Source organism: Frankia sp. QA3, from assembly GCF_000262465.1.
GTDB lineage: Bacteria > Actinomycetota > Actinomycetes > Frankiales > Frankiaceae > Frankia.
The window spans coordinates 5531482-5585066 of record NZ_CM001489.1 but is presented as its reverse complement, the minus strand read 5'-3'; the positions used below and the strand labels follow the sequence as shown (position 1 = coordinate 5585066).

General features: G+C 72.7%; 47 protein-coding genes and 1 pseudogene. 20 read left to right on the top strand and 28 right to left on the bottom strand.

The window, feature by feature from the left end; all coding sequences use genetic code 11:
• Window positions 1–201, bottom strand: a pseudogene (locus FRAQA3DRAFT_RS37560) (tetratricopeptide repeat protein); the annotation flags it as partial.
• A 1389-nt stretch (window positions 202–1590) separates the two neighbouring features.
• On the opposite strand from FRAQA3DRAFT_RS37560, the gene FRAQA3DRAFT_RS33515 reads away from it, so the two are divergent.
• The 3 genes from FRAQA3DRAFT_RS33515 to FRAQA3DRAFT_RS22875 all read left to right on the top strand — a co-directional run bounded on the left by FRAQA3DRAFT_RS33515 (window position 1591) and on the right by FRAQA3DRAFT_RS22875 (window position 3851).
• Window positions 1591–1962 carry a helix-turn-helix domain-containing protein gene (locus FRAQA3DRAFT_RS33515; RefSeq protein WP_232291712.1) on the top strand — a complete coding sequence of 124 codons (372 nt, stop codon included), beginning with the start codon at window positions 1591–1593 and terminating at the stop codon, window positions 1960–1962.
• Window positions 1963–2093: 131 nt separating this feature from the next.
• Window positions 2094–2849 (top strand): hypothetical protein, encoded by a 756-nt coding sequence (locus FRAQA3DRAFT_RS22880; protein WP_232291711.1) that lies wholly within the window; start codon window positions 2094–2096, stop codon window positions 2847–2849.
• 6 nt (window positions 2850–2855) lie between these two features.
• A complete protein-coding gene (locus FRAQA3DRAFT_RS22875; protein WP_009741424.1) occupies window positions 2856–3851 on the top strand; it encodes an NlpC/P60 family protein in 996 nt (331 codons plus the stop codon).
• Between the two features lie 53 nt (window positions 3852–3904).
• Here FRAQA3DRAFT_RS22875 and FRAQA3DRAFT_RS36270 read toward each other — a convergent pair whose 3' ends face one another.
• From FRAQA3DRAFT_RS36270 to FRAQA3DRAFT_RS22860, 4 genes are all read right to left on the bottom strand, one after another.
• Window positions 3905–4063, bottom strand: coding sequence for a hypothetical protein (locus FRAQA3DRAFT_RS36270; protein WP_009741423.1), 159 nt, complete (start codon window positions 4061–4063; stop codon window positions 3905–3907).
• 454 nt (window positions 4064–4517) lie between these two features.
• Window positions 4518–6101: an FAD-binding oxidoreductase gene (locus tag FRAQA3DRAFT_RS22870; RefSeq protein ID WP_009741422.1), complete on the bottom strand. Its 1584-nt coding sequence runs from the start codon at window positions 6099–6101 to the stop codon at window positions 4518–4520.
• Between the two features lie 305 nt (window positions 6102–6406).
• Window positions 6407–8719 (bottom strand): serine/threonine-protein kinase, encoded by a 2313-nt coding sequence (locus FRAQA3DRAFT_RS22865; protein WP_009741421.1) that lies wholly within the window; start codon window positions 8717–8719, stop codon window positions 6407–6409.
• Window positions 8720–8836: 117 nt separating this feature from the next.
• The gene (locus FRAQA3DRAFT_RS22860; protein ID WP_009741420.1) at window positions 8837–11416 is read right to left on the bottom strand and encodes a serine/threonine-protein kinase; all 2580 of its coding nucleotides are present in this window, start codon (window positions 11414–11416) and stop codon (window positions 8837–8839) included.
• Between the two features lie 334 nt (window positions 11417–11750).
• On the opposite strand from FRAQA3DRAFT_RS22860, the gene pgi reads away from it, so the two are divergent.
• Both pgi and FRAQA3DRAFT_RS22850 read left to right on the top strand, forming a co-directional pair.
• Complete coding sequence (pgi, locus tag FRAQA3DRAFT_RS22855) at window positions 11751–13415, top strand: glucose-6-phosphate isomerase (protein ID WP_035921359.1); 1665 nt, start codon at window positions 11751–11753, stop codon at window positions 13413–13415.
• Between the two features lie 92 nt (window positions 13416–13507).
• A complete protein-coding gene (locus FRAQA3DRAFT_RS22850; protein ID WP_009741418.1) occupies window positions 13508–13849 on the top strand; it encodes an STAS domain-containing protein in 342 nt (113 codons plus the stop codon).
• Between the two features lie 69 nt (window positions 13850–13918).
• Here the strand turns inward: FRAQA3DRAFT_RS22850 and FRAQA3DRAFT_RS22845 are convergent, their stop codons facing one another.
• On the bottom strand, window positions 13919–14353 hold the full coding sequence (locus FRAQA3DRAFT_RS22845; RefSeq protein WP_009741417.1) for a hypothetical protein: 435 nt from the start codon (window positions 14351–14353) through the stop codon (window positions 13919–13921).
• A gap of 201 nt (window positions 14354–14554) precedes the next feature.
• On the opposite strand from FRAQA3DRAFT_RS22845, the gene FRAQA3DRAFT_RS22840 reads away from it, so the two are divergent.
• Complete coding sequence (locus tag FRAQA3DRAFT_RS22840) at window positions 14555–14878, top strand: hypothetical protein (protein WP_009741416.1); 324 nt, start codon at window positions 14555–14557, stop codon at window positions 14876–14878.
• A gap of 22 nt (window positions 14879–14900) precedes the next feature.
• Here the strand turns inward: FRAQA3DRAFT_RS22840 and FRAQA3DRAFT_RS22835 are convergent, their stop codons facing one another.
• From FRAQA3DRAFT_RS22835 to FRAQA3DRAFT_RS22820, 4 genes are all read right to left on the bottom strand, one after another.
• Window positions 14901–18107 (bottom strand): adenylate/guanylate cyclase domain-containing protein, encoded by a 3207-nt coding sequence (locus FRAQA3DRAFT_RS22835; RefSeq protein WP_009741415.1) that lies wholly within the window; start codon window positions 18105–18107, stop codon window positions 14901–14903.
• Between the two features lie 179 nt (window positions 18108–18286).
• Entirely contained in the window at window positions 18287–19000 is a 714-nt protein-coding gene (locus FRAQA3DRAFT_RS22830; RefSeq protein WP_009741414.1) for an ABC transporter permease, read from the bottom strand.
• A 1-nt stretch (window position 19001) separates the two neighbouring features.
• Complete coding sequence (locus tag FRAQA3DRAFT_RS22825) at window positions 19002–19880, bottom strand: ATP-binding cassette domain-containing protein (RefSeq protein ID WP_232292154.1); 879 nt, start codon at window positions 19878–19880, stop codon at window positions 19002–19004.
• 130 nt (window positions 19881–20010) lie between these two features.
• On the bottom strand, window positions 20011–20481 hold the full coding sequence (locus tag FRAQA3DRAFT_RS22820; protein ID WP_009741412.1) for a MarR family winged helix-turn-helix transcriptional regulator: 471 nt from the start codon (window positions 20479–20481) through the stop codon (window positions 20011–20013).
• Between the two features lie 92 nt (window positions 20482–20573).
• On the opposite strand from FRAQA3DRAFT_RS22820, the gene FRAQA3DRAFT_RS22815 reads away from it, so the two are divergent.
• The 4 genes from FRAQA3DRAFT_RS22815 (at window position 20574) to FRAQA3DRAFT_RS22805 (ending at window position 23017) form a co-directional block, all read left to right on the top strand.
• Window positions 20574–21254 carry a nitroreductase family protein gene (locus tag FRAQA3DRAFT_RS22815; protein ID WP_009741411.1) on the top strand — a complete coding sequence of 227 codons (681 nt, stop codon included), beginning with the start codon at window positions 20574–20576 and terminating at the stop codon, window positions 21252–21254.
• A gap of 84 nt (window positions 21255–21338) precedes the next feature.
• Entirely contained in the window at window positions 21339–21563 is a 225-nt protein-coding gene (locus FRAQA3DRAFT_RS31755) for a hypothetical protein (RefSeq protein WP_157467597.1), read from the top strand.
• Complete coding sequence (locus FRAQA3DRAFT_RS22810; protein WP_051054454.1) at window positions 21518–21973, top strand: hypothetical protein; 456 nt, start codon at window positions 21518–21520, stop codon at window positions 21971–21973. Before FRAQA3DRAFT_RS31755 ends, FRAQA3DRAFT_RS22810 begins: the two co-directional genes overlap by 46 nt.
• A gap of 300 nt (window positions 21974–22273) precedes the next feature.
• Entirely contained in the window at window positions 22274–23017 is a 744-nt protein-coding gene (locus tag FRAQA3DRAFT_RS22805; RefSeq protein WP_051054452.1) for a hypothetical protein, read from the top strand.
• Window positions 23018–23042: 25 nt separating this feature from the next.
• On the opposite strand, the gene FRAQA3DRAFT_RS22800 is transcribed toward FRAQA3DRAFT_RS22805, so the two are convergent.
• Window positions 23043–26738 carry a patatin-like protein gene (locus tag FRAQA3DRAFT_RS22800; protein WP_009741408.1) on the bottom strand — a complete coding sequence of 1232 codons (3696 nt, stop codon included), beginning with the start codon at window positions 26736–26738 and terminating at the stop codon, window positions 23043–23045.
• A 167-nt stretch (window positions 26739–26905) separates the two neighbouring features.
• On the opposite strand from FRAQA3DRAFT_RS22800, the gene FRAQA3DRAFT_RS22795 reads away from it, so the two are divergent.
• The gene (locus FRAQA3DRAFT_RS22795; RefSeq protein WP_009741407.1) at window positions 26906–28741 is read left to right on the top strand and encodes an acyl-CoA dehydrogenase; all 1836 of its coding nucleotides are present in this window, start codon (window positions 26906–26908) and stop codon (window positions 28739–28741) included.
• 111 nt (window positions 28742–28852) lie between these two features.
• Window positions 28853–29245 carry a DUF6458 family protein gene (locus tag FRAQA3DRAFT_RS22790; protein ID WP_009741406.1) on the top strand — a complete coding sequence of 131 codons (393 nt, stop codon included), beginning with the start codon at window positions 28853–28855 and terminating at the stop codon, window positions 29243–29245.
• A 110-nt stretch (window positions 29246–29355) separates the two neighbouring features.
• On the opposite strand, the gene FRAQA3DRAFT_RS22785 is transcribed toward FRAQA3DRAFT_RS22790, so the two are convergent.
• The 4 genes from FRAQA3DRAFT_RS22785 to FRAQA3DRAFT_RS22770 all read right to left on the bottom strand — a co-directional run bounded on the left by FRAQA3DRAFT_RS22785 (window position 29356) and on the right by FRAQA3DRAFT_RS22770 (window position 33573).
• On the bottom strand, window positions 29356–29592 hold the full coding sequence (locus FRAQA3DRAFT_RS22785; RefSeq protein WP_009741405.1) for a hypothetical protein: 237 nt from the start codon (window positions 29590–29592) through the stop codon (window positions 29356–29358).
• Window positions 29593–29712: 120 nt separating this feature from the next.
• Window positions 29713–31161 (bottom strand): dihydrolipoamide acetyltransferase family protein, encoded by a 1449-nt coding sequence (locus FRAQA3DRAFT_RS22780; RefSeq protein ID WP_009741404.1) that lies wholly within the window; start codon window positions 31159–31161, stop codon window positions 29713–29715.
• Window positions 31162–31192: 31 nt separating this feature from the next.
• On the bottom strand, window positions 31193–32266 hold the full coding sequence (locus FRAQA3DRAFT_RS22775) for an alpha-ketoacid dehydrogenase subunit beta (RefSeq protein ID WP_009741403.1): 1074 nt from the start codon (window positions 32264–32266) through the stop codon (window positions 31193–31195).
• Window positions 32263–33573, bottom strand: a complete 1311-nt coding sequence (locus FRAQA3DRAFT_RS22770) for a thiamine pyrophosphate-dependent dehydrogenase E1 component subunit alpha (protein WP_009741402.1) — start codon at window positions 33571–33573, stop codon at window positions 32263–32265. The genes FRAQA3DRAFT_RS22775 and FRAQA3DRAFT_RS22770 overlap by 4 nt, the downstream gene beginning before the upstream one ends.
• 144 nt (window positions 33574–33717) lie before the next feature.
• On the opposite strand from FRAQA3DRAFT_RS22770, the gene FRAQA3DRAFT_RS22765 reads away from it, so the two are divergent.
• A complete protein-coding gene (locus tag FRAQA3DRAFT_RS22765; RefSeq protein WP_009741401.1) occupies window positions 33718–34629 on the top strand; it encodes an LLM class F420-dependent oxidoreductase in 912 nt (303 codons plus the stop codon).
• Window positions 34630–34751: 122 nt separating this feature from the next.
• Window positions 34752–36035, top strand: coding sequence for a CapA family protein (locus FRAQA3DRAFT_RS22760; protein ID WP_009741400.1), 1284 nt, complete (start codon window positions 34752–34754; stop codon window positions 36033–36035).
• An 18-nt stretch (window positions 36036–36053) separates the two neighbouring features.
• Here FRAQA3DRAFT_RS22760 and FRAQA3DRAFT_RS22755 read toward each other — a convergent pair whose 3' ends face one another.
• Window positions 36054–36449, bottom strand: a complete 396-nt coding sequence (locus tag FRAQA3DRAFT_RS22755) for a Fur family transcriptional regulator (protein WP_035923349.1) — start codon at window positions 36447–36449, stop codon at window positions 36054–36056.
• A gap of 395 nt (window positions 36450–36844) precedes the next feature.
• Here FRAQA3DRAFT_RS22755 and FRAQA3DRAFT_RS22750 point away from each other — a divergent pair, with 395 nt between their 5' ends.
• Window positions 36845–37246, top strand: a complete 402-nt coding sequence (locus tag FRAQA3DRAFT_RS22750; RefSeq protein WP_009741398.1) for an SCO5389 family protein — start codon at window positions 36845–36847, stop codon at window positions 37244–37246.
• Between the two features lie 88 nt (window positions 37247–37334).
• Window positions 37335–37961 carry a hypothetical protein gene (locus tag FRAQA3DRAFT_RS22745; protein WP_009741397.1) on the top strand — a complete coding sequence of 209 codons (627 nt, stop codon included), beginning with the start codon at window positions 37335–37337 and terminating at the stop codon, window positions 37959–37961.
• On the opposite strand, the gene FRAQA3DRAFT_RS22740 is transcribed toward FRAQA3DRAFT_RS22745, so the two are convergent.
• Genes FRAQA3DRAFT_RS22740 through FRAQA3DRAFT_RS22705 form a run of 8 tightly spaced genes read right to left on the bottom strand, consistent with a single transcriptional unit; the run spans window position 37918 to window position 45254 of the window.
• The gene (locus tag FRAQA3DRAFT_RS22740; protein WP_009741396.1) at window positions 37918–39522 is read right to left on the bottom strand and encodes a hypothetical protein; all 1605 of its coding nucleotides are present in this window, start codon (window positions 39520–39522) and stop codon (window positions 37918–37920) included. The two genes, FRAQA3DRAFT_RS22745 and FRAQA3DRAFT_RS22740, sit on opposite strands and share 44 nt — an antisense overlap.
• Window positions 39523–39580: 58 nt before the next feature.
• On the bottom strand, window positions 39581–40795 hold the full coding sequence (locus tag FRAQA3DRAFT_RS22735; protein ID WP_009741395.1) for a pyridoxal phosphate-dependent aminotransferase: 1215 nt from the start codon (window positions 40793–40795) through the stop codon (window positions 39581–39583).
• Entirely contained in the window at window positions 40796–41680 is an 885-nt protein-coding gene (locus FRAQA3DRAFT_RS22730; RefSeq protein WP_009741394.1) for a metal ABC transporter permease, read from the bottom strand.
• A complete protein-coding gene (locus tag FRAQA3DRAFT_RS22725; protein WP_009741393.1) occupies window positions 41677–42528 on the bottom strand; it encodes a metal ABC transporter permease in 852 nt (283 codons plus the stop codon). Before FRAQA3DRAFT_RS22725 ends, FRAQA3DRAFT_RS22730 begins: the two co-directional genes overlap by 4 nt.
• Window positions 42525–43283, bottom strand: coding sequence for a metal ABC transporter ATP-binding protein (locus FRAQA3DRAFT_RS22720; RefSeq protein WP_009741392.1), 759 nt, complete (start codon window positions 43281–43283; stop codon window positions 42525–42527). Before FRAQA3DRAFT_RS22720 ends, FRAQA3DRAFT_RS22725 begins: the two co-directional genes overlap by 4 nt.
• Window positions 43284–43326: 43 nt before the next feature.
• Window positions 43327–43872: an OmpA family protein gene (locus tag FRAQA3DRAFT_RS22715; protein WP_009741391.1), complete on the bottom strand. Its 546-nt coding sequence runs from the start codon at window positions 43870–43872 to the stop codon at window positions 43327–43329.
• Window positions 43869–44432 carry a hypothetical protein gene (locus tag FRAQA3DRAFT_RS22710; RefSeq protein WP_009741390.1) on the bottom strand — a complete coding sequence of 188 codons (564 nt, stop codon included), beginning with the start codon at window positions 44430–44432 and terminating at the stop codon, window positions 43869–43871. Before FRAQA3DRAFT_RS22710 ends, FRAQA3DRAFT_RS22715 begins: the two co-directional genes overlap by 4 nt.
• 48 nt (window positions 44433–44480) lie before the next feature.
• A complete protein-coding gene (locus FRAQA3DRAFT_RS22705) occupies window positions 44481–45254 on the bottom strand; it encodes a DUF2470 domain-containing protein (RefSeq protein WP_035921351.1) in 774 nt (257 codons plus the stop codon).
• Window positions 45255–45465: 211 nt separating this feature from the next.
• On the opposite strand from FRAQA3DRAFT_RS22705, the gene FRAQA3DRAFT_RS22700 reads away from it, so the two are divergent.
• Entirely contained in the window at window positions 45466–45801 is a 336-nt protein-coding gene (locus tag FRAQA3DRAFT_RS22700; RefSeq protein ID WP_009741388.1) for a type II toxin-antitoxin system VapB family antitoxin, read from the top strand.
• Here FRAQA3DRAFT_RS22700 and FRAQA3DRAFT_RS22695 read toward each other — a convergent pair.
• The 3 genes from FRAQA3DRAFT_RS22695 to FRAQA3DRAFT_RS22685 all read right to left on the bottom strand — a co-directional run bounded on the left by FRAQA3DRAFT_RS22695 (window position 45780) and on the right by FRAQA3DRAFT_RS22685 (window position 48565).
• Complete coding sequence (locus FRAQA3DRAFT_RS22695) at window positions 45780–46136, bottom strand: hypothetical protein (protein WP_009741387.1); 357 nt, start codon at window positions 46134–46136, stop codon at window positions 45780–45782. The genes FRAQA3DRAFT_RS22700 and FRAQA3DRAFT_RS22695 overlap by 22 nt on opposite strands.
• A gap of 138 nt (window positions 46137–46274) precedes the next feature.
• Window positions 46275–47627, bottom strand: a complete 1353-nt coding sequence (locus FRAQA3DRAFT_RS22690) for an HNH endonuclease signature motif containing protein (protein WP_009741386.1) — start codon at window positions 47625–47627, stop codon at window positions 46275–46277.
• A gap of 293 nt (window positions 47628–47920) precedes the next feature.
• Complete coding sequence (locus FRAQA3DRAFT_RS22685) at window positions 47921–48565, bottom strand: response regulator transcription factor (protein WP_009741385.1); 645 nt, start codon at window positions 48563–48565, stop codon at window positions 47921–47923.
• A 323-nt stretch (window positions 48566–48888) separates the two neighbouring features.
• On the opposite strand from FRAQA3DRAFT_RS22685, the gene FRAQA3DRAFT_RS22680 reads away from it, so the two are divergent.
• The 3 genes from FRAQA3DRAFT_RS22680 to FRAQA3DRAFT_RS22670 all read left to right on the top strand — a co-directional run bounded on the left by FRAQA3DRAFT_RS22680 (window position 48889) and on the right by FRAQA3DRAFT_RS22670 (window position 51863).
• Window positions 48889–49377 carry a hypothetical protein gene (locus FRAQA3DRAFT_RS22680; protein WP_157467595.1) on the top strand — a complete coding sequence of 163 codons (489 nt, stop codon included), beginning with the start codon at window positions 48889–48891 and terminating at the stop codon, window positions 49375–49377.
• A 76-nt stretch (window positions 49378–49453) separates the two neighbouring features.
• Entirely contained in the window at window positions 49454–50179 is a 726-nt protein-coding gene (locus FRAQA3DRAFT_RS22675; RefSeq protein WP_009741383.1) for a YcnI family protein, read from the top strand.
• Between the two features lie 16 nt (window positions 50180–50195).
• A complete protein-coding gene (locus FRAQA3DRAFT_RS22670; RefSeq protein ID WP_232292153.1) occupies window positions 50196–51863 on the top strand; it encodes a copper resistance CopC/CopD family protein in 1668 nt (555 codons plus the stop codon).
• A 10-nt stretch (window positions 51864–51873) separates the two neighbouring features.
• Here FRAQA3DRAFT_RS22670 and FRAQA3DRAFT_RS38295 read toward each other — a convergent pair whose 3' ends face one another.
• Window positions 51874–53253, bottom strand: coding sequence for a hypothetical protein (locus FRAQA3DRAFT_RS38295; RefSeq protein ID WP_009741381.1), 1380 nt, complete (start codon window positions 53251–53253; stop codon window positions 51874–51876).
• Window positions 53254–53585: the final 332 nt, after the last annotated feature.

Below are 53585 nucleotides of genomic sequence, written 5' to 3'. Positions count from 1 at the left end.
GCCGGCGGTCCGGCCCACCGGGGCCGGCCGGGGGGCGGGTGGCGCCGGCTGATCCACCGCGTTGGAACCGGGCACCACAGTGGGCCCAGCCGCCTCGATCGGGCCGGTTACGGCGATGGAATCGGTCACGGCGACGGAATCGGTCACGGCGACGGAGTCGCCCACAGCGATCGGGTCGGCCACCACGATCGGGCCGGTCACGGGTGCCGGCACGGCGGTGGCGGCCCGGTCGCCCTCCTCGGTGGGAGCAGCGCCGGGGGCACCTGCGGGTCGCCCGTCCGAGACCGGCCGGGCGGCCGCGGCCCGGGGTGGAGCGGATGCCCTGGGCGGTCGGCTGCGCGGGGGGTTCACGGCGGCAGGGGGGCTGGGGACGGGCAGCGGCCCGGTGGCGTGCGCAGGGACCGCGGTGGGCCCGGGGCCGGCGGCGAGTGCCTCGGTGGGGGCGGTGGCGGGGCCCCGATCCGCGCCCGGACCGGAGTCTGTGATTCGCGCGGTCGCGCCAGGGCCCGCCGCGGTGGCACCCGAGCTGGTGGCACCCGGGCCGGCGGCTTGGCCCGAACCGTCCGCTTGGGCCGGGATCGCCGTGTCCCGCGACGGTCCAGGGGCCAGGGAATCGGTGCCGCCGGGCGGCGCCGGGCGGCGCGAGGGGTCCGCCTGATTGCGCGGCGCGATCGCGGCCGGCCGGCCGGCACGCCGCGTCCGGCTGCCGCGCGTGCCCCGGGGGGCCTCGTCTGCCTCGGTGCTCGGCGTGGCCCGGCCGCCGCGCCCGGCACTCGCCGGCTCCGCTGGCGGTGTGGCTTCCGTAGCGGTTACACGGTCTGCACCCGGTTCGGTCGCCGATGTCGCATCATCGAGATGGAATGCCTCGCTCTGCCACGCTTCGTCGGGTGGCTGCGGCGAGTCCGGCCCGCTCCGCCGCCGATGCCGCCGGCGCCCGGAACGCGCGTAGGGAGGTGACTCGGCGTCCTCGGTGGTCGAGGTCTCGTCGCGTCCGTACTGGTCGTCTCGGTCCGGCAGCCGGTTGGAACGGGAGGCCGTCGTGGGGATGCGGGCTCCTATGAGCGAAACGGGCCGCGCGTCGCCTTCCTCACCGTACGGTGCCTGTGGCACATCGCTCACGCGCCGTCGCCCTCCCGGCTCTCTCAGGCTAGCTAGTGCCAGTTAAGGTTACTTACGGTTACTTGCCTTCGGCTGCGGTCGGATCGATGTAACACGAGCCATTCGAGTATGACAAGCTCTGGTTGAGGCTACCCACAACGGATGGGTCGGTGTACCTTCCGGAACCGGAGATGTGCGATCCGCCATCATCGAGGCGACCCGACGGCCGGTTCGGCTGAGATCCGCGCCGGGGGGCCGGCGGGGGCTGCCAGGATCACGCGGCGCGAATCGTGCGGCAGAGCGAAAGGAGCGTCGGTGGCGCAGGACGGCTTCTCGATGGCGACGCCCCGGCCATCCGCCCGTCCAGGGCGTTCGGGCGGCCCGCAGGGCGCGCCGCCGTCGGCCCGGACCGCGCCGGTCGGATCGCCTCCCCTGCGTTCCGCGCCTACCGGGTCGAGCCGTCCCCGGGCGAGTTCCGGTCTGCCGGCGGGTATGCCGTCCGCGACCGCCCCGGGCACGCCGGCCGCCGCGACGCCTCCGGTCGCGCCGCTCGCGCAGCCGCCGCTGTCCCCGCCGGGGACCAGGCCGTCCGTGTCGGGTGGGGCCGGCGGCGCCGCCAGGCTGGGTGCCGCCGGCGCTCCCGCGGGCGGCTCAGGTCCGGCGCCGGCGACCGGTGGACCGGCGGCCCGGCCCGCCGACGACGACGACGTGCTCACGGTCGACGAGTTGGTCGCCTGGCTCCGCCTGTCTGAGAGCACGGTCCTCAAGCTCCTGTCCGAGCGGGCGATCCCGGCCCGTAAGGTCGGCCATCAGTGGCGGGTGCGCCGCGGCCGCGTGCGGGACTGGCTGGACGGCCGGGAATGACCGGCGGTGCGGCGAGGGCGGGAACGAGGATCGCGGGAACGAGGACTGCCGGTGCCGACGCCCCCGAGCGCGCCGGCGCGCCGGTGATCGGGCGTCACGGCGGCTCGGCGTAGCGGCGGTCAGGTGTGCTCGTGATCCGAGGCGGGTCGGCGCCGCCGCGCCGATGGACTGGCCCGCGTCGAGCCACCGCCCTGGCCCAGGTGATGGTGCGGGTCGCCGCTGCGCGACGCCTGGGTCGGCGCGCGGAGCGGGCCCGGACCCGCGCCCTGCTGATCCCGATGCTGCTGCTGGTCGTGCTCGCCGGCTGTGGGACGTTCGATCGCGCCGCGGACCCGACACCGAGCCCCTCGGTGACCACGGGCCCGCCGCCAGGCGCCAGCCAGGCGCCGGGGCCCCCGCTGGCCACCGCGACCGCCCCGGTGACCGGTGAGGTCGACCGCACGAATCCGGCCGCGGTCGCGGCCGACTGCTTCACCCGCTGGCAGTCGTTTGACGCGCGGACCGACTCGGGGCCGTCGGCCGGCGTCGAACGCGCCCGGGACTGCCTCACCGAGGACTTCGCCGCCTCGCTCGGCGCGGGCGCCACGGGCGCCACGGGCGCCGCTGACGGGGGCGCCGACGGGCAGGCCTGGCAGGACCTACGTGCCGCGGGCACCCGCTCGCAGGTGTCGGTGCTGGCGACCACGCCGTTGGGAGGCATCGACACCACCGCGACCGGCCGCGTCGTGCTCCAGCTCAACGTGCGTCGCGAGAGCACGACGGGCAGCGAGGCTCCGGTGGCGACGTTGTCCACCCCGGCCCTGACGCTGCTGCGCCAGACCGACGGGACGTGGCGGGTCGCCGGGGCGGATCTCGCCAGCGTCGCCGGCGACGCGCCGGGGCGGTGAGGTCGGGTGGCACGGGGCTTCCCGTCGAAGCGATCCCGGTGGCTGGTGTGGTTGGGCGCCGGCTCGGCGCTCGTCGTCGCCGGGATCATCCTGTTGATCTCGGTGCTGATCATGTCCCTCGCCGGGCCGTTCGTCGGTGACCACGGCCGGGGCAACAAGTCGATCGAGAACGCCGACGGCATCCCGGCCGAGTACGTGCAGCTGATCACCGACGCGGCGAACGGCGCCGGCTGCGCGGAGGTGACACCGGCGCTGCTGGCCGCCCAGCTGCATCAGGAGTCCGGGTTCAACCCGCAGGCCCGCTCGCCCGTCGGGGCGATGGGGATCGCCCAGTTCATGCCCGCGACCTGGGCCAGCCACGGCCAGGGCGACGTGTGGAACCCGGCCGACGCGATCCCGGCGGCGGCCCGTTACGACTGCACGGTGGCGGCGTCGGTCGCCTCCGTGCCCGGCGACGGGCAGGAGAAGATGCTGGCCGCGTACAACGCCGGCGCCGGGGCGGTGCTCGCCTACGCGGGCATCCCTCCCTACACCGAGACCCGCAACTACGTGCGTACGATCCTCGCCCAGATGCAGGTGTACGGGGACTCGCTCGAGTTCGGCGTGGAGATCCCCGCCGACGCGATCGCCCCCGTGGTCGCGTTCATGGAGTCACAGATCGGTAAGCCCTACGTCTGGGGCGCGATCGGGCCGGACTCCTGGGACTGTTCGTCGCTGGTGCAGGCCGCCTACCGGCACATCGGCATCGAGCTGCCCCGGGTGACCACCGACCAGCTCCGGTTCGGCCCGGTGGTGGCCGGGGTCGACCCACAGCCCGGGGACCTGCTGTTCACGCCGGGCACCGACGGCACCGCTGATGCACCCGGCCATGTCGGTATGTACATCGGTGACGGCCGGGTCATCGCGGCCAAGGGGGCGCGCTGGGGCGTCGTGGAGTCCGACATCTCGGACTGGACCGGCACGGTCGCGGTGACGAGGCCGTTGGCCAAGGAACTCCGTTAGCCCACCCGGCCGGTCCGCCTGTTCCGGCGGCGGCCGGCCGGATCGGCGACGGCTCAGGCGGTCGTCTCGGACACGAAGTCCGACAGCCCGTTGGCCACCCCACCCAGCACGCCCACGGTGTTGTGCACCACGTCAGCGGCGTCACTCGGGGCGGTCACCGCAAAGAACAGGATGAACAACCCGATTCCCCACGGCCAGATCAGTCTCTTCATGCAGGACCTCGCAGCACAGCCAGCCGACACTGCCGGACGGACACCGACGTCGATAAGTCACCGACAGCATGTGTGTACTCACCTTGAGTAGCCATCGCAAGGGGAATCGCCGATCGGTCGGCGGCGCCTCGCCGGGCGGGCGTCTCTCCACCCGGCGCGGGTGACCCACAGTCCCGTTCGGCCTCGGACGCGCCGGCGGACACCGCCGCGGACACGGCGTAACCCCCGGCGGGACACTGAACGGACAGTGAGATGACCATCTGTAGCCAATTGGCGACGTAGGCGTGGCGGGCTCTAATGGTTCATGCCACCCCGGGCCGGCTGACGTCGACTCCTGGCGCGGGGTGGCTACCAGAAGTGACCGATCTTCGCCGCGGGCTGGAGGCCCGGGGCCCCACCTGGCGCCTGGCGGGGGCGGCCGGGGGAACGGTGGCCAGGATCCCCGCCCCGGCGGTCAGGCCGGCGTGATGCCCTGCGCGAAGTGGAACAGGTCGTCGGGGTCGTAGGCCCGCTTCACCTGCCGCAGCCGATCCAGGTTCGCCCCGTAGTACGCCTGCGCCCAGCCGGTGAGCTCGGGGTCGATGTAGTTCTGGTAGGCGGACCGGGAGACGAATGGCGCCGTCGCCTTGACAGTCGAACGCAGCCAGCGGCGGTTGGCCTCCTTCGCGGCCGGCGTGGCGTTCGGGGCATAGCCGGCGACGTACTGGGCGCTGGCGATCGCGCGGCGATGGACGAACGCCGTGTCGCCCGGCGCGACCCGGTTGATCGCCCCGCCCCAGGAATCCAGGATCACCCCGCCCGAGCCCGCCCCCGCGGTGCGCTGGCGCTCCTCGACCGCGCCCAGCAGCACCTCGACGCCGCGCGACGGCATCGGTTCCAGCAGGAACGCCGACGCGGCCCGCTGGGCGACCCGCGCCACGGTGCCCCCCGGCGTCCGGCCGCGCAGATGGCAGGACTCGACGCCGCGGCCCGCGCAGCCGGCCTCGATGAGCATCGCCTCCAGATGGCCCCGGGTGGTGAGGTAGGTCCCGGTGGGCCGGTGGCCGGCCGCGTCGACCAGGCCGGCGAGCTGCGCGCGCAGGCCGGCCACGGCGTCATCGCCGGCGCCGCCCGACAGCACCCCGCTCACCCGCAGCGTCGGGGTGCCGCCGACGCCGGCGGAGGGCGCCGAGTAGACGACGCACGTCGACCACAGGCTCTCCGGCGCGCCACCGGGAGCGGAGATCCAGTCCTGCCACGCGGCCAGCACGTCGGCGGCGCCATCCCAGGCCCAGCGGTAGGTGAACAGCACCAGCGGCGTCGCCCGGTGGGTGGCGAAGGTGAACGAGGTGACGATGCCGACGTTGCCGCCGCCCGCGCCGCGCAGCGCCCAGAACAGGTCCGGCTCGTGGTCCGCGTCGGTGTGTACGACCTCCCCGGAGGCCAGCACCACCTCGGCGGAGACCATCCGGTCACAGGTGAGGCCGTAGCGGCGGCCGAGCACACCGATCCCGCCGCCCAGGGCGAGCCCGGCGATGCCCACGGTCGGGCAGGAACCCGCGGGCAGTGCCAGCCCCGCCCGCGCGAGACCGGAGTACACGTCGACGAGCAGTGCGCCCGCCCCGATCCGCGCGACCTGGCCGCGCGCCGCGGCCACCTCGGCCATCGGGGTGACGTCCACGACCAGTCCGGTCGTCGTGGAATAGCCGCCGTAGCTGTGCCCGCCGGCGCGGGCGGCCAGCGGCAGCCCCGTCCGGCGGGCGAAGTCGACGCAGGCCTGGACGTCGGCGACGGAGGCGGCCTGGGCGACCGCCTGCGGTCGGATCGCGTCGAATGCCGGGTCGAACAGCATGCTGGCCGAGGCGTATCGCGGGTCCGCCGGGCGCAGCAGCGGGCCGGTCAGGCGCGTGTCGAGGGCCTGCCAGTCAGTCCTGGAGGGTGCGGGGTGGGTGTCCCCGTGGCAGCCGGCGAGTAGCGCGCCACCGAGGCCGGCGCCGGCGAGGGCCAGCCCGCCTCTCCCCGCGGCCCGTAACACCGACCGCCGGTCGGGTCCGCTCACGCGTCCTCCAGAGAGCCGTCCGGAACCCGCCGCCCGCCAGGCGCGGCGCCACCGAAGCACCGACCAATCGGGGCGTGGAACTGACCGTGAGCGGCACCGAGTGGCATGCGGCACTGACCGGGCTGGCGGGACTACCGGCGAAGGTATGCCAATCCAGGCGGCGACGGCGCTTCGCCGGCACGAGTGGGCAGCCGGCAGCCGGCCCAGGCCCACGCCGGGACACCCATGCCGGGACACCCATGCCGGGACACCCATCTGCACATCCATGCCTGGACGGCACCCCGGGCGGAGCGGTTCGGCGCAGGTCAGCGCTCGGGCGGTCGCAGGGCGGTCGTCATGAATCCGTCCCGCCCGACCCGCCGCACCGTCCCGTCGCCGGAGCAGGCGATGTAGATCGCCCCGGTCGGGTCGACGAGCACTCCGGCCGGGTTACTCAGCCGGGTCTGGGTGGCCAGCGCCCCGTCCCGGTCGTCGGCGGAGTAGGAGCCGGTCCCGGCCACCGTGGTGATGATCCCGTGCCGGTCCACCCGACGGATGACGTCGTTGCCCGAGTCGGCGATGTACAGCGAGCCGTCGGGACCGAGCGCGAGGCCCCTGGGGTCGTCCAACAGGGCCGCGGTGGCGGCCTTGCCGTCACCCCGGTGGCCGTACGTGCCGGGCCGGCCGGCGACCAGGGTGATGCGTCCCGACGGGTCGATCCGCCGCACGGTCTCGTTGCCCGTGTCGGCGACGTAGAGGCTGCCGTCGTCGCCCAGTGCCAGTCCGCTGGGCTGGTACAGCGTCGCGTTGATCGCCGGGCCGCCGTCGCCGGCCGAGCCGGACTCGGTCGACTTACCCGCGACCGTGGTGATGCGGCCCTGCGCGATGCGCCGGACCCGGTAGCCCTCCGCCACGTACAGCACCCCGTCGTCGTCGACGGCGACGGCACTCGGGTCGTCCAGGTGCGCCTTCGTGGCGTCGCCGACGTCCGCCGTGAACCCGTCGGAATAGTCGGGACCGGCCCCGGCCACCGTGGTGATGACTCTGTCCCGGCCGATCCGCCGGATCCGCCCGGCGTCGCTCTCGGCCAGGTAGACCGCGCCGTCCCGGCCGACTGCCACCCCGGCCGGGCCCTGCAGGTCCGCGGCAAGGGACGTGCCGCCGTCGCCGATCACCGGCGGCGGGGACGGCGACGGCGACGCCGTGCCGTCGGCCGGCGTCGGCCGCGGCCCGCTGCCGCCGATCCGGTCGGCGCGGCCGTCGGAGGTGAGCCGGACGACCTGGCCCTGCCCGGTGCCGACGCCGGGATCGGTGATGTAGAGCGAGCCGTCGGCGGCGAGCATGAGGCCGCCGGCGTCGGACAGCCCGGCGAAGGTGACGGGCTTGCCGGCGTAGCCGGGGCGCCGGTCGCTCCCGTCGCCGCCGAACGCCCCGAGGCCGACGAGCACCCCGGCCGCCACGGCCAGCGCACCCACCGCCGCCACCGAGATGACCACCAGGCGCCGGCGGCCACCCCACCACGCCAGCCGTCCGGCGCGCACGGGAGCGGGGCGATGCTGCCCGCGGGTGTCCGGCGGCCCGCTGCCGTCCGGCCCCGACTGGTAGGAACGGCCAGGCTGCCCGGCACCAACGGGATGTCCCGGACGGGGCGCGGTGTTCAGGCGGGTCGTGGTGCCCGGCTGTGGCGTGGTGCCCGGCTGTGGCGTGGTGCCCGGCTGTGGCGTGGTGGCGGGGTGGTGGCCGGCCGCGGAGAGCACGTCGTCGGGGAGGCGGACCGGGATGCCGCTCGCCGCCAGCCAGCCCGGGCCGAGCGCCGCGGTCATCGCCGCGGCGAGCCGCACCGCGAAGTCCAGCGCTGACGGTGGCCGCCACGACGGCTCCTTCGCCATCGCCGAGATGATCACGTCGGCGACCGGTCCCGGTACCTCGGTGAGGGGCAGCGGCGCCACCGACAGGTGATGGTGCAGCAGCGCGGCGACCGGCAGGTCGGGCGGGAACGGCGTGCGGCGCGCGAACAGCTCGTACAGCACCACACCGAGGGAGTAGAGGTCCGTGCCCGGGCCGAGCCGCCCGCCGGTGATCTGCTCCGGTGCCATGTACCGCGGGGTGCCGACCAGCCCGGTCGTGGTCGCCGCGGTCGCCTCGACGATCTTGGCGATGCCGAAGTCGGTGACCTTGGGGACGCCGTCCCCGGTGAACAGCAGGTTGTCCGGCTTCACATCGCGGTGCAGCACGCCCCGCCCGTGGGCGGCGGCCAGTGCCACCGCCGCCGCCACGCCGATCGTGCCCACCTGCGCCGGGCCGGTCAGCGTCCGGCCCCGGTGGCGCAGGCTGCCGCCGGTGAGCTGCTCCATCACGAGCAGGCACAGTCCGTCGCGCTCGACGTAGTCGTAGATACGCACGACGTGGGGGTGGTCCAACCCGGCCAGCACCCGCGCCTCGGCGAGGAACCGGGCGCGCAAGTCGTCGGCACCGCCGGCGCCGCCCGGGTCCAGCAGCACCTTCACCGCGACGACCCGGTCGATGAGCCGGTGCCGGCCGGCGAGCACGGCGCCGAAGCCACCGCGGCCGAGCTCGCCGCCCAGCTCGTAGCCGGGCAGGGCGGCGGCCACGCGCCCGATGTCCACCTGTCCTGTCATCCGACCTTCCACGTCGCGCGGGGCGTCCCCGAACCACCCGATTCCCGCTTCGGGCCCGCCCCGGGCCCGGGTCCCTGGGGCGTCCACCGAGCGGGCGGGGCTCCGGGGGAGGTCGACTCAGCCTGGCCGGGCGATCGTCGTGATCGTGCCGTTCGGGTCGATGCGGCGGACCCGGGCGTTGCCGTTGTCCGCGATGTACAGCGCGCCGGCGCCGTCGACCACCACCGAGGTCGGGTTCTTGAGCTGGGCCGCGGTCGCCGGGCCGCCGTCGCCGCCGGAACCCGCGGTGCCGATGCCGGCGACGGTGGTGATGATCCCGCTCGGGTCGATCTTGCGGATCCGGTTGTTGTGGTAGTCGGCGAGATAGAGGGTCCTGCCGTCCGGCCCGATCGACAGCGAGGGCCCGTTCAGCTTCGCCGACCGGGCCGGGCCGCCGTCCCCGGCGTAGCCGGCCTCCCCGGTGCCGGCGACGCTGCTGATGATGCCGTCCGGGGTGACCTTCTGGATGGTCTCGCTCCTCAGATCGGCGAAGTAGAGCGTGCCGTCGTCGGTCATCGTGATCTCGTGCGGGCCGTCGATCCTCGCCTGGGTCGCCGGGCCGCCGGCGCCGGTGTAGCCGGCGACGCCGGTGCCGACGTACGTCGTGATGATCCCCGCCGGGTCGATCTTACGGATCCGGTGGTTTTCGTAGTCGGAGAAATACACGCTGCCGTCGGGACCGGTGGTCACCTGTTCGGCGTTGTTGAGCTGGGCCGCGGTGGCCGGGCCGCCGTCGCCGCTGTAACCCGCGGTGCCGGTGCCGGCGATCGTGGAGATCACCCCAGCGGGCGAGATCTTGCGGATGCGGTTGTTCTGCGCGTCTCCGATGTAGATGTTGCCGGCCTTGTCCCGGGTGGTGGAGCCCGGGCCGTTGAGCTGGGCCGCGATGGCCGGGCCGCCGTCGCCGCCGCTCCCGCCCGCGCCGGTGCCCGCGAAGTCGTTCGCGGCGCCGGCCGGGGTGATCTTCTGGATCCGGTCGGTCGCCAGGCTGGACACGAGCAGCGAGCCGTCGAGGTCGAGTTCGAGGCTGTACGGACTCAGCCCCTGCACGGACAGCGCCGGTCCGCGGTAGGCGGTGCCGATCCGGGCGGCGGCCGAGCGGCCGCGATCGCCGCCGTCGTCGGAGCTGGCCACGGCCAGGACGATGCCGACGGTGAGCGCGACGACGAGGACGAAGGCGACGCCGCCGATGATCCACGGGGTGCGGTTGCGCGCGCCCACGGCCTGACGAGTGGGACCGAGGGGCACGCCGCCCGGCCCGCCCGCGCGCGGGCCGAACTGCGCGCCGCCCGGTCCGCCGGCCCCGGGCGCGCCTGCGTACCCCCCACCGAGCGGGCGCGGCGGCGGCGTGTACGGCGGCGGTGTGTTCCCCGGCGGATAGCCGCCCCACCCGCCTGACCCAGGTGCCTGGCCGCCCCGTACGGTGGGGGCGCCGGTGAACCCGGGGCTGCCCGGGCCACCGGGACCGCCGGGGCCTGACGGCGGGGTGCCGGGACGCCCCTGGTAGCCGCCAGGCGGCGGCGGATAGCCACCCATCCCCGCTCCAGCAGGCCCAGGCCCACCAGGCCCAGGCCCACCGCGGCCTACGGGTCCGCCGGGACCGCCTGGTCCGCTGGGGCCGCCGGGCCGGGCCGGGCCGCCGACGCCGGCGGGGTTACCGAACGCGCCCGGCCCAGCCGGGTAGCCGGGCCGTGGGCCGGATCCGCGGGCGGGTCCGCCCGGGTAGCCCGGCACGCCCGAGGTCGGCGGCCGTGGGGTGGACGAGACGCCGAGCGCCGCCTCCCGGATCTCGTCGTCCACCCGAACCTTGATCTCCGACCGGGACAACCAGTTCGGCCCGAAGGCTCGGCTGCCGGCGCGAGCGAGTTCGAGGGCGAAATCGGTCGCGTCGGCGAAGCGGGTGTTCGGGTCCTTCGCCAGCGCCCGCATGATCACCATCGAGACCGGCGGCGGAACCGTGGTGAGCGGCTCCGGCATGACCGTCAGATGGTGGTGGGTGAGCGGCTGCACCGCCATCTGACGACCGAACAGCGGCCGGCCGGCGATCATTTCGTAGAGCACCCCGGCTAGGGCGTAGAGGTCCGTCGACGGGAACAGCCGCACGCCCATGATCTGTTCGGGGGCCATGTACCGCGGGGTGCCGAGGATCGCGCTGGCCGTCGTCTCCGCCCCATCGAAGATCTTGGCGATGCCGAAGTCGGTGACCTTGAGCAGTCCGTCCCCGGCGAACATGATGTTGTCCGGCTTGACGTCGCGGTGCAGCACGCCCTGCGTGTGCGCGTTGGCCAGGGCCGCGGCGGCGGCCAGGCCGATCGAGCAGGTCGTCTCGGGGGACACCGGACCCGTGCTGATCCGCTGTTTGAGGGTGCCGCCGGAGAGCAGCTCCATCACCAGCAGGCAGGTGCCCTCATGCTCGACGTAGTCGTGGATGCGCACGATGTGCGGGTGGTCGAGCTCGGCCAGCACCCGGGCCTCGGCCAGGAAGCGGGCGCGCAGATCGGGATCGTCGGACGTGTCCAGCAGGATCTTGATGGCGACCTTGCGTCCGATGAGCCGGTGCTGGCCGGCGAGCACGAGCCCGTACCCGCCCCGGCCCAGGTCGCCCTCGACGGTGTAACCCGGAAGCGCCGCCTCCACCAGTGATCTGTCAATCAACAAGGTTCAGATCCGTCCGCTAACGCCGTCGGGTACCCCGCCGCACCGCCGTCCCCGTCCCGACTTCGGCGTCCTGGCCTGCAATGACGCCTTCGTCGGGTTCCTGGCGATCCTACGCACCCGACCTTCCCATTCCGCCGCCCGTCCGGGGGCGCGCTGCGACGTCGGATCGGCGACATGTGCATGCTGGCGGGGGCCGATGAGTGTCGGCTCCGCCACGGTCCGGATGATGCGCCACGGTCGCCGATGACGGGCAGGACTCCGGATGATGTGCCACGGACACCGATGGTGGTTGTGGCGGCACGTGTTGAACCTGCGAGGAAGGGCGTCCCACGTCATGTCGACAACCGAGCCCGCTGCCCTGGTGGCTCCGCCCGACATCACCGCGACGGAGGAATGGGCGGCGCTGAGGGCGCATCTGCGCGAGATGTCCGAGGTGTCGCTGCGGGGCCTGTTCGACGCCGATCCCACCCGCGGTGAGGCGTTCACCGCCGAAACGGACGGGCTCTATCTCGACTACTCCAAGAACCGGCTGACCGCGCGCACCGTCGAGCTGCTCGTGGCGCTCGCCCGGCGGGTCCGGCTCGCCGAGCGGATCGAGGCCATGTTCAGCGGCGCGCGGATCAACGTCACCGAGAACCGGCCGGTGCTGCACGTGGCGCTGCGGGCACCGGCGGGGACCCGCATCGAGGTCGACGGCGTGGACGTGGTGCCCGAGGTGCACCGGGTGCTCGACCGGATGTCCGGGTTCGCGGAGAAGGTGCGTTCGGGGGCGTGGCGCGGCGCCACCGGCGAGCGGATCACCACCGTCGTCAACATCGGTATCGGCGGCTCCGACCTGGGCCCGGCGATGGCGTACGAAGCGCTGCGCGACTACTCCGACCGCGGGATCGCGGTCCGGTTCGTCTCCAACGTCGACCCGACCGACATCTGGGAGGCGACGGTCGACCTCGATCCGGCGCGGACCCTGTTCATCGTCGCGTCCAAGACGTTCACCACCCTGGAGACGATCGCCAACGCGCGGGCCGCCCGCTCCTGGCTGACGGCCGCCCTCGGTGAGGACGCGGTTTCCCGGCATTTCGTCGCGGTGTCGACGAATGCCGAGAAGGTTGCGGAGTTCGGCATCGACCCCGAGAACATGTTCGAGTTCTGGGACTGGGTGGGCGGCCGGTACTCGGTGGGCTCGGCGATCGGGCTGTCGGTGATGATCGCGATCGGGCCGGCGGCCTTCCGCGAGTTCCTCGCCGGGTTCGCCGCGATGGACACGCACTTCCGGACCGCGCCGTTCGAGCGGAACCTGCCCGTGCTGCTCGGGCTGATCGGCGTGTGGTACCGCGACTTCCACGATTTCGCCGCGCACGCCGTGCTGCCCTACAGCCAGTACCTCAATCGTTTTCCGGCCTATCTGCAGCAGCTCGACATGGAGAGCAACGGCAAGAGTGTCGATCTCGCCGGCCGACCGGTGCCGACGCAGACCGGACCGATTGTCTGGGGAACGCCGGGGACCAACGGGCAGCACGCCTACTACCAGCTGCTGCACCAGGGGACGACAATCGTCCCGGCCGATTTCCTCGGCTTCGTCGAGCCGAATCATCCCGGCGTGGGACCGGCGGACGGGCCGGATCAGCACGCGCTGCTGCTGGCCAACTTCCTCGCGCAGACCGAGGCCCTCGCGTTCGGCAAGACCGCCGAGGAGGTGGCCGCCGAGGGGGTCGCGCCGGAACTCGTCCCGCACCGGACGTTCCCGGGTAACCGGCCGACCAACACCCTGCTCGCCCCGAAGCTGACCCCGTTCGTACTCGGGCAGCTCATCGCGCTGTACGAGCACAAGGTGTTCACCCAGGGGGCGATCTGGGGCATCAACAGCTTCGACCAGTGGGGCGTTGAACTCGGCAAGGCGCTCGCCGGGCGGATCGTGCCCGAGCTGACCTCTCCGGGCTCCCCGGAGCTGCGTCATGACAGCTCCACGAATGCGTTGATCAGGCGCCTGCGCAGCGCCTGAGCGCCGCCGGGCCGACCCCGTCATGTTACTCTCCGTAAACAGTCCGGGGGGTCGGCCCCGCACGGTGATGAGGACTTCGGGGGGCGGGCAGCATGCGGGTCGACGCCGGAGCCCTGACCATGTCCGTGCGGCGGTCGGGCGAGGACGTGCTCATCGAGCTCTCCGGTGAGCTCGACACCGCCGGGCGGCTGCGGTTCCGCGAGCAGATCGGCGAGTTGCTGGGCCGGGGCGGGGGGACGGTGACGGTGGACGTTGCGGGCCTGCGCTCGATCGACATCCCCGGGCTCGCCGCCCTGCTCCGGGCCGATCTGCTGCTCCGCCGCGTGCACTCCGAGCTGCGGATATCCTCGCCGACCCCGGCGTTCGCCGCCCTACTGCGCGAGACCGGCCTCGACGGTCGCCTCCGCGTCGGCGAGGGCGCGCGCCGGCACTGAGCGCGCGACACCCGCGTGTCGGCATGCTCCGAGACTGCCCTGCGATCCGGCCAGCCGTCACCGCCGCGGTCAGCCCGCCAGCGGCGGCGGGGGAGCGGCGGAGGCGGGCTGTGGGTGGCCCAGCGGGAGGGTGTAGGCGGCCGGGACCGTGGCGGAGCTCGCCATGGCGACCGCCATGCTGGGCGCCGGGGCGCTCCGCGGGGCGCGGGATCCGCCGTCGGATATCACTGTCGGTAGCGAGAAACGGAGGGGGGCGGTGGGGACGTCATCTGTCCGGAACGGGCCTGTAAGTGCCGGACGCGGGGGGAGCCCGCTGCCCGCGGCCTTCTCGGGGCCGCCCGCCGCCGCGGCCCCGACCGTGGTGGCGGCCTCCTCGGCCACCAGGGACAGCAGGCTGCGTGAACCGATCAGCCTTTTCTCGATGCCACCCATCATCAGCATTCCAGCCATGACGAGAAGCGGAAATCCAAGCACCATCAGCAGGACGGGTGGTGTGAGACTCACCGAAAGACCCCCAGGCCGACTTGCAGATCCGATCGACGCCGCCGGCGCCGTACCGTATGCCTTCCCCACGATCCTGGTTGCTCACATCCGGGCGGCCAACTCACCCGACCCGGGTATCCCCCAGGGTGGGGTGGAAGGTCACCGATCTGTCCACCCCCGGTACTGTTCCCGGGGGCGGTTCGCTCGTACGCTTCGAACAACATGTCTGTGCGGCCCGTACCGTTGCCCGCCTACAGCGGCCGTCCCGGGGTCGGTGATGCGGATCTGCTGGCGCGGCTGCGTCTGCTCACCGAACAGGTCGACTACGCCCTCGCCGAGATCGTCCTGCGCCGCGCCGCCTACCGGCGGGCCTGCGAGGAGGAGGCCGACTGGCAGTGGTCGCCGTCCGGGGTCGAGGCGCTGAGCCGGCCGTCCGTCGCCGAGGCACTCGCCCGGCAGCTCGCCGCGGTCGAGCGGCTGCGGCTGTGGGCCCAGGAGCTGCACTGGCTGCAGGAGCAGGCCCGGCTGCGCGGCCTGCTGCGCTGACGTCCCCCGCCCGGTGGTGACCTCAGCCGGACAGCGACGCCGGCCGGTCGAGGGTCTCGAACAGCCGGCGCCCGAGGTTCGCCGCGGCGACGTTGCCGCGGTGCAGGTACCGGGTGATGCCGGCCTCCATGCTCTCCGCGGCGTCGTCCTTGCGCCCGGCTCGGTAGAGCACCTCCGCCCGCGACAGCAGCGCGTGGCCCTGCCCGTCAAGATCGTCGGTGCGCCCGGCGAGGTCGACGGCGGTGTCGGCGAAGCGCAGCGCCTCCGCGTCCCGGCCGCGCAGGGACAGCAGTTTGGCGTGCACCCCGCACCAGCCGGCCTGGGCGGGCAGCTGGTCGGCGGCGGCGGCGTCCCGGCAGCGGGTGACGTACTTGCCGGCGTCGTCGACCTTGCCGAGGCGCACCAGCACGTCGGCCAGCACCGCGGCGCGGTTGGCCAACAGAGCCCGCTCGCCCATCCGGGACAGGGCCCGGCAGCTGCGGCGCAGCTCCCGCTCGGCGACGGTCAGCTCGTCGGCAAGCAGCGCCACCCGGGCGACGACGAACCCGCCGTGGAACGGATCGGCCCGCGGGGCCCGCAGGTCGTGGACGATCTCCTCGGCGGCCTTGAGATGGATGCGCGCGCCCTCCAGGTCGCCCGACATCGCGGTGAGGACGGCGAGCTGAGCAAGCAGGGCCCGGCGCAGGGCCCGGTCGTCCCCGGCCGCGTCGAGGGCCTCGCTGGCGCGGGCCAGGCTGCTGGCGACCGGCCGCGGCCCCCAGCTCATCAGCAGGGTGAGCTCGCGGCGCAGCGACTGCGCCGCCCGCGGCACGCCGGACTCCTCGGCGTGGCGCACGGCGTTGTCCATCGCCCGCTCGGCCGCGGCGAACTGGCCGGCGGCCAGGTAGGCGTTGGCCTGGCTGCGGCAGGCCAGCGCCGCGCCGACGTCATCGCCCGAGCGGACGAAGTTGGCCAGCGACGCGGCGGCCTCGGTCAGGGTGGTGGCGACCAGGCCCTCGGGGTCGGTGGAGAACAGCACCCGCAGGTGGGCGAGCCGGGCGTGCGCCCGCAACCCCTCCTCGCCGGCGCGCCGGGCCCGTTCGGTGACCTGGCGCAGGATGCGTTCGGCGTCGGAGAACCGGCCGAACGAGTACAGCGCCCAGCCGAGGTCGATCTCGGCGCGCAGCCGCAGCGGGTCGGTCTCGGGCAGCAGGGTGATCGCCCGCTTGAGCAGCTGGGCCGCGCCCGTCTCGTCGCCCTGGCGCACCCGGTCGGCCGCCTCGATCAGGCAGGTCGCCGCGGACCGGCCCAGCTCGATGGTCTCCGCGTCGCGCTGGCCGATCTCCATCCGGTAGCGGAACGCCTGCTCCAGGTGGTACCCGACGAGCTCGTCGTGCTCACCCGGGCCGCCGACGAGGCGGGCCTGCAGCCAGTGGGCGAACTGCTGGTGCAGGTCGGCCCGGCGCTGCTTCGAGGTGGCGTCGTAGGCGCAGTCGCGCAGCAACACGTGCAGGAACCGGAAGGCCTCGACGCCCGGCAGGTCCGAGCGGTCGGGGTGGACCAGCTCCTTGCGGACCAGGTTCAGGCAGTGCACGGCGACCATCGACCGCTCGGCCGGATCGGACAGGTCGATGACGGCGTCGAGGTAGAAACGCTCCCCGACGACGGCGGCGCGTTCCAGCACGCGGCGCTCGGGCGGGTCGAGCCGGTCGAGCCGGGCGGCGAGCAGCGAGGAGATCGTCGGCGGCACCGTCACGTTGCGCAGGCTGCCGGTGGCGATCCAGCGACTGCCCTCCCGGCGCAGTAGCCCGTCGTCGACGAGGGCGGCGACCATCTGCTCGACGAACAGCGGGTTGCCGGCCGCCGAGGTGGTGATCCGGGTGACCAGCGCAGGGTCGAGATCGTCGGAGCCCATGAGACTGCGGATCAGACGCTGGCAGCGGGCCTCCGTCAGCGGCGTGAGCAGCATCGAGGTGGCGTTGAACTTGCCGCCGCCCCAGTCCCGCCGATCCTCCAGCAGCTCCTGGCGGGCCAGGCAGAGCAGCATGATCGGTGCGTCGCGGGACCAGTCGGCGATGTTCTCGATCAGGTCGAGCAGTGTCGGCTCGGCCCAGTGCACGTCGTCGAACCACAGGATCAGCGGCCGGCGCGACGCCAGCGCCTGGAAGAACGAGCGGACCGCCCAGAAGCTCTCCTGCGGGCCGAGCTCGGCGCCGCCGAGCCCCACCAGCGGGGCGAGCGCCTCGACGATCTCGGCGGCCTGCCCGACGCCGTCGAGCAGCTCGCGCAGCCGGCGTCGCCCGTCCGGGGCGGCCTCGTCGGCGGTCAGCCCGGTGGCCTGGCGCACCATCTCCATCAGCGGCCAGTAGGCGATGCCCTCGCCGTAGGACAGGCAGCGGCCGGTGAGCACGGTGGCCCGGGTGACCATGGACGTGCAGAACTCGCCGACCATCCGGGACTTGCCGATGCCCGCCGAGCCGAGCACGGTGAACAGGTGGCAGGCGCGCTCCTCGACGACCGCCTCGAACGCGTCCTGCAGGCGGCGGCGCTCCCGGTTGCGGCCGATCACGGGCGCGGTGAAGCCGTGGATCTGCGCCCGGCTGCCGGGGCCCGCCGTCGGGTCGACCAGGCCCGTCAGCCGGTGCACCCGCAGCGGGTCGCGTTTGCCCTGAACGACCAGCGGGCCGACCGGGGTCACGGTGACGCTGTGGCGGATTGACCTGTACGTGGTGTCGCCGATGAGGATCTCGTCGGGTGGCGCGGCGCTCTCCAGACGGGCCGCGACGTTGACCGCGTCCCCGGTGACGCCGCCGCCGGCGACGGTGACCTCGCCGGTGTTGATCCCGATCCGGACCCGCAGCCGCAGGCCCCACTTCTCCTGCAGGTCGGCGTTGAGCGCCTCCATCGCGGCCCGGATGTCCAGCGCCGAGCGCACGGCGCGCAGCGCGTCGTCCTCATGCAGCACGGGGATGCCGAAGACGGCGAAGACGGCGTCGCCGATGAACTTCTCGACCGAGCCGCCGTGGTTGTAGATCACCTCGCGCACTGTGGTGAAGAACCGCCACATGACCTGCTGCAGCGGTTCCGAGTCGATCTTTTCGCCGATGTCCGTCGACCGGACGATGTCCACGAACATGATCGTCACAGTCTTGCGCGCGCCGCTTCCCGCGGCGGGCAGGGGGTTCCCACACTCGGAGCAGAAGCGCGCCCGCTCGGGGTTGTGCTCCGCGCATGTCGGGCACGGCACCATGTGCCGGATGGTAGGCCGATCTCGGGCCGGTGCGGTGGGGGATGCGTCTACCCGACGCGTCGGAGGTGATCCGTCCCACACCGGTGCCACTTTTCTGTCCCGTCCGTGCGGTGGGCCCGTGGGGCGCGGTGATTGGTCCGGGCCGCGTGGGCCGCCGGCCGGTGGGCGAGGTGCCTCGATCATGAGGCCAGGTCCCGTCCCACCGCGAACAGCCCCGCGACCAGGGCAAGGACCCCCCAGCCGGCGGCACTCGCCAGGGAGGCGGTTTCGAGTTCGGACGTCGGCCAGGCCAGCACGCCCAGCGGGGCGGTGACCGGTCCGCGGAAGCGGGTCGCGTCCAGCAGCGGCTCGAACGCGCCGCAGCAGCCCAGGGCGAGCAGCGCGCCCGTCGACCCGCGCAGCAGGGTGCCGACTCCCACGCCGACGGCGCCCGCCGCGCACACGGTGACGGCGACGACCCCGTAGGCCGCGGCGACGTCGGCCGGGCGGTCCAGATGCATTCCGGGTCCGCCGTGGCGGACGGCCCCGACGGCGAGCCACGCGGCGAACAGCGTCGCGCTCAGCACCAGGCCGACCGCGGCGACGGTGAGGTACTGGGCGATCGTGATCCGGCGGCGCCCCGGAACGGCGAGGAACGCCAGGGCCGCCGTCCGGTGGCGGTACTCCTGCGCGACGACGAGGATGCCGAACGCCATCATGGCGTAGCCGGTGAACAACCCCGAGCGCGACCGCAGCCCGTTCCAGCTCGCCGCCGCGTCCTGGCCGGCCCACAGCATCGGCGGCACGTGCAGGATCAGGACCGCCGTCAGGGCGACCGGCTGCCAGCGGCTGCTGGCGATCTTGAACAGCTCGGTGCGCACCAGGAGGCCCACCCCGGCCTGTCGTCCGGGCATCTCAGCGGGCACCCTGCAGTGACCCTGCCCGGCCGGGAGGCCCGTCTGGCCCGTCTGGCCCGGCGGCGGCGCCGGGGTGAGTCAGCGCGAAGTAGATCTCCTCCAGGTCCTGGCCGTGGGTGTGCAGCTCGACGAGCGCGATCCCGTGCTGGGCGGCGACCCGGCCGACCTGCTCGGCCGTCCCGGCCGGCAGCCGCAGCTCGTCGCGTCCGACGCCGGTGGGGACCAGACCCCGCTCCGTGAGCAGGCCGGCGAGCCGCGCCGCGTCGGCCGTGCGCACCTCGACGTGGCCGTCTCCCAGCCGGTCCGCGGGCGCGTCGAGCACGATGCGACCCTGACTGATGATCACGATGTGGTCGACGGTCTGGCTGACCTCGGCGAGGACGTGGCTGGACAGCAGCGCGGTGCGCCCCTCGGCCGCCCACGACCGCAGGAACTCCCGTAACCACCGGACGCCCTGCGGGTCCAGGCCGCCGGTCGGCTCGTCGAGGATGAGCAGCGCAGGGTCGCCGAGCAGGGCCGCGGCGAGCGCCAGGCGGCCCCGCATGCCGAGGGAGAACCCGCCGGTCGGGCGGTCCGCGGCGGCGTCGAGCCCGACCGTCGAGAGGACCTCGTCCACCCGGCGCCGGCCGACGCGCAGCGGCAGCGCCAGGACGCGCAGGTGGTCACGGGCGCTGCGGCCGGGCTGGGACGCGCTGTCCAGCACCGCGCCGATCCTGCGGGCGGGGTGATCGAGGTCACGGTAGGCGCGGCCGAATACCAACGCCGCTCCGGAGCTCGGGGCCACCAGGCCCAGCAGGGCGCGCAGCGTCGTCGTCTTCCCGGAGCCGTTCGGGCCGAGGAAACCGGTAACGTCGCCCTCGCGAACCGCGAAGCTGATCGTCCGGACGGCGTGATGCGACCCGTATCGCTTGGTCAGGCGGTCTACCTGGACGACGGCGGTGACGGGAGCCTCCCGGCGGATGGTCCGATCGGGGCAGCTTCTACGGTAACCGTTCGTTTCCTGTGGTCTACCGTCGGGCTGCGCCGGAATGGGTGGATCCGGGTGCGGTGGGTACGTGCCGCGGGATGGATGCCAGCAGCTCGACGAGCTGGGCCCGCTGCGCCCCGGTCAGATGCCGGGTGAAGCCGGCGACCGTCTCCGCCCGCCGCCGGCGGCCGACGGCGAGCGCCTCCCGGCCGGCCGGGGTGAGCGCGAGCAGCACCGCGCGCCGGTCGGTGGGATGCGAGCGGCGCACGACCAGGCCGTCCGACTCCAGGCCGTCGACCATCTCGGTCATCGTCCGGGGTGCCACCGAGACCGCGTCGGCGAGGTCGCGCAGCCGGCAGGGCTCGCTGTCGGCAAGCAGCTGCAGGACCTTGAACCGGCGCAGGGTCAGCCCGACGCTCGCCCGCAGGGCCTCGTCGACCGCGATCCGCACCTGATGGCCGGCGGCGAGCAACACGTTCACGACCTCGTCGCCGGTGTCCGGTGGCGGCATCCGAGTGCCCTCCTCGTCTACGGTGATGATGGAGTTATCTTAGGCCGGTACTCCTCATAGTGAGGGTGCCTCGTCAATTGGAGGAGTCCCACGTGGATGCTCTCGCCTGCCTCATGACGCGCCGCACCGCGACCCGACTCGTCGAACCCGGGCCGACGACGGAGCAGCTCGCCGTCCTTCTCGCCGCCGCCACCACGGCGCCCGACCACAAGATGCTGCGGCCGTGGCGGTTCGTCGTCGTGCGCGGCGAGGCGCGCGCCACCCTCGCCGCCGCCATCGCCGAGGCCGCGCAGGCCGTCGGCACCCTGCCCGAGCCCGTCGTGCGCAAGGCCGCGGGCAAGGCCACCCGCTCCCCCGCGCTCATCGCCGTCGTCGCCGCCCGCGTCGAGTCGAAGGTGCCGGTCGCCGAGCAGGACGCCTCCGCTGCCGCGGCGGCGCAGAACATCTGCCTGGCCGCCCATGCCCTGGGCCTGGCCTCGGCCTGGAAGTCGGTACCGCTGCCGGACAGCGCGCAGGTCCGGGCGGCCTTCGGCCTGGCCGACGGCGAGGAACTGGTCGGCTGGGTCGAGCTCGGCACGCAGGCCCAGGCCGCGCCGCTGCCGCCCCGGCCCGCGGTCCCGCTCGACCGGGTCGCCGCCGAGCTGGCGGTGGACGGCACGCTGCGGCCCGTCGCCGCAGCCGTCCCGGACCAGGCCGCGGCAGCCGCCGCGGCGGTGCAGCCGGTCAGGGCGGTGCAGCCGGTCGGCTCCGCGCGCTCGGCCCCGGTCGGCTAGGTGGCCGCGATCCACTCGCGGCGCCCCGCCGATTAACGGACCGTCGTCGCCGTCGTCTTCGTGGCGACGATGTTTCTGGCGATCATGGATACGACGATCGTCAACGTGCCGCTCGGGCTGATCACGCTGCTGTTCGGGCTGGTGTTCCTCGCCGACGTCCCCAGGACGGCGGCGCGCGGATTCGACCTCGTCGGTTTCCTGCTCGCCGCGGGTGGGCTGGCCGGCGTCCTGTACGCACTGTCGACCGGTGGGGATCGCCCACGGTGCTCGTCACCGGCACCGTCGGCCTGGTGGCGACCATCACGATGATCTACTGGGAGATGCGGGTGCCGAACCCCGTCCTCGCCTTGGAGATCATGAAGAACCGGATCTTCCGGATGGGCAACCTCGTCATGACCTTCGGCATGATGGCGTTCATGGCCCTGCTCCACCTGGTGCCGCTGCTCATCCAGGCGATCGAGAGTGCCAGCTCCACCCGGGCCGGGCTCGTGGTCTTCCCGGAGGCCATCAGTGTCATGATCGGTTCGCGGAGCGCCGGCTCGCTCTACCCCCGGATCGGGCCGCGGCGGCTGCTCGGCGGCGGTCTGGCGGCGACAGCCCTGGCCATCGCTGCCGGACGCGGGCTCCGGCGCGGCGGACGCGCTCGCGCGGCGTTGGGTCTTTATCGTTCCCGTATCGCCAGCGCTGTCGGGTGCGGTGCTCGCGTTGTTCGTTCGTGACGCAGATGCCGCTGCGACGATGCGCAGCGTTGCCCAACGGGTTCCCGTGTCGCCGGGAACGAGCCCGGACGGCCCAGTTCCCGGCAAGTTGCCCCGGCGCGAGCAGGAGGCTACCTAAGCTGGACCGGGGGCCTTGGTCGGCCGGGCCCGAAACCGGGTATGACTCGGCTCCCGACCTGCGACGGGAGGTACGCCGTGAGTGGTGCGCAGGCACCGGGACGTCGCGGGTCCGCCCGCATGCGTCCGAGGCACGGCCAGCGGCCACCCCCCCGTTCGGGCCCCGGGCGGCTCGGTCTGGCGATGGCGGGCGGGCTGCTGCTCGCGGTTCTGGTCGGCTGCTCGGAATCCGGTTCGTCGGGTGAGAACGTGGCCGCCCGGTCGGACACCTCGGTCACCGCCAGCCCCTTCCCGCCGGATCAGGGCGCGACGGCTGCGCCCACCGCGACCCCGCCGGCCGCCGGGGGCGCCACCGACTCGGCGAGCACCGCGCCGGACGGTGCCACAGCCGGGGGTCGCGCCGCGGCCGGCGGCGGTTCGCCGGGCTCGTCCGGGTCCGCGGGCTCCTCGGGCTCGGGAGGCTCCTCGGGCTCGGGAGGCTCCTCGGGATCTGGGGGCTCGTCTGGTTCCGCGGGCTCGGCCGGGTCGGGTGTCGGCGCGGCGCCGGCGGCTCCCGGAGCGAGCCCCGCGCCGGGTGCGGTCGGCGGCGGCACCGGGGCCGGCGGGGGCGCCGCGGCCACGGCGGTGCCGACCCCGCAGCCGTCGGCGGTGTTCCTTGGCGAGGCGTGCGTGCCTGGCCGCAACAAGACCCCGGCGACGGCCGTCAACGGCCTGGTGCTGTTCTGCGTCCCAGACGACGGCGGTATGTCCGTCGCCGGCGGCCGGTGGTCCACCGAGCCGCCGACGTCCTCCGCCCAGGCGCCGCCGGAGGAGGGCGGGTCGTGCGAGCCGCCGGACGTCGGCCGGATCCTGCGGGACTCCGCCGGCCGGCCGGTGTCCTGCCTGCGGGACCCCAACGGCTTGTTGAGCTGGTCGGACGTCTCCTGAGTGACGGGTCTCGCCGGGCTCGCGCTCAGCCCCGGCGGCGGGCTCGGCGGGTGGTGAGGGCCTCGGCGAGCGACCAGGCACCGGGCAGCACGAGCGCGCCGAACACGGTCGCCCACGCCCAGGGATGGTCGGCGAGGTAGGGCACGGCGTCGTCGCCCAGCCAGTCGAACAGCCAGTCGTGCAGTACCGGGAACACCCCGGCCGCCGCGATCACCGCGATCAGGCCGGCGGCCAGCACGGCCAGCCCGCCGGGCACCCGTCGCCAGCTGGTCAGGCCGGTCACCAGCAGCCCGAGCAGGGCCACGAGGATGCCGAGCCCACCCACCACCCCGGAGCTGAGCAGTCCACCGGCCACCCCCAGGACCACCAGCGCCGCCCCCAGGCCGATCACCACCCGCCGCCGGCCGTGGGACACGTCCCGGACCAGCTCGTAGGCCAGCCGCGTCGCCGTGCGCACCACGAACGCCGCCGGCCGCGCGGGCCGCGGCAGGATCCGCATCGAGGCCACCCAGGCGGTGACCACGGCGACGATCTGGGCCAGCGCGGTGACGAGGATCGGGCCCTGCGCCGGATCGGTGATGCGTTCCGCCGGGACGAGGCAGGCCCGCAGCACGTCGTCCACGGCCCGTGGCGCCAGCATCCCCGGCGCCACCGGCACCCCGCTGAGACCCGGCGGCTGCGGCGGGCCGGGCGGCCGCGCTGGGCCGGGTGGCTCGTCCGTGGCCGCCGGTGCCCCCGCGGCCCGCTGCGATGCCGCGACCCGGGTGGCCGCGGCCGCTGCCAGCGAGATCACCTCCGCCCCGGCGGAGGCGCCGGTCGGCGGGGTGGCGTTGAGTGGCGGGGTGGCGTTGAGTGGCGGGGTGGCGTCGGGCGGCGGGACGGTGGGCGGCGGGGCGCTGGGTGGCTCGGGGGCGAGGGCGCGGTCGACGGCGGCGAGGAAGTCGGTGGTGGGGCGCGGATCGAGGCCGGAGTCGTTGTCCTGACGGACGGCCCGGGCGAGGCCGACGAGTTCCTTGGCGGCGATGTCCCGCTGGATGCCGGCCGCCACCCAGGTGGCCGTGACCGGCAGGCTCGGCGGCACCGGCGCGTCCGAATCGGTGAGGAAGGCGAGTTCGTCGAGTGCCTCCCGCGGGGCGGGGGTGCCCGCGACCTCGGCGAGGTCGTCGACGAGCGCGACCAGCCAGCCCCGTCGGGCCAGCGCCGCGGTACCGGCGACCCGACCCGCGGCGGTCGCGCCGCCTGGGCCGGCCGGGGGACCGGTAGGGACGGCGAGGTCCCGCCGCAGCACCAGCCGGCGCGGGTCGAGCAGGATGCGCACGAGCCAGCCGGCACCGTCGAGCCGCCCCCACATCCAGTCGTTGGCCCGCCAGGAGGACTTCGCGAAGGCGCCGAAGTTGCCCAGTTGCAGGCCCGTGACCTTGTCTTCGGCCCGGCGGCGGGCGGGGTCGAGGGCGGTGGGGAGGTCGGCGCTGATCTGGACGAGCTCGACCGGCTGGTCGAGCACGCCCCCGGTCGTGGCGCGTTCGACCAGGTGCAGGTCGAGCAGGGCGATCAGGGCGTCCGCACCGGCCGTCGGCAGGTAGTGGACGAAGTCGGTGAGCGTGCGGGCGGCGAGGGCCCGGCGCTGCCCGACGCTGAGCCCCGCCGGCCGGATGCCGGGCCCGGCGGGGGGCGGTGTGGGCGGGGTCCAGCGGCGGACGAGGGCGGCGATCTCACCGCGCAGCTCCCCGACGACTGCAGGGAGGGACGCCCAACCGGACCCCGGCTGCGCCGGACTCGCCGGACCCGCTGCCCCCGCCGGATCGGCGCGCAGCCACCGGCGGGTCGCCTCCCCGAGGACGTCGAGCAGCGGGGCCCCGGGCATCGCGGCGAGGGTCTCGCTGACCGTCGTGAACACACCCGGCCGCGGCGACGAGGTGTAGAGCGATGCCGGCCCGCGCGCGCCGGCGGTTCCCGACCCGGCTGCGCACCCGCGTCCGGACCCGGATCCGGGCGACTGGGGCGGGCCGCCGGTTGCGGCCAGGGCGGCGTCGTGCACGGCGGCGGCGAGCCGGGCGAGGCGGGCCCGTTCGACCGGCTCGGGGCACAGCACGTATCCCTCGTTGATCATTGAGATGAGGATTCCCCGGACGCCGTCGAGGGCGGGCTGGCCGAGTCGCCACAGCTCGTCGAGGTCCCCGACGCCCGGCAGCCGGCCGGGCAACGTCTCCAGGACGGCGGCGACGGCGGCGTTGGTCATCCGGGCGCGGCCCGCCGCGTCGGTGCGCACCGCGTCGGCGTCCGGCGGGTGGGGCAGGTCCGAGCGGTCGGTGAGCACGCGCAGCAGCGCCTCGATGACCGGCGCCGCGACCTGTTCGGCCAGCCCGCGTCGGTAGGCGTCGTAGACGCTGTCGTCGGCCAGTCGGGCCGTGCCCGCCGGGGCGAGGCGCAGCAGACGCCGCCGGCCAGCCCGGGCACCGCGGACGGCGCCGTTGTGCTCGCGCAGCGCGGCGAGGTCCGTGCCGATCGACTGGTTCAGCGCAGCGCCGAGCGCCCCGAACAGGGTGCTGCTCACCGGTGGCGGTGGCAATGGCGGCGGTGGCGGTGGCGTGTCGGCTGCCCGCCCCGGCTCGCGCCGTGCTCCGCGCAACGGCCGTGCTCCGCGCAACAGTCGGGTCCCGCGCGTCCGGCTTGAGCCGGGGGACTGGCTTGAGCCGGGGGGCTGAGGTGTTCCGGGGGGCTGGGATGTCCCTGAGGGCTGGGATGTTCCTGAGGGCTGGGATGTTCCTGAGGGCTGGGATGTTCCTGAGGGCTGGGATGTTCCTGGGGGCTGCGCGTCGAGCGCCGACAGGGTCGGTCGGGGGGAGGGCACGACGTAGGTGAGCACTCGGCGAACCTGGCGTTCGGCGGGGCGGTCGAAGATGGCCGCCAGCGCCGGCCCGATCGGCCGGTTGACGAGGATCCCGCCGTCGGAGGCGTGGAAGGAACGGGCGGCGTTGACGTAACGCGCCATGTCCGGATGGGCGTCGTCGAGGGCGTGACCGACCGGCACGTAGGCCGGCTCGAACGCGCCCGGGAACGCGGAGCTGGCCCGGGCGGAGAGGGCCAGGCGGGGAATCGCCGCGGGATCGGTGAGGTCCGGCGTGCCGAACACGAACAGGCCGCGGTAGTCGACGTCGTACATCGTGCCGCCGAGGGAGTCGGTGTGTTCGGCGACCTCTCCCCGCAGGATCGTCGTCGTGACGAACACCGAGGTCGGGCGGGCGGTGGCGGATCCGTCCGGCGCGGTCGTCCCGGCCACGGCGCCGAGGGCGGTGTGCAGGGCGGGCAGCACGGCGGCGTCCCCCCGCAGCAGCGAGGGGTACGCCTTCTCGTCCGGGGTGCGCAGGAGCGTGTCGAGCGAGCCCAGCGACAGCCAGAGCTCGCGCAGCGGGGCGAGGTCGCCGTGACGGGCGTTCGCGAAGCCGAGCATGGTCGCGTTGATCCCGCCGGCGGACGCCCCGGCGAGCACGTCCACGCTGAGCTCGACGTCGAGAATGGCCGCGAGCCGCGCGTATCGGGCGGCGACCGCGGCGTCGGCATCGTCGGCGCGGGTGCGCCCGGGGCTGGTGGCCAGGTTGATCTCGGTGGCGACCCCGCCCATCCACACGGCGAGGCTGGCACCGCCGGTCATGACGACCGCAAGCCGCACTTCCTGGGTCGCCTCGTCACGCATGGTGGCAAGGGTAGACGTGCCGGACATCGCCCGATCCGTACTCGTCGCGGTCGGTGCCGGTCGGCGAGTTTTCCTACTGCGCCGCCCCACTTGTCAACGGGTTACTCATGGGTAGCATGGGAACACCGTACTCACGAGTAGCAAGCCGGTCCCGGCCGTGCGCGCCGCCCGGCGCTCCCGGAAAGGAGCCGTTCATGGGCCACTACCGGAGCAACCTGCGCGATCTCGAGTTCAACCTGTTCGAGGTGTTCGGAGTCGACCGCACGCTCGGTGTCGCTCCGTTCGAGGAGATGGATGCCGAGACCGCGCACGAGGTGCTCGCCGAGCTGGAGCACCTGGCCGCCGGCCCCGTCGCGGAGTCGTTCGCCGACGCCGACCGCAACCCGCCGACGCTCGACCCGGCCACCGGCTCGGTCACCCTGCCCGAGTCCTTCAAGCGCTCCTACCAGGCAGTCCAGGACGGCGAGTGGTGGCGGCTGTTCGTCCCGACGGACCTCGGCGGGCTCGGCGCCTCGCCGACCGTCGCCTGGGCCGCCGCCGAGCTGCTGCTCGGGGCGAACCCGGCCGTGTTCATGTACATGGCCGGCCCGACCTTCGCGGCGATCCTGCATCGGCTGGGCAACGAGTGGCAGCGCACGCTCGCCAGCTTCGCCATCGAGCGGCACTGGGGCGCGACGATGGTGCTCACCGAGCCCGACGCCGGCTCCGACGTCGGCGCCGGGCGGACCCGGGCGGTCGAGCAGCCCGACGGGACCTGGCACATCGAGGGCGTGAAGCGGTTCATCACCAGCGGCGACTGGGATGTTCCGGAGAACATCTTCCACCTCGTGCTGGCCCGGCCGGAGGGGCACGCGGCGGGCACCAAGGGCCTGTCGATGTTCGTCGTGCCGAAGTTCATGCCGGATCCGGCGACCGGAGCGCCCGGGGAGCGCAACGGCGTGTACGTCACCAACATCGAGAAGAAGATGGGCCTGAAGGTCTCCGCGACCTGTGAGCTGCGTTTCGGTGAGCGGACCCCGGCGGTCGGCTGGCTGGTCGGCGACGTGCACGAGGGCATCGCGCAGATGTTCCAGGTCATCGAGTACGCCCGGATGATGGTCGGCACGAAGGCCATCGCCACCCTGTCCTCCGGCTACCTCAACGCGCTCGACTTCGCCCGTACCCGGGTGCAGGGCGCCGACCTCACCCGGTCCACCGACAAGTCCGCGCCCCGGGTAGCGATCATCAACCATCCCGACGTCCGCCGGATGCTCATGCTGCAGAAGGCGTACGCCGAGGGCATGCGTTCGCTGGTGCTGTACACCGCGACGTTCCAGGACCGGGTGGCGCAGGCGGCGGCGCGCGGCGAGACCGACGAGCTCGCGATCCGGATCAACGACCTGCTGCTGCCGATCGTCAAGGGGGTCGGCTCCGAACGGTCCTACGAGCTGCTCTCGACCTCGTTGCAGGTCCTCGGCGGTTCCGGCTACCTACAGGACTATCCGATCGAGCAGTACGTCCGGGACGCCAAGATCGATACCCTCTACGAGGGCACCACGTCGATCCAGGGCCAGGACCTGTTCTTCCGGAAGATCGTCCGGGATCGCGGGCAGGCACTGACCGCCGTGCTGGGGGAGATCCAGACCTTCGTGAAGGCGGAGACCGGCAACGGCGCGCTGCAGTACGAGCGGGAGGCGCTGGGGGCCGCGCTGGACGACGTCCAGGCGATGGTGGGTTCGATGGTCGGCTACCTCACCAACGCCGCCGAGGACGCCCGGCAGGTCTACAAGGTCGGCCTGAACTCCACCCGCCTGCTGCTCAGTCTCGGCGACGTTCTCGTCGGCTGGCTGCTGTTGCGGGGCGCGGAGGCGGCGGTGCGTGCCCTCGACGAGTCGGCCACCGGCCCCGGCCGGGACACGGCCTTCTACCAGGGCAAGGTGGCCGCGGGCCGCTGGTTTGCGGCGAACGTGCTGCCCGAGCTGAAGGCGCGCCGGGCCGTGGTCGAGTCGACCGGGCTCGGGCTCATGGAGCTCTCGGAGGAGGCGTTCTGACCCCGATGATCCACACGGGTTGCCACGGATCGCGGGAGGCCTCGCGCGGTCCGTGGCAATTGCCGTCCCGGCGGGGTTGTATTGGGCGGATCCGAGGGTAGATGGGCGGGCATGGGAATCCCGTTGAGCCTCACCTTCTTCGCCCTCGGCGCCATCCTCGCCTTCGCCGTCCGCTCCGATCCCTCCGGGCTCGACCTCGACATGGTGGGCCTCATCATGATGCTGGTCAGCGCCATCGGTCTCGGCATCACGCTGTACCAGAACCAGTGGCGCCGGAAGATCGTCGAGGAGTCCGTGGAGAGTGGCGTGCCCACTCCCATCTCGATGGACGACACGGTCCTCGTCGACCCCGTCACTCCCTACGAGGCGCCGCGTCGGCGTGAGCCGGACCTCACACCCGAGGAGGACCGCAAGCTGAACTCCTCGCGCCACCCGGAGACGGACCCCGAGCCGCAGCCGGTCGTGCACGTCGGCAACGAGGAGCGTCCCGCGTCGCGGCGGTGAGCTCTGATCTCCTACCGGTCCGTCCGTCCGCCGCCTGGCCCGGTTCCCCAACGGCCCGTGATCCGGGCTCGGGAGACCGGTCCGGGCGGCTTGTTCGTCCGGGGTCGGCGTCAGGACGTGCGCAGCGGCGGGAAGGCCTGGTCCAGTTCGTTGCGCATGTCCCGCTTCAGCAGGTCGTCGGTGTCCGAGGAGGACTGCCCCTCCAGGAGGAACCGGGCCACCCGGAGGGTGAGGTCTACCCGTTCGGCCAGGTTCAGCGTGCCGGTGAACCGGCCGCTGGAGTTGGCGGAGGTCAGAACCTTGGCGACGAACTCGTCCGCGGCCTGAAGTGCCTCCACTCGCGTCATGGTTCCACCTCTTTGTGCCGGAAGCCGGTCAGAGGCGCAACCGTACCAGGGGGCCGACTGTGCGCCGTTGTGCGCCCCTCTCGCGTGCTTTGTGGCGAGCTGGTGGATCCGATGAGTCGATCACGACCAGGCGAGGGCGAGCGTGGGATCCGTCAGCACTGCGCCCACGTCCGCGAGCACCGCGGCACCCAGTTCCCCGTCCACGATGCGGTGATCGAAGGACAGGGCGAGCTGCACCACCGTACGCACCGTGAGCTGACCGTCATGTACCCAGGGCGTCGGACGGATCGAACCCAGAGCAAGTATGGCGGCCTCGGGCGGGTTCAGGATCGGCGTTCCGACGTCGACGCCGAGCACCCCCACGTTGGTGATGGTGATGGTCCCGCCGCGAAGATTCGCCGGGTCGAGCCGGTCCGCCCGGGCCGACCCGGTGAGCCCCGCCAGCGCCCGCGCGAGGCCGACGAGATCGAGCCGGCCCGCGTCGGGGATGTTCGGCACGACGAGCCCGCGCGGCCCCGCCACGGCGATGCCCAGGTTCACCCGGTCGAGAACCTGGATCTCCGCCCGGCCCGCGCCACCGTCCTCGATCCAACGAGAATTGATCATCGGATGCCGGCGCGCGGCGACGAGCAGGGCCTTGGCGACGAAAAGCAGCGGTGTGACCTTGATGTCGGCGAATTCGGGCAGCGCCGCCACACGGTCGCGTGCGGCCATGGTGGCGGTCACGTCGACGCTGAGGAACTCGGTGACGTGCGGCGCGGCGGCGACGCTCGCGACCATGGCCTGCGCCATCGACCGCCGCACCCCGGTGACGGGCACGTGCCAGGCCCCGGTCGCGGGGGAGAAGGCCGCGTCGGCCGGGACCGCGCCGACCCGCCGGGGGCCGGGCGGCGCCGCGTCCGGCGCGGTTGGCTGCGCCGCCGGGGTCGCGGCGGGCATCGCCCGGGCGGCGGTGCGCACGGCGGCCTGGACGTCGTCCCGGCTGATCGTGCCGTCCGGGCCGGTGCCGGCGATCCCGGCGAGATCCACGCCGAGGTCGCGAGCCAGCTTACGGACGGGCGGCTTGGCGAGCACCGCGCCGCCCGCCCGCCCCGGTCCGTTCCCGCGGGCGGGCCCCGGGGCGGGCGGGCGGCGGGGACTGCGTCGACGCGGCTGGCCCTGGCGCGGCCCGTAGCCGACGAGTACCGGCGTGCGCTCACCGCCGCCGCCACCGCCGTCGCGGGAGGCCGGCAGCCGGCGGTTGCCCGCCGGGCCGTCGCCGGGCCCGGGGGCGGCCGTTGGCAGGGCCGGGGCCGCGTCCGCGGGCTCACCGTCCGGCTGCCCGGCGTCGGCCGTCCGGATCGTCAGCAGCGGGGCGCCCACGGCCAGGGCGCTGCCCTCTTCGCCATGGATCTCGACCAGGACCCCGGCGAACGGGCTTGGGATCTCGACCACCGCCTTGGCGGTCTCCACCTCCACGAGCGGCTGGTTCACCGTGACGGAGTCGCCGACCTGGACGAGCCATCGGACGATGTCCGCGTCGGTCAGACCCTCGCCCAGGTCAGGGAGCCGGAACTGTCGCTGCGTCACGGGGAACCCCAGTTCGGATAGCGCGGGCGGGTCAGTAGCCGAAGGACCGGTCCACCGCGTCGAGGATGCGGTCGACGTCGGGCAGGTAATGGTCCTCCAGGCGGGCGGGAGGGTAGGGGGTGTCGAACCCGGTGACCCGCAGCACCGGCGCCTCCAGCGAGTAGAACGCCTGCTCGGTGACGCGCGCGGCGACCTCGGCGGAGACCGAGACGTTCGACGGCGCCTCGTGCACCACGACCAGCCGCCCGGTCCGCCGCACGGACGCGAGCACCGGTTCGAGGTCGAGGGGGGACAACGAGCGCAGGTCGACGACCTCCAACGACCGGCCCTCGTCGGCCGCGCTGACCTCGGCGGCGTCCAGGCAGGTCCGCACCGTCGGGCCGTAGCCGACCAGGGTCGCGTCGGTGCCCGCGCGCACCACCGCGCTGCTGTGCAGGCCGGTGGTCGCGTCCGCGGCCAGTTCGCCCAGCGGCCGGGGGTCCACCACCGCCTTCTCCCAGTACCGCCGCTTCGGCTCCAGGAAGATGACCGGGTCGTCGGAGCGGATCGCCTGCTGGATCATCTGGTGGGCGTCGACCGGGTTCGAGCAGGCGACGACCTTCAGCCCCGCGGTGTGGCAGAAATACGCCTCCGGGGACTCGCTGTGGTGTTCGACGGCGCCGATGCCGCCGCCGAACGGAATGCGGATCGTCACCGGCAGCCGGATCCGTCCGGCGGAGCGGTAGTGCAGCTTCGCGAGCTGGCTGACGATCTGGTCGAACGCGGGGTAGACGAAGCCGTCGAACTGGATCTCGCAGACCGGCCGGTAGCCGCGCATGGCCAGCCCGATCGCGGTCCCGACGATCGCCGACTCGGCCAGCGGGGTGTCGATGACGCGGGCCTCGCCGAACTCCTTCTGCAGGCCGTCGGTCACTCGGAACACGCCGCCGAGGGTGCCGACGTCCTCGCCCATCACGACGACCTTGGGGTCGGCCGCCATCGCCGAGCGCAGGCCCAGGTTCAACGCCTTCGCGAGGGTGATCGGCGCGGGGCTGGCCGGCTCGCCGGTCCGCTCACCACCGACGCCGGCGTGCTGCTCGCCGGCGATGACGGCTCCGCTGGTCACCACGTCTCCCCGGGTATGCGCGTCTCGCCCGTCACGAGTCCACCCTTCATGTCGAGCCCATCCCTCACGTCGAGTCGATCTTCCAGACCGAGCCGGTTCTCCGTCCCACCGTCGCCCGTATCGAGCGTCGCCGCGAACGCCGAGCGCTGCGCCGCCACGAGCCCATTCTCGGCGACCTGCACGTGGTCGAACAGGCTGATCGGATCCGGATCGAGCATCGCCGTACAGCGGGCGCGCAGCTCGTGGGCGAAGGTGTCGGCCTCAAGAGCCAGATGTCGGTCACGCTCCTCACCCAACAAGTCGCGGGCCGTAAGGTGGGCGCGCATCCGGTCCAGCGGATCGCGTCGGCCCCACACCTCGAGCTCGGCCGGTGACCGGTAGCGGGTGGGGTCATCGGCCGTCGTGTGCGCGCCCATCCGGTAGGTCACCGCCTCGACGAGCACCGGCCCGCGGCCGGCCCGCGCGGTCGCCAGCGCCCACCGGGTCACGGCGAGGCACGCCAGCACGTCGTTGCCGTCGACGCGCACGCTGGGGAAGCCGAAGCCGGTCGCCCGGTGGAAGATCTCGGTCCGGCTCTGCCGGCGGGCCGGCTCCGAGATGGCCCACTGGTTGTTCTGGCAGAAGAACACCACCGGGGCGGCGAACACGCTCGCCCAGCCGAACGCCTCGTTGACGTCCCCCTCGCTGGACGCGCCGTCCCCGAAGTAGACGATCGCGGCGCCGGGGGAGCGGTCCCGGGTCATCCCCATCGCGTAGCCGGTGGCGTGCAGCGTCTGCGAACCGACGACGATCGAGTAGAGGGCGAAGCCGTGCGTGGCCGGATCCCAGCCGCCGAGGTTGACGCCGCGGAAGATGGCCAGGACCGCCGCCGGGTCGACGCCGCGGCACCAGGCCACCCCGTGCTCGCGGTAGGACGGGAACGCCATGTCGTCGCGCCCGAGCGCCCGGCCGGACCCGACCTGCGCAGCCTCCTGGCCGCGCAGGCTCGCCCACAACCCGAGCTCGCCCTGCCGCTGCAGGCTGGTCGCCTCCTCGTCCATGCGTCGGACCAGCACCATGTCCCGGTACAGGCCGAACAGCTCGTCGTCGGTGAGGTCGGCGACGTACGCGGGCAGTTCGATGTCGACGGCGGTGAGCTCCCCGCCCGGCGGGCCGGCGTCCGGGCCGGCCGCCGGCGGCGCATTCCCGGCCGCGGGCGGCGTGTCCGCCGGCGGGTCGGGCGTGGCCGCGGGCGCCGCGTCCGGTTCGGGCGTCCTGGCCCGGGACGCGACGGTGATCCGCTGACCGGCCGGAGTGAGTAGCTGCATGAGCTCCGTCACACTCGGCAACGATAGACCTTGGACGGAGGCCGGCAACCCGATCTGCCGGTCCGCCGCGCCGGGTGGTCACGCCTATCGGCTCGGTGCCGGGCCCCGGGTCGGTACGGTGTCGCGGTGACGAGTGCCCAGGACGTGTCCCGCCCGCCGGCCCGCCGCGACATCGGGAAGGTCGGCGTCTGGAGCGGGCAGTTCGACTTCTCCCCGGCCGGCGTCGTGCGGGAGGCCATCGCCGAGCTCGACGAACTCGGCTACCCGACGCTGTGGACCGGTGAGGTCAAGGGCCGGGAGGTCCTGGTCACCGCGAGCCTCGCCCTCGCGGCCACCTCGCGGATCACGATCGCGACCGGGATCGCGCAGATCCTCGCCCGCAACCCGCTGACGATGACCGCCGCGCAGCTCGCCCTCGCGGAGGCGTTCCCCAGCCGCTTCCTGCTCGGGCTGGGCGTCTCCCACGCCGAGCTGATGCACATCCGGGGCGCCCCTTACACCCGGCCGCTGGCGCAGATGGCGGCCTACCTCGACGAGATGGACCGGATGGCCGCCGAGCAGTACCGGGCGGTGGCACCGGCCGAACTGCCGCCCCGGGTCCTCGCCGCGCTCGGGCCGAAGATGCTGGGCCTCGCCCGCGATCGCGCCGACGGCGCGCACACCTACTTCGTCCCGCCCGAGCACACCGCGGTGGCCCGGGAGATCCTCGGCCCGGACAAGCTGCTCGTCCCCGAGCAGGCGTTCGTCCTGCACAACGAGCCCGAGCAGGCCCGGGAGCTGGCACGCCGGCACACCGGGTCCTACCTGCGGCTGCCGAACTACACGTCCAACCTGCGCCGGTTCGGGTTCGACGACGACGACCTCGCGGGCGCGGGTTCCGACCGCCTGGTCGACACGATCGTCCCCTGGGGCGACCCGGACGTCCTGCTCGGCCGGGTCAAGGAGCATCTCGACGCCGGGGCCGACCAGGTCGCCGTGCAGGTCCTGGACTTCGACCGCCGCGGGCTGCCCCGCCGGCAGTGGCGCGAGCTGGCGCCGGCGCTGTCGGCCCTGTGACGGCTGTCGCCCTGTGACGTCTGTCGGCCTGTGACGTCTGTCGGCCCTGTGACGTCCGCTGGCCCGGCGCTGTCCGGTCGGCGAGGCTTGCCGGACGGGGTCGTCGGACGGAGGAACGCGGCATGGGCGGGGGCGGGGGGTTCGCGCGGCGGTTGACCGGACGGCGGTTGACCGGGCGGCGGTTGACCGGGCGGCGGTTGACCGGACGGCGGTTGACCGGGGGGCGGTCGGGGGCCGCGGGGTTGGCCCTCGGCACGGCCGGAGTCCTGCTGGTCGGGCTCGTCGCCTGCTCGATGCCGTACGGCGACGACGCGGATCCGACCCCAGCGCCCACCGGCGCGACCGCCGCGGCGGCCCGCCCCGGTGGGACTGGCTCCACGCCCGCCCCGGGCGCGGCTGGAACGGCCGGTGGCGCCGGTGCGGCGGATGGGACCAGCCCGGTCGGGAACGGTCCGCGGCGGCCGACGGGGCAGCCGGTCACGATCGCGTTCGGCGGTGACATCCACTTCGCCGGGGCGCCCGGCCAGCGCCTCGCGGCCGATCCCGCCACAGCGATCGGGCCGATCTCGGCGACCCTGTCCGCGGCGGACCTCGCGGTCGCGAACCTGGAGACCGCGGTGACCGACGGCGGCACCCCGGCGCCGAAGGAGTTCACCTTCCGTGCCCCGGCCACCGCGTTCGAGGCGGTGCGCGCGGCCGGTATCGACGTCGTGACCATGGCAAACAACCACGGCATGGACTACGGCCTGACCGGGCTGCAGGACTCGCTGCGCCACGCCCGCGAGGCCCACTACCCGGTCATCGGTATCGGCGAGGACGACACCAGCGCCTTCGCCCCGTACACGACGACGGTGAAGGGGCAGCGCATCGCCGTCATCGGCGCGACCCAGGTCCTCGACGACGAGCTCATCCCCGCCTGGACGGCCGGGCCGCACAAGCCCGGCCTGGCCTCGGCGAAGGAGGTCGACAAGCTGGTCGCCGCCGTGCGGGGCGCACGGTCGCGGGCGGACACCGTCATCGTCTTCCTGCACTGGGGGGTCGAACAGCAGCAGTGCCCCAGCGACGCGCAGCGTTCCCTGGTCCCCCGGCTCGCCGCGGCCGGGGCGGACGTCGTCGTCGGCAGCCACGCCCACGTCCTGCTCGGGGCGGGCTGGACCGACGACGGCGTCTACGTCGACTACGGCCTGGGGAACTTCGTCTTCTACTCCTCCGGTGCCGGCCGCAACACCGAGTCGGGGGTGCTGCGGCTGACCGTGGCCGGCCGGGCGGTCACCGACGCCACCTGGGTGCCCGCCCGGATCGTGGGTGGCGCGCCGCGACCGCTGGGCGGTGCCGCCGGCAGCCAGGCGCTTGCCGGCTGGAACGCTCTGCGTGGCTGCACCGGCCTGGCGGCCACCGCCCCGTGATGGTTCAGCCGTGATGGTTCAGGAGGCGGCCGGCGCCGCCGCGCAGTCGGCGCACGTGCCGTAGATCTCCACGGTGTGCTCGACGTCGACGAAGCCCTCGGCGTCGGCGACCGCTGCGGTCCAGGCCTCGATCTCCGGGCCGGCGATCTCCACGGTCCGCCCGCAGACCCGGCAGACCAGATGGTGGTGGTGTGCCTCGGTGGCGCAGCGCCGGTAGACGGTTTCGCCGTCGTCGCGACGGATCATATCGACCTCGCCCCGGTCCACCAGTACCTGCAGATGGCGGTACACGGTGGTCAGCCCGACCGCGGCGCCCTGCGCGCGCAGCAGGGCGTGCAGGTCCTGGGCACTGGTGAAGGCGTCGGTCTTGGCGAGGGCGGCGCACACCGCGTCACCCTGCCGGGTGGCGCGCACCGTCGTGCCGCGGCCGGGTGCGCCGCGGGCCGCCGCACCGCCGCGGCCGGCCGCAGGGGTGGCAGGGGCGGCGGCGCCGGGGTCCGGCCACGGGGACGGGTCCACGTCGGCCGATCTGGTCTCGTTCTCCGCGATGCTCACCGACACTCCCTTCGCCACGTCCGCGCTGTGGTCCGAGACGCCACAGAGGTCCGAGATGCCATCGACCTGGCCGGGCCGCGGCATTTTCGCAGCTCGGGATGCTTCACAGTCTCATTTTCTCACCTTCGCGCGCTGTCAGGGCCGTCCGGCGGCCCAGGATGGCACTCCGATGGCAACGTTATTGACAATGGATTCCATTTCCGGAAGGGTGGATCACGGCGAGGACAGACTCGCCACGACCCCTGGAGGTTCCGATGTCACTCACGGTTACCCCGCAGCTCGTCGAGGCGGCCCGTGTCGGCGAGCTGACCGACGAGGCGTTCCTGGACTGTGTCCGCACCTCGCTGCCGTTCGCCTACGAGCTGGTCGAGCGGCTCGCGGCCGAGCTCGCGCCGGCCCGCGCCGCAGGATCGGACTTCGCCGCCTTCGACGGCACGCCGCCCACCGACGCCGAGGGCGGCCAGTTGCTGCGGGCGATGGCCAGCACCTCCATCCGCTCGGCGCTGGAGCGGCATTTCGGCGTGGCCCTCGTGTTCCAGAACTGCCACCGCGTCGGAATGTTCGGCCTCGACGCGGTCGGGGGGGAGCAGTACCGGCAGTTCGTCTCCCGCGAGGCGCAGGTCCTCAACCAGAAGCCCGAGCTCGTCAACTGCTGAGCGCCCCCGCCGCCGACCGGCCACCCCCCACGGCATAACCTTTGCGCCGTGTAGGGGGTCGGGGCCGGACGGGTGGAGGAGGAGCGGCATGGCGCGGCGGGGCGGCCGGCCGGGTTGGCTGCGCGAGCCGGACCCGTTGCAGAACCCGATCGGCAGCCGGCTTGCCATCCTCGGCGCGATCGCGCTGGTCATCGGCGGCGGCGCGGCCACGCTGACCGGGGGTGAGCAGCCGGCATCCGGTCTGCCCGCCGGCGGCGCGCACGCGAGCACCCCCGCCCCCACCCCGACGGCCACCATGCCGGCCGTCCCGGTGTCCAGCGTGAACGACGCCGCGGAGCTGGCGTCCTGGTACCACGGCAGCGAGGGGCTACGGATACGGGTGGCCGCGGACGTGGCCGCCGTCCGTTCCCACCTCGCCGCGCAGAACGGCGCCGCCCTGAAACCCGCGTGCGCCGCCCTCGGTACCGACAGCGCGGCGGCGATCACCGCTCCGGTGCCGCCCACCCCCGGCGCGCGGGCTCGTTACGACGCAGGAGGTCGCGACTACGCCGCGGCGGCGGCCTCCTGCGCCCAGCTGTTCGACGGCACCCGCATCGAGGTCGGCGTCCTGCAGCAGCGCATCGCCACCTCGCTGACGGACGCAGACCGGGAGTGGTCGGCGCTGGCGGCGATCATCGGCCAGCCGATGGCGACCGCGGGCCCCTCGACTCCGTGACCGCGCAGCGGTCCAGCTCATGCAGCGTCCCGGTCAGCGGGAACGAGTGGATGCCGCGGTTGCACCACCCGCCGCGGCGCAGGATGGCGAGCTCCGCGGCCGTGCCCCGGCGGTCGTAGGCGAGAACGAACAGCAGAACCCGCCGCGGGGGGTGCTGGCGGGCTCGCACGGCCCGCTCCGCGCCGCCGCGACCGATGGCGTTCAGGAAGGTCGTCTCCGAGCGTGGCACCCGTGCGCCGGGCTGCTCCGGGCCGTCGTCGCTGAGCTCCATCCCGTACAGCCAGCCCGCCCGGGCAAGGCGACCACCGACGATGACGGCATCACCCGGGCGGTACTCGCCGCGCACGACCTGGGTTGCGTCCACCATGCCCTCGATCGGGCGCACCTCGTGGCGTTCCCGCCACATGGTGCCGATCCCGGCGGCCGCGCAGACCGGCGTCGCCGCCAGCCCCGCCAGGCAGAGCACGCTGGCCGCCCTGATCACACCCGCGCCACCGCCGCGGTGCCGGCGGGCCGCCGTGGCCAGCTCGCCCGCGCCGACCGCCGCGACGATGGTCAGCAGCGGGACCAGGAACAGGTTCGGCCGGCACGCCCCGAAGGGCCAGTAACGTCCGCCGCTCGCCGCGAGCTGGAGGAGCTCGGCGCCGACGAGGCTCCACAGCAGGGTCGCACCGTCCGCCCGGCGGCGCAGCGCCCGGGCGCCCGCGAGCACGGCGACGGCCGTCGCCGTGCCCACGAGGGCCGTCGCGAGGCGGTGGCCCTCGATCAGGGAGTGCACCAGGTTGGGGTCGTAGCGGTCGATCCCGGGTGGCGCGCCGCCGAGGATCGCGCGCGCCTGGTCGGCGGTGAAGCGTAGCCCGCCGAGAACGCCGCGGCCGGCGAGGAACTGGTCGTCCCAGAAGTGGCTCGCGCGCTGGCTGGACTGGTGGGAGACGAACAGCAGCGCATGCCCGCCGGCCAGCAGCAGCGCCGGCGCGGCGCGCCAGCTGGTCCGGCGGTCGCGGACGAGGTCACCCACGGCCAGCGGCACCAGCAGGAACACGGCGGGCAGCGAGAACAGGGCCAGGGCGCCGGCGGCAGTCCGGTTCCGCAGCGGCGCGCCGGGCGCTGTCCACAGGGCGAACACCGCGAGGGAGACGACCGCCTCGAGGACGTACGGCTTGAGCTGGGTGCCGGAGTCGACGACCGTGCCGCTCAGCGCCACCGCGACCGCGCCGCCCGCGGCCGGGACGACGCCGGTGAAGCGCCGCGCGGACAGGAAGGTCGCCACGGCCAGCACCGGCAGCCAGATGCCGGCCATGACGGTCCGCAGCGCCCAGGCATGCCAGCCGAAAACGTCGCCGGTCACCCGGGTCAGCGCGATCGATCCCAGCGACGACGGCGCGTTCGCCGACCTGAGCTCCGACCAGAACGCCGACCACGGCTCGCCCGCGAAGTGCGGGCGCCACAGCTCGTCGTACCAGAACGGCCGCCCGATCCGGGAGTGCAGCGCGATCTCCACCCCGATGGTGGCGACGGCGAGCAGGATCGCGACCTGGAGGTCGCGGCGCGATTTGTCCACAGGTTGTCCACAGGCTGCGGCCTTCCTGTGGACAACCTCGTCGATGGTGTCGATAGGACTAGTTCTGCTTGTACCGGGCCAGGAACCGGTCGATCCGCCCGACCGCGTCGGTGAGATCGTCCACCGAGGGCAGGGTCACGATCCGGACATGGTCGGGATGCGGCCAGTTGAAGCCGGTGCCCTGGACGAGAAGGATCTTCTCGGCGGCCAGCAGGTCGAAGACGAACCGCTCGTCGTCCTCGATCGGGTAGACCTCGGGGTCGAGCCTCGGAAACGCGTACAGCGCACCCCGCGGCGGCACGCAGGACACGCCCGGGATGTCGTTGAGCAGCTTGACGACCGTGTCCCGCTGTTCCCGCAGCCGGCCGCCGGGCAGGACGAGATCGCCCGCGCCGCCGTCCTCGGCGAGCGCGGCGAGCGTGGCGAACTGCCCGGGCACGTTCGCACACAGCCGCATGTTCGCGAGGATGTTCAGCCCCTCGATGTAGGAGGAGGCGTGACCACGCGGACCAGACAGCACCATCCACCCGGAGCGGAACCCGGCCAGCCGGTACGCCTTCGACAGCCCGTTGAAGGTCATGCAGACCAGGTCCGGGGCGAGCGACGCGGTCGCCACGTGCTCGGCGTCGTCGTAGAGGATCCGGTCGTAGATCTCGTCGGACAGCAGCATCAGATGGTGGCGCCGCGCCACCTCGATGATGTCCTCCAGCACCTGCCGGTCGTAGACGGCGCCGGTGGGGTTGTTCGGGTTGATGATGACGATCGCCCTGGTCCGCGGGGTGACCTTGCGGGAGATGTCCGCCACGTCGGGCGCCCAGCCGGCGGTCTCGTCGCAGAGATAGTGCACCGGCCGCCCGCCGCAGAGGCTCACCACGGCCGTCCACAGTGGGTAGTCGGGCGCCGGAAGCAGCACCTCGTCGCCGTTGTTGAGCAGTGCCTGCAACGACATCATGATCATCTCGGAGACGCCGTTGCCCAGGTACACGCTGTCGGACGTGATCCCGGTGATGCCCTTGCGGTTGTGGTAGCCCACGACCGCCTCGCGCGCGGCGCGCAGGCCCTTGGAGTCGCTGTACCCCTGTGCGTCCGCAAGGTTTGCCACGACGGCCTCAAGTACCTCCGGTGGTGCGGAGAAGCCGAACGGCGCCGGGTTGCCGATGTTCAGCTTGAGGATGCGCGCGCCCGCGGCTTCCAGCCGGGTCGCTTCGTCGAGGACAGGCCCACGGACGTCGTAACAGACGTCGGCGAGCTTGTCGGACTGGGTGAACTCCATCTACCCAGAGTAGGTGGGGCGTCCAGTGGATTTCCGGCGGGCCGCGGCCGCGACGCCCGGTTCACCCCACGGGAGTGACCGCAACACCAGCGAGACCACGAAGAACGCGGCGACGGAGAGGACGATCGCACCGCCGGCCGCGACGTTCCACTGCTCGCTGACAGCGAGCCCGATCACCCCCGAGGCGACGCCGATGACGATGGCCGCGGCGGTCATCGTGGACGTCCGCGAGCACCAGAGCCGGGCGGTCGCCGCCGGGCCGACGATCAGAGCGACCGCCATGATCGTGCCGACGGCGGGCAGGGAAGTCACCACCGTCGCCTCGAGTGCCAGCAGCAGGACGAGATCGAGCCGGCGGGCCGGATAGCCCGCGGCGGCGAGGGCGTCCGGGTCGAAGGCGGCGAGGAACAGCTCCTTGCGCAGCGCCACCAGCACCCCCAGCACGACCACCGCCGTCACCGCGCTGACGACGAGGTCACTCGGCTGGACGGTGAGGACCGAGCCGACCAGGAAGGCGGTGAGATCCCGGCTGAAGCCGTCCTGCGTCGACATCAGCGCCATCCCCAGCGCGAAGCCGCCGGAGAGCACCACGGCGGTGACGCTGGTGGTCTCCCGCCCGTGTTCCGCGCCGCGTGGGCCGGTCAGCACCGCCACGACAGCCACGAGGAGCACGCCGAACAGCCCCGCGCCGAGGACGAGGCCCAGGCCGAGCAGCGTCGCGATGACCACTCCGGGGAAGGTCGCGTGGGTCAGCGCCATGGTCAGGAAGCTCAGGCGACGCAGCACGACATGGACGCCGACCGCGCCGCAGAGCACCCCGACGATCACGACCTCCAGCAGCGCGCGTCGCACGTACCCGTCGCCGAGCGAGGAGAACAGCGTCATCGCCGTACCAGCCGTCGGGCGGCCTGGCCGAGCGTCACCAGGGCGTAGAAGGCGACGAGGACGAGCACGATGGTGGCCCCGGCGGCGAGCCGGACATCATGACCGACCGACGCCTCGTAGCTGGTGGCGAGTCCCAGCCAGGCACCGACCATGCCGACGAGCACCGCCAGGGCGACGATGACGCCGAGCCGCTCGGACAGCAGCCGCGCCGCCGCGGCCGGCACGACGAGCATGGCGATCACGAGTACGGTCCCGACAGCCTGGACCGAGGCGACCACGACCAGCGCGATCAGCATGTTGCTGACCAGGTCGAGCGCGGTGATCCGGTAGCCCGCCGCCCGGGCCCACTCCGGGTCGAAGGCCCGCAGCAGCAGCTCCTTGCCCAGCCCGAGCAGGACCAGGCCGGCAAGAACGGTCACCACGGCGGTGACCACGATGTCCGCCGTGTCGATGGTCAGCACGTGCCCGAACAGGAAGGCCGTGAGATCGGCGGTGTACGAACGCTGCCGGGAGACGAGGATCACCCCCACCGCGAAGAAGGCCGTCAGCAGCACGGCCAGGGTCGCGTCCTCGTTCACTCGCCGGGTCGCCGCGATCGCCGTGAACAGGGCGGCCGCGGCCACCGCGCAGACGAGCGCGCCCGGCACGATGCCGGACCGGCCCGAGACCAGGAACCCGACGACGACCCCGGGAAAGACGGTGTGGGTGATGGCATCGGTCAGGAACGCCAGCCGCCGCAGCAGCACGTACACCCCGACCGCGCCGCAGAGTGCACCGAGGAGCAGTGCCTCGACGAGAGCTCGCGTCATATACGGCCGGTCGAACGGCGTCACCAAAAAATCGATCATGAACGGGCGACGATCAGTCCGCGATCGCCCAGTTCCAGTGCGGCCCCGCCGTAGGCGGCCCGCAGCAGGTCGGGCGTGAGCACGTCGCCGGGCGGGCCGAAGCCGAACTGGTGCCGGTTGAGCAGACAGATCCCGTCGCAGGTCAGCTGCGCCAGGCCCAGGTCATGGGTGGACACGACGACCGCGGCGCCGCCCGCGGCGAGATTCCTGATCGTGGCCAGCAGCGCCTCCTGGGAGACCGCGTCGACCCCGTTGAAGGGCTCGTCAAGCAGCAGCGCCTCCGGCTGCGCCGCGATCGCCCGCGCGAGCAGCACCCGTTGCCGCTGCCCACCGGACAGCGTGCCGAACCGGTCCGCCGCCCGGTGCGCGAGGCCCACCGCCGCCAGTGCCTCGGCTGCCGCATCCCGGTCGGCCCGCCCGGGTGGCCGCAGCCATCCGATCCGCCGGTAGCGGCCCATCAGGACGACCTGCGTTACGGAGACCGGGAAGTCCGGGTCGAGCGTGTCCGCCTGCGGCACGTACGCGATCTGCCGGCGTGCCTGCGCGGGTGACCGGCCGAGGACGGTGATCGATCCCGACGCGACGGGCACCAGGCCGAGCAACGCCTTGATGAGGGTCGACTTGCCGGCGCCGTTCGGCCCGACGAGCGCGACGATCTCGCCCTTGCGCACCGTGCCGTGGACCTGCTCCAGCGCGGGCACCCGCCCGTAGGCGATGCTCGCCTGGTCGAAGACGATCGCGGCGGGTTGTGACATGGCCTAATTGGAAACGATTTTCGATGCCGATGTCAAATTGAACTCACTGGTCGCCGTAGGTGATTGTCACCCGGCGGTTGAGCGCCCGACCGGCCGGGTTGTCCGAACCATCGGGCCGGGTGTTGCGACCGATCGGATCGGCGGACCCGTGCCCCCTGGCGGAGACGAGCACCCCGTCCGGTGCCGCGGGACGCAGGAGATCGGCGACGGCACTGGCGCGCCGCTGGGACAGGATCGTGTTGTAGGCCGGCGTGCCGAAGCTGTCGGTGTACCCATCCACCCGGACCGGCGCGGTGGACCCCGCGAGCCGGCCGGCCACGTCGGCGATCTGGCCGCGCGCGACCGCGGTGAGCTCGGGCGAGTCGAAGGCGAACAGCACGTCCGCATTGAGGGTGAGCGTGGTCTCGGCGCCGCGATGTTCCTCGGTGCGGAGCTCGACGACGCTGCTGTCGAGGTCGATCGGGCGGACCGCGTCGTCGGTCCGCAGCTCGTGCACCGCGGTGCGCAGCTCGTCGTCCGGCACGGGGGCCGCGGCGACGACCGTCAGCACGGCGGCCAACGCCAACGTCGCTCGGGCCGCGCCACTCACGAGGCGATCTCCACCTCGTCGAAGATGATCTGATCGTCCAGATAGACGTCGATCTTCTTGACCTCGGCCGGCGGCGCAGCGAACGTGAAGGTCGCGTTCAGCGGACTGTCGTTGACGGTGCGGATCACGGCCGGGTTCGGACCGAGCGGCTCGTTGCGGCTGTCGCGCACGACCAGGTAGCGGCGCAGGTTCTCGGTGTCGACCAGGCTCACGCTGCCACCCCGACCACCCGCCATGTCCAGCAGCGAGATGCCGCCGGGACGATCCGTGCGCAAGTGCGGCGTGAAGGTCAGCCGCAGGACGGCGAGCCTGCCGCTGGTGCGCAGATCGACGAGCCCGATCTCGACTGGGCCGTTCTCTCCGGCGGTGAGCCGGGTGGTGCGGGTGACCACCGGGGTCTCGCTCTTCGGCGAGGCGGGACTCGCCGGCCGCGTGGACCCGGCGGCCGACCCGGGCGCGTCAGTGCCGTCCGATCCACCGGAACAGGAGGCGGTGGTCAGCGCCGCGAGCGTGACGAGGGCCGTGACTGCCAGACTCAGGCGGTGGCGCGATCGCGGCATCTGAGCCTCCGGGCGTGGGGCAGAGACGTCCGGAGCTGATTATGGTCGTCATTCCGAGGTGTTGGTCGACTGGTCGAGCAATCGGCGCAGTTCGCGGCCGAGTGAGCGAGGCTCGATGAGCGGCTGTCGGAATGTGACCCGGACCTGCTCGGCCCCGGCAGCGTCGACCCGCCACAGATCAATGCCGTACCGATCCAGGCCGCTGACCTGGACGCCGGCGACGTCGCCGGCGATTGCCGTCGGCAAAGCGTGTCGGGCGAGTTGGCGCATCTGATCCGCATGTCCCACGTTGAGATGCTCGATGAGCTCTGGCGCGTAGGCGCTGATCAGGTCCGGCTCGGCGAATGCGTAGGCGGCCAGGTCGATGCGCCGACCCACAGTGGAGGTGGGCCACCGGCGTGGGCGGCAGTCCTCGTCCGTGGTGGGTAGGCAGAGCACTACATCGTCGACCGAGACCGCCAGCACGGAAAGGCCATCGGTGACGCCGTCCTCGGTGCTGACCGTGCGGCCCAGATCGGCGAGCCGGCGCAGGATCTGTTCCGTGGTACCCGCCACCACCCGCAGAGGACCGGCCAGGATCAGACGCTCGCCAAAGTGCCCTGGCACCTCGACCCAGCTCCGCCTCCCGATCCTGGCGGCTTTGGCCACCCGGCCGTCGGTGCTGGCCATGAGTACCGGCTCACCTCCGTCGTCGATCATTCCCACCCACCCTCGTGCCTGCTCACAGGGAAGAGTCAGTAGCGCTGTGCGGCCACCGGCGAGGACGGTCCTCGCTCGTCGAGCCATCGTGATCATGTCGTGCTCGTGGGCTGGCGACGTCACCGTGGCCTCCTCTTTTTCAGGTAAGCCTTACTTAAGTCAGGCCTGTGGTGGAGGTCAAGGGATAGCCGGCCCGATGTGGGGATCCGCCACACGGCCGTGGTCCTGGTGTCCGCGCGGTTCCCGCTCCGGGCCGACCGGGGTCTTATAGACGGGGCGAGGATTCTAGGCTGTCGTAGTCGACGGATGTCTCGCCCTCGAGGAGGAGGTGCCGGTGATCTTCAAGTTGGTCGGAGACGGTCGCCCGTACCCCGAGCACGGCCTTGGCCAGCGGGACTGGGCGGCCATTCCCCCTCGCCAGGTCCGGCTCGATCAGCTCGTCACGACGAAGCGGGTGCTTGCGCTTGATGTGCTGCTCGATGAGGACTCGACCTTCTACGGAGACCTCTTCCCGCATGTGATCGAATGGGGAGGAGCTCTCTACCTCGAGGATGGCCTGCATCGGGCGGTCCGCGCGGCGTTGCAGCAGCGCACCTCGATACATGCCCGGGTCTACGTGCTCACCGGACCCGCGTTGAGTGACTCCGCTCAGTCCTCGGTAGCGCGGTAGGTCACGTAGACGTCCTTCCCGACCTTGGCGAACAGATACTGCGGGCAGGCCGAGGACGGACGGTAGGCGGTGATCGGCCGGAAGACCGGTGACCGCATCACCGCCTTGAGGTTCCCTCCAGCGGTCCTCCTGGCTTGACTGCCTGTGACATCTGGTGCGTCGGCCCGCTCGTACCATCCCCCGCAGTAGCGGATGTCGTGCGGTCGCGACGTCCAGGCCGGGGTGTGGAAGAACCACAGGAGGTAGGCCGTCCGCATCATCAGGACGAGCAAAAGGATGATCAACAAAGATCGGAGGAAGTTCCCAGCTCGTCCGGACGCGAGGATGGGGCTCACAAGACCGGGAGCCTACGGGCATCGCCTCCCGTAGCCAGGCAACCGACCTCGTGTCACACCAGACCGGGTCACCAGGCGGGACGTCTGGTCGGGACCGACGTGAGCCGCTCGACCGAGACTCGGGCCGCGCAGAGGTGCTCACGCCGCTTGTCCGGCCGAGGATTCGTGGCCTGGCCCGCGGGGTGCGGCGGAGCGGAAGAAGCGCAGCGGGTCGGGATCGCTCCTTATCGGTGGCGCCTCCTGGGTGACTGTTCCATCCGGATGAAAGACCAGGAGCTCCCCGGTCGGCCTCCGCTCGAGGGTCAGGCCTCCGTCGTGAATCAGCCGGTGGTGGAGCGAACAGATCAGAACCAGATTTGCGGGATCCGTCGTCCCGCCGTCGGCACCCCATTCCTGCATGTGATGGATGTGAAGCCACTGAGTGCGCCGGCAACCAGGATACTGGCAGACGCCCTTGTCTCGCGCATAGATGGCCCTCCGCAGCTTGATGGAGGGGCTCCGTCGGGTGCGACCGAGCGCGAGTGGGCTTCCCTGCGAATCGGTCAGAAAAGCGCGGAGAAGACTGTCACAGGACAGTCGGCGAACGACACTAGGCGCGAGCGTGGCACCGCCCTCGATCTCGCATTTCCGACCGCTCTGCCGCTCTTTGTCTACCTTCCGGACGTTGTTGTTCCGACCACTTTCGATCCCGCCGATCAAAGTAGCGACATCGACATGCACGTTGACGGTGTAGGGAGTCGGATCCGTCAGTTCCGGCGCGCCGCGGGCAAGGAAAGATTCCGCGACTCCGGCCAACGCATCAGCCCGTACGGACGGCGATGCCTTCTTCTCGTGGTCGTCGTCCGCAGGATCAGATGTGATTGCTCCGTCATCGCGTGGACCGGTCGACTGGTCGAGGCTTGACACGGCCATCGCGAGGGCCTTGGCAACCACCGCGCCACGTTCCGGATCGAGATGAGCGGTCAGGGAAAAAGTGCCGTCCTCGTTCCAGCGCCAGGAACAGCGCACGGAATCCTTCCTGCCACCGTTCTTCTCGCGGTCGTTCTCGCCGTCCGACTTGATCTTCGATTGAAGCGAGACAAGTCGTTCGAGCTCCCGGGTGGAGCATCGCACTGCCTCGCGAGCCCACTCGGTCTCCGTGTCCGGCGCGGCGATGCGAGTGATGGCTCGCACCTTGGAGTATGAGATCTCGCCGCGGGCGAAGGTCGCAGTGATCTGCGGAAGTGTCTGGAGTGCGCGGGCGACGCGCAGGTACTCATAGCTCGCCCGCAGGCCGATCCCGCAGCGCCAGGCCAACCAGTGCGCGCAGGTCGGCAACCCGGTCGAGGACCAGCCCTTCCGGCGGTCGAAGGCGGCGATCAGACTGAGCCAGCGGCAGGTCGCGGCCGAGATCCGACCAGCCCAGCTGCAGACTTCCACCTCCAGGTCAGGGAGGGGGACAACGTTCAAATCATCATCGAACACGTGTTCGATGATGCGGCATGTCGGCATCCTCGTCAAGTCCTGCGTGCCGACGCTTCCCTCTCCAAGTATGCCGTCCGGCATTGCGTTCCGCCGCCGTAGTTCCTCTTGCGGTTTTGGCTGCCAATGCCAACCTCTTCTCTGCTCCGAGGTGCGGACCGCGTTGCTACGATCGCTGTAGCGTCGGCCGATCCGGGTGGACGAAATTCCGTTGTCGACGGGTCCGCTTGGGGAGGCTGGCGCTGCTTGACGGGGGCGCGCCGGAGATGCAAAATCGACCGCACGTTCGAAGTGTGGAGGTGGTGAGATGCCGAACGAGCTCTTTAGTTCCGCAGGTAGGCGAGGACCGCCAGGACGCGACGGTGGTCCTTGGTGGTCGGCTCCAGGCCGAGCTTCGAGAAGACATTTGATATATGTTTCTCGACGGCGCCGCTGCTCACGACCAGATGCGCGGCGATCGCGGTGTTCGAGCGGCCTTCCGCCATGAGGGTGAGGACCTCTCGTTCCCGAGGAGTCAACGCGGACATGGGATCGTTGCGACGATTTCGGACGAGAAGCTGCGCCACCACTTCGGGATCCATGACGGTGCCGCCTGCGGCGACCCGACGCACTGCGTCAACAAACTCGCGCACGTCGGCGACGCGGTCCTTCAACAGGTAGCCGACGGCGCCGGCGCCGTCGGCGAGAAGTTCTGCCGCGTACTGTTTCTCGACGTACTGGCTGAGGACGAGGACCGGTGAGCCCGTGACCTCAGAGCGAGCCCTGATTGCGGCTCGCAGCCCTTCGTCGCGGTGGGACGGAGGCATCCGAACGTCCACGACGGAGACGTCGGGCTGGTGCGTCACCACCGCATCGACCAGGCCGGGTCCGTCTCCGACTGTAGCGACAACCTCGCAACCAGCGTCGGCGAGAAGGCGGCGCAGACCCTCACGGAGCAGTACCGAATCCTCGGCGATGACCACCCGCACGATGCATCAGCCCTTCTTCGGGTTCAGGGGCTCCGGCGTCGGAGAAGGCAGACGGTACCCGCGGATGGGGGTTGACCGTCCGAGGTTGACGGATTTCGGACGGTGTTGCCGGCGGGGACAACTGACAGCTTGACGACGTTGCGGGAGGGGATGTGGCGGTGAGCGGGCCAGACATGGCAGGCTTGGTCCCCGTGAGCACGGGTTGGTCGGCGAGCGGAGGGACGGCTCGCCTCGGGCGAGCTGCCACGTTCGCCTCGTCCTCCGTGTGCCTGGCATGGGCGGCGCACGTGGCCGGCGGCGCTCAGCGGCCGGCCGCTGCGATTATGATCATCGCCTTCCTCCTGCTCACCCGGATCGTCTACGGACTCGGCGGTCGGGAACGGCGCCTTTCGGTGTTCGTGGCGGGTGTCGCGGGGACTCAGGTTCTGCTCCACATCACCTTCGGCCTCGCGCATACGCATACGCATCGGGCAGGCGGCTACTCGGTCGAGGCGCGGATGGTGCTCGCGCATGGTCTGGCGGCGGTGTGCATCGCGGTGCTGCTGCGCCGCGCGGAGCGTGCGCTGTGGTCGGCTTCCAGGCTCCGTCCCCATACGGTCCTGTTTCGTCTGTTCCGGCCTGTCGCGGATCTGGCCGTGCCTTCGATTCCGCCAGGGCCGCGCGTCGACGTGCGTCGACGGGAGCCCCGTCCCCACACCCGGCCGCTCGGGCGGTCCGCCCGCCGGCGCGGTCCGCCGCCGGGCCAGCCGGAGGTCGGTCGGACGGGGCGGTGTTCCACGGGTTGCTCACCGCTGCTTTTTGGCATGGGCTGACGAACGACTCCGGCGCCTGTGAAACACGGAATCTCTGTGTTCCCGCCGCGCTGTGGGACCGTTTGGAAGGACTTACATGATCCGCCATTTTCGGCGTGCGAGCGTACTCGGCGTAGTTGCCGGCGCGGCCGTACTCGCCATGACAGTGCCGGCTTCCGCGCACGTCACCCTGCAGCCGTCCACCGCGTCCGCAGGTAGCTACGCCACGCTCTCGTTCAAGGTGCCAACCGAGGAGGACAACGCTTCCACCACCGGTATTGATGTTCAGTTTCCCGTCGACACGCCGCTCGCGTCCGTGTCGGTCCAGCCCAAGGCCGGCTGGACGTACAAGGTCACGAAGGCGGCGCCGGCGAAGCCCCTGAGTACGGACGATGGCCAGGTGAGCGAGGTGGTGACCCGTATCACCTGGACGGCGCAGGGAGGCCAGGGGATCAAACCGGACGAGTTTGACACGTTCACGGTCTCCGCCGGTCCCTTGCCGGACAAGGCCGGACAGCTCACGTTCAAGACGCTGCAGACCTACTCGAACGGGGACGTGGTGCGGTGGGTCGATGTCGCGCAACCGGGAGCCGGGGAACCGGAGAGGCCGTCACCGTCACTGACGGTGACGGCTGCCGGGTCGGCTGCGGGTTCGTCTACCGGTGCTCACGATTCGGCGACGATGCAGAACGTCGCCGAGACCTCGCAGTCGGATGACAGCGACGGGACCGCCCGCTGGTTGGGAAGCATCGGGGTGCTCCTGGGTGCGCTCGGTCTGCTGGCCGGCGCCTTTGCGCTCGTGACCTCGCGGCGTCGGGCGTAGCTCCGTGCGAAGAATGATGGTGGTGACCATGGCCGTCCTGGCCATGGTCACCACCTCGATCGGTCTCGGGCTCGGGGTCGCGCCTGCCTCTGCTCACGCCCTGCTGACGGGCAGCAGCCCGGCGGACGGTGCGGCACTCTCTACGGCGCCGACTCGGATAGTGATCGATTACAGCGAGTCGGTCCGGGTCACACGGGATTCGATCCGGGTACTCGATTCGGCGGGCACCCGGGTGGACGACGGACAGGCGCGGTCAGGGCAGAAGGCGTCCCAGGCGATGGTCGCGCTGCGACCCGGCCTACCCACGGGCACCTATGTGGCCAGCTGGCGGGTCATCTCCGCGGACAGTCACCCGATCTCCGGTGCCTTCGCGTTCGGCGTGGGCGGACCGCCGGAGGCCGGGGCCGCCAGGGCGGAGGCGGACACCTCCGGTTCGCGGACGGTCGGCTTCCTGTTCGGTGTCGCGCGGTTCGCTGGTTACGCCGGCGTCGGCGTTCTGCTGGGGGCCTGCTTCTTTCTGCTGATGCTCTGGCCGCAGGGACTGCGGACAGGCGGCGCAAGCCGGCTGGTGGCGGGGGCGTGGGGACTGTCGGCGCTAGCTGGTCTCGGGCAGCTGCTTCTACAGGGGCCCTACGTCGCCGGGTTGGGGCTGAGCGGGCTGGGCCGCTGGTCGGTGCTGTCGGCGACGCTGGAGGAGCGGTTCGGTCATCTGTTGCTGATCCGGCTGCTTGCGCTCTGCCTTGCGGTTCCGCTGCTGCGCCGGATGTTTCGTACTGGCTCCCTGGACGTGTGGCGCAGATTCGAGCTGGCCGGTCTCGGACTCGTGGTGGCGGTGACGCTGGCGGCGATCGGCCACGGCAGTGCCGGGGACCTGGTGTGGCTCGCGACGGCCAGCCTGACGGTGCACGTGCTCGGCATGTCCGTGTGGATCGGCGGGCTGGTGGTCATCGCGCTGTTCCTGGTCCGTCGGGCGGCGGCGGTGGAGCTGGCGGAGGTTCTGCCCCGCTGGTCACGGGTGGCGGTCGGGGCCGTGGCCGTGATCGTGCTCAGCGGCCTGTTCCAGAGCTGGCGGGAGATCGGCACGCTCCGAGCGGTCATCGACACCGGCTACGGGCGGTTGTTGCTCTACAAGGTGTGGTTCGTCCTCGGCATGATCGCTCTCGGTGCCCTCGCCCAGCGGTGGGTGCGCCGCCACTATGGCGGCGCCCGATCCGGTCCGGATGCGACGGGGGCGGCGCCGAGCGTCGCCGCGTTGACAGGACTGCGGCGTGGTGCGGCTTCGGAGCTGGTCGTCGGGGCGGTGGTGCTCGGGCTTACCGCGACCCTGGTGAACATGGTTCCCGCGCGCACCAGCTATGCACCGCCGTTCACCGGTACCGCGTTCGCCGGCCCGATGACGGTGAAGGTGCGGGTCGCCCCGACCAGGATCGGAGCCGAGTCCCTCGACGTGTACACCTGGGCGCCCAACGGCAAGCCGCAGAAGCTGGTGCAGGCAAGCGCGGCGCTGTCCCTGCCGACCGCCGACCTCGGGCCGTTCGAGGTCCCGCTCGACCTGGCCGCGCCGGGGCATGCGCGAAGCGACCGGGTGCAGGCGCCTTTGGCGGGGAAATGGCAGCTCCGGCTGACCCTGCGGATCAACGACTTCGATCAGTACGTGACGACGCTGTTCTACACAGTCCGCTGACGGGTGTCGGCTAGACGGAGACCGGGATCGGAAGGGTGACGGGGTCGACGACGCTGTCGTCGGATTCGGCCGGGCCGGTGCTGGTCGCGCCGGTGCCCTCGGTGCTGCCGGTGGGCCCGCCCGTCGACGGCGGGGCCGACCGTGGGGGGCCGGACGGCGCAGTGGACGGGGGCGGGGAATTGCTGCCCGGTGGCGTCGCGGGGGGCGGCGCGGCGCTGGTCGGTGGCGCGCTCACCGGCGGCGGGACGGTAGCTGTCGGCTGCGGTGTCTGCGTCCTCGGCGGGGTCGTCGGTGCAGAGGTCCCAGAAGTCCCAGTGGTCCCAGTGGTCCCAGTGGTCGTGGGCGCAGCGGTGCTGGCCGGGGGCTTCGACGGGGTGGTGCGCGGAGCCGTGGTCGAGGGTGCCGCCGAGGTTGCGCGGGGGCGGCTGGTGCTTGGCTCGGCGGCGGGCTCTGACCTGTGCACGTCCCGAGCGATGGGTTCCACGAGGCGGGGCCGTACCTCCTTGGGCGCCGCGGCCCGGCTGGTAAAGGCGCCGGCCACCGTCGGGACGACGGTGGGGGCGGTCGCGGCGTCGCCGCTGGGGGCAGCGGGCGCCGCGGAGGGGCGAACCACGTCCAGGGTCCGCTGCGGACTCACCATCGCCACGCCGTTCTCCGACATCAGGCGGGGATCGGACGACGGCCAGTTCATCGCCGCGGTGAGACCGACCACGGCGACGACGACCGCCGCCGCGGCGGCCATCGCCGGCCGGCTGCGCCACTCCAGGGTCCCGCGGCCGGGTGGCGGGACGGCGGCGGGTTCGACCTCGGCGTCCATCCGCATCAGCGGCAGCGCGCGCACGGGGGCGGGGGCGATCAACGTCTCCGCGGCGTCGGACGCGGGTTCGGTCGGCACCTTGACGAGGCTGATCTTCCGGGGTGCGACGGCTGCGGCGGGTGCAGTGACTGCGGCGGGTGCAGTGGCTGCGGCGGCTCGGCGGTTCGCGGCAGCGGCCTCCGCGACGGCAGCAGCCCGGTCGAAGGTGCGGGCGAGTCCCACTCGCAGGCTGGCGGGTGCCGGCACTACGGCGCCGACCAGGAGTTCCTCGGGCGGCACACCGTGGGGCACCGGGATGCTGCGGGCCTGCGGGGACCCCGACCAGGCCAGGGCGCTGCCGCGGGCGAGTTCCAGCAACCAGGAACGCAACCGGGCCGGATCACTCAACGGGTTGAGTCGGGTGCGGGCGACCAGGGCGAACGCCGTACCGGCGGCCGCTCGGGCCACCGTGGGATCACCCAGGATCAGCAGGCACATGGAGAAGACGTCGTCCGCGTAGAGATCGTAGAGGTCGTCGAACGCCTGCCGATCACCGCGTCGGACACGGGCCGCGAGGTCCGCGTCGTCGTCCATGCTCTGCTTCTCCCCGGTCGACTAGCGGCGGACCCGGAACGGATGGTGAAGCCAATGCTAGGAGGCGGGCCTCGCTAACGGGTGAACGTTGTGAGGATTTTGTTGTCGTCGATTCGACAGTCGGAATCGCTTGACCCATCCGCCGGTAGCGCTTTGATCATTTTCGCCTACTTGTAGTCACTTCTTCCACGGTGGCACGTGGGCGATGTTGCCGTGTCCCGCCGGCGGACTAGTCAGAAAGATGGGTGGACGAATAGCCCGCCGGCGGGCTTGCCCCGAATTCCGCGACCGATCCGGCGCAGCCGGCCTTCCGTACCGGCTCGGCCATTCGC

Coding starts and splice junctions, on each gene's coding strand:
- FRAQA3DRAFT_RS33515 (WP_232291712.1), top strand. CDS start 1,591: ATGCCGTCCGCGACCGCCCCGGGCACGCCGGCCGCCGCGACGCCTCCG.
- FRAQA3DRAFT_RS36270 (WP_009741423.1), bottom strand. CDS start 4,063: ATGAAGAGACTGATCTGGCCGTGGGGAATCGGGTTGTTCATCCTGTTC.
- FRAQA3DRAFT_RS22865 (WP_009741421.1), bottom strand. CDS start 8,719: ATGACAGGACAGGTGGACATCGGGCGCGTGGCCGCCGCCCTGCCCGGC.
- pgi (WP_035921359.1), top strand. CDS start 11,751: ATGTCGACAACCGAGCCCGCTGCCCTGGTGGCTCCGCCCGACATCACC.
- FRAQA3DRAFT_RS22850 (WP_009741418.1), top strand. CDS start 13,508: ATGCGGGTCGACGCCGGAGCCCTGACCATGTCCGTGCGGCGGTCGGGC.
- FRAQA3DRAFT_RS22840 (WP_009741416.1), top strand. CDS start 14,555: ATGTCTGTGCGGCCCGTACCGTTGCCCGCCTACAGCGGCCGTCCCGGG.
- FRAQA3DRAFT_RS22835 (WP_009741415.1), bottom strand. CDS start 18,107: ATGGTGCCGTGCCCGACATGCGCGGAGCACAACCCCGAGCGGGCGCGC.
- FRAQA3DRAFT_RS22830 (WP_009741414.1), bottom strand. CDS start 19,000: ATGCCCGGACGACAGGCCGGGGTGGGCCTCCTGGTGCGCACCGAGCTG.
- FRAQA3DRAFT_RS22820 (WP_009741412.1), bottom strand. CDS start 20,481: ATGCCGCCACCGGACACCGGCGACGAGGTCGTGAACGTGTTGCTCGCC.
- FRAQA3DRAFT_RS31755 (WP_157467597.1), top strand. CDS start 21,339: ATGGATACGACGATCGTCAACGTGCCGCTCGGGCTGATCACGCTGCTG.
- FRAQA3DRAFT_RS22805 (WP_051054452.1), top strand. CDS start 22,274: ATGGCGGGCGGGCTGCTGCTCGCGGTTCTGGTCGGCTGCTCGGAATCC.
- FRAQA3DRAFT_RS22800 (WP_009741408.1), bottom strand. CDS start 26,738: ATGTCCGGCACGTCTACCCTTGCCACCATGCGTGACGAGGCGACCCAG.
- FRAQA3DRAFT_RS22795 (WP_009741407.1), top strand. CDS start 26,906: ATGGGCCACTACCGGAGCAACCTGCGCGATCTCGAGTTCAACCTGTTC.
- FRAQA3DRAFT_RS22790 (WP_009741406.1), top strand. CDS start 28,853: ATGGGAATCCCGTTGAGCCTCACCTTCTTCGCCCTCGGCGCCATCCTC.
- FRAQA3DRAFT_RS22785 (WP_009741405.1), bottom strand. CDS start 29,592: ATGACGCGAGTGGAGGCACTTCAGGCCGCGGACGAGTTCGTCGCCAAG.
- FRAQA3DRAFT_RS22770 (WP_009741402.1), bottom strand. CDS start 33,573: ATGCAGCTACTCACTCCGGCCGGTCAGCGGATCACCGTCGCGTCCCGG.
- FRAQA3DRAFT_RS22760 (WP_009741400.1), top strand. CDS start 34,752: ATGGGCGGGGGCGGGGGGTTCGCGCGGCGGTTGACCGGACGGCGGTTG.
- FRAQA3DRAFT_RS22750 (WP_009741398.1), top strand. CDS start 36,845: ATGTCACTCACGGTTACCCCGCAGCTCGTCGAGGCGGCCCGTGTCGGC.
- FRAQA3DRAFT_RS22745 (WP_009741397.1), top strand. CDS start 37,335: ATGGCGCGGCGGGGCGGCCGGCCGGGTTGGCTGCGCGAGCCGGACCCG.
- FRAQA3DRAFT_RS22735 (WP_009741395.1), bottom strand. CDS start 40,795: ATGGAGTTCACCCAGTCCGACAAGCTCGCCGACGTCTGTTACGACGTC.
- FRAQA3DRAFT_RS22730 (WP_009741394.1), bottom strand. CDS start 41,680: ATGACGCTGTTCTCCTCGCTCGGCGACGGGTACGTGCGACGCGCGCTG.
- FRAQA3DRAFT_RS22725 (WP_009741393.1), bottom strand. CDS start 42,528: ATGATCGATTTTTTGGTGACGCCGTTCGACCGGCCGTATATGACGCGA.
- FRAQA3DRAFT_RS22720 (WP_009741392.1), bottom strand. CDS start 43,283: ATGTCACAACCCGCCGCGATCGTCTTCGACCAGGCGAGCATCGCCTAC.
- FRAQA3DRAFT_RS22710 (WP_009741390.1), bottom strand. CDS start 44,432: ATGCCGCGATCGCGCCACCGCCTGAGTCTGGCAGTCACGGCCCTCGTC.
- FRAQA3DRAFT_RS22690 (WP_009741386.1), bottom strand. CDS start 47,627: ATGCCGACATGCCGCATCATCGAACACGTGTTCGATGATGATTTGAAC.
- FRAQA3DRAFT_RS22680 (WP_157467595.1), top strand. CDS start 48,889: ATGATCATCGCCTTCCTCCTGCTCACCCGGATCGTCTACGGACTCGGC.
- FRAQA3DRAFT_RS22675 (WP_009741383.1), top strand. CDS start 49,454: ATGATCCGCCATTTTCGGCGTGCGAGCGTACTCGGCGTAGTTGCCGGC.
- FRAQA3DRAFT_RS22670 (WP_232292153.1), top strand. CDS start 50,196: ATGGTGGTGACCATGGCCGTCCTGGCCATGGTCACCACCTCGATCGGT.
- FRAQA3DRAFT_RS38295 (WP_009741381.1), bottom strand. CDS start 53,253: ATGGACGACGACGCGGACCTCGCGGCCCGTGTCCGACGCGGTGATCGG.